Source organism: Acinetobacter sp. 24-47-67, assembly GCF_056779735.1.
This window is the reverse complement of sequence record NZ_JBWYIK010000011.1, coordinates 1-55184: the sequence shown is the minus strand read 5'-3', so window position 1 is coordinate 55184 and position 55184 is coordinate 1. Positions and strand designations below refer to the sequence as shown.

67 protein-coding genes, 4 tRNA genes and 1 pseudogene (1 of these 72 running past the window's edge) are annotated in these 55184 nt (G+C 39.9%); 55 read left to right on the top strand and 17 right to left on the bottom strand.

Annotation, left to right across the window (positions count from 1 at the left end; genetic code table 11):
* The 30 genes and pseudogenes from AC1M9K_RS12470 to AC1M9K_RS12325 all read left to right on the top strand — a co-directional run.
* On the top strand, positions 1-363 hold the 3' end of the coding sequence (locus tag AC1M9K_RS12470; RefSeq protein WP_179999267.1) for a type 1 glutamine amidotransferase. It extends 396 nt beyond the left edge of the window; 363 of the gene's 759 nt are visible here — the last part of the coding sequence; its start codon lies off the left edge, out of view; it ends in the stop codon at positions 361-363.
* 235 nt (positions 364-598) lie between these two features.
* Entirely contained in the window at positions 599-910 is a 312-nt protein-coding gene (gene rpsJ, locus AC1M9K_RS12465) for a 30S ribosomal protein S10 (protein WP_004725677.1), read from the top strand.
* A gap of 59 nt (positions 911-969) precedes the next feature.
* Complete coding sequence (gene rplC, locus AC1M9K_RS12460; protein WP_035265091.1) at positions 970-1608, top strand: 50S ribosomal protein L3; 639 nt, start codon at positions 970-972, stop codon at positions 1606-1608.
* Between the two features lie 11 nt (positions 1609-1619).
* On the top strand, positions 1620-2222 hold the full coding sequence (gene rplD, locus AC1M9K_RS12455) for a 50S ribosomal protein L4 (protein ID WP_035265093.1): 603 nt from the start codon (positions 1620-1622) through the stop codon (positions 2220-2222).
* On the top strand, positions 2219-2539 hold the full coding sequence (gene rplW, locus AC1M9K_RS12450) for a 50S ribosomal protein L23 (protein WP_035265097.1): 321 nt from the start codon (positions 2219-2221) through the stop codon (positions 2537-2539). The genes rplD and rplW overlap by 4 nt, the downstream gene beginning before the upstream one ends.
* An 11-nt stretch (positions 2540-2550) precedes the next feature.
* Positions 2551-3375 (top strand): 50S ribosomal protein L2, encoded by an 825-nt coding sequence (gene rplB / locus AC1M9K_RS12445; RefSeq protein ID WP_035265099.1) that lies wholly within the window; start codon positions 2551-2553, stop codon positions 3373-3375.
* Positions 3376-3394: 19 nt separating this feature from the next.
* A complete protein-coding gene (gene rpsS, locus AC1M9K_RS12440) occupies positions 3395-3670 on the top strand; it encodes a 30S ribosomal protein S19 (RefSeq protein ID WP_004281508.1) in 276 nt (91 codons plus the stop codon).
* An 11-nt stretch (positions 3671-3681) separates the two neighbouring features.
* The gene (rplV, locus tag AC1M9K_RS12435) at positions 3682-4011 is read left to right on the top strand and encodes a 50S ribosomal protein L22 (protein WP_035265103.1); all 330 of its coding nucleotides are present in this window, start codon (positions 3682-3684) and stop codon (positions 4009-4011) included.
* A gap of 1 nt (position 4012) precedes the next feature.
* Positions 4013-4829, top strand: a pseudogene (gene rpsC / locus AC1M9K_RS12430) (30S ribosomal protein S3).
* Complete coding sequence (gene rplP, locus AC1M9K_RS12425) at positions 4769-5182, top strand: 50S ribosomal protein L16 (protein WP_035265110.1); 414 nt, start codon at positions 4769-4771, stop codon at positions 5180-5182. Before rpsC ends, rplP begins: the two are co-directional and overlap by 61 nt.
* The gene (rpmC, locus tag AC1M9K_RS12420; RefSeq protein WP_035265113.1) at positions 5182-5379 is read left to right on the top strand and encodes a 50S ribosomal protein L29; all 198 of its coding nucleotides are present in this window, start codon (positions 5182-5184) and stop codon (positions 5377-5379) included. The genes rplP and rpmC overlap by 1 nt, the downstream gene beginning before the upstream one ends.
* A complete protein-coding gene (gene rpsQ, locus AC1M9K_RS12415) occupies positions 5376-5633 on the top strand; it encodes a 30S ribosomal protein S17 (RefSeq protein WP_004691314.1) in 258 nt (85 codons plus the stop codon). The genes rpmC and rpsQ overlap by 4 nt, the downstream gene beginning before the upstream one ends.
* Before the next feature lie 91 nt (positions 5634-5724).
* Entirely contained in the window at positions 5725-6093 is a 369-nt protein-coding gene (gene rplN / locus AC1M9K_RS12410) for a 50S ribosomal protein L14 (RefSeq protein ID WP_035265119.1), read from the top strand.
* An 11-nt stretch (positions 6094-6104) separates the two neighbouring features.
* Complete coding sequence (gene rplX / locus AC1M9K_RS12405) at positions 6105-6422, top strand: 50S ribosomal protein L24 (protein ID WP_035265122.1); 318 nt, start codon at positions 6105-6107, stop codon at positions 6420-6422.
* Positions 6423-6438: 16 nt separating this feature from the next.
* Positions 6439-6975: a 50S ribosomal protein L5 gene (rplE, locus tag AC1M9K_RS12400; protein ID WP_004809796.1), complete on the top strand. Its 537-nt coding sequence runs from the start codon at positions 6439-6441 to the stop codon at positions 6973-6975.
* 9 nt (positions 6976-6984) lie between these two features.
* Complete coding sequence (rpsN, locus tag AC1M9K_RS12395; protein WP_067731180.1) at positions 6985-7290, top strand: 30S ribosomal protein S14; 306 nt, start codon at positions 6985-6987, stop codon at positions 7288-7290.
* A gap of 12 nt (positions 7291-7302) precedes the next feature.
* Positions 7303-7698, top strand: a complete 396-nt coding sequence (rpsH, locus tag AC1M9K_RS12390) for a 30S ribosomal protein S8 (RefSeq protein ID WP_035265132.1) — start codon at positions 7303-7305, stop codon at positions 7696-7698.
* 13 nt (positions 7699-7711) lie between these two features.
* Positions 7712-8245, top strand: a complete 534-nt coding sequence (gene rplF / locus AC1M9K_RS12385; protein ID WP_035265135.1) for a 50S ribosomal protein L6 — start codon at positions 7712-7714, stop codon at positions 8243-8245.
* Between the two features lie 14 nt (positions 8246-8259).
* Positions 8260-8610 carry a 50S ribosomal protein L18 gene (gene rplR, locus AC1M9K_RS12380; RefSeq protein WP_035265138.1) on the top strand — a complete coding sequence of 117 codons (351 nt, stop codon included), beginning with the start codon at positions 8260-8262 and terminating at the stop codon, positions 8608-8610.
* A gap of 2 nt (positions 8611-8612) precedes the next feature.
* Positions 8613-9110: a 30S ribosomal protein S5 gene (gene rpsE / locus AC1M9K_RS12375; protein WP_035265141.1), complete on the top strand. Its 498-nt coding sequence runs from the start codon at positions 8613-8615 to the stop codon at positions 9108-9110.
* 6 nt (positions 9111-9116) lie between these two features.
* Positions 9117-9293 (top strand): 50S ribosomal protein L30, encoded by a 177-nt coding sequence (gene rpmD / locus AC1M9K_RS12370; RefSeq protein ID WP_004786899.1) that lies wholly within the window; start codon positions 9117-9119, stop codon positions 9291-9293.
* Positions 9294-9296: 3 nt separating this feature from the next.
* Positions 9297-9737, top strand: a complete 441-nt coding sequence (gene rplO, locus AC1M9K_RS12365) for a 50S ribosomal protein L15 (RefSeq protein WP_481586790.1) — start codon at positions 9297-9299, stop codon at positions 9735-9737.
* A gap of 45 nt (positions 9738-9782) precedes the next feature.
* Positions 9783-11102: a preprotein translocase subunit SecY gene (gene secY, locus AC1M9K_RS12360; protein ID WP_171076742.1), complete on the top strand. Its 1320-nt coding sequence runs from the start codon at positions 9783-9785 to the stop codon at positions 11100-11102.
* 20 nt (positions 11103-11122) lie between these two features.
* Positions 11123-11239, top strand: a complete 117-nt coding sequence (rpmJ, locus tag AC1M9K_RS12355) for a 50S ribosomal protein L36 (protein WP_000867907.1) — start codon at positions 11123-11125, stop codon at positions 11237-11239.
* A gap of 106 nt (positions 11240-11345) precedes the next feature.
* The gene (gene rpsM / locus AC1M9K_RS12350) at positions 11346-11702 is read left to right on the top strand and encodes a 30S ribosomal protein S13 (RefSeq protein WP_035265156.1); all 357 of its coding nucleotides are present in this window, start codon (positions 11346-11348) and stop codon (positions 11700-11702) included.
* Positions 11703-11721: 19 nt separating this feature from the next.
* The gene (rpsK, locus tag AC1M9K_RS12345) at positions 11722-12108 is read left to right on the top strand and encodes a 30S ribosomal protein S11 (RefSeq protein WP_001040166.1); all 387 of its coding nucleotides are present in this window, start codon (positions 11722-11724) and stop codon (positions 12106-12108) included.
* Positions 12109-12120: 12 nt separating this feature from the next.
* Complete coding sequence (gene rpsD / locus AC1M9K_RS12340; protein WP_035265160.1) at positions 12121-12747, top strand: 30S ribosomal protein S4; 627 nt, start codon at positions 12121-12123, stop codon at positions 12745-12747.
* A gap of 17 nt (positions 12748-12764) precedes the next feature.
* Positions 12765-13772 carry a DNA-directed RNA polymerase subunit alpha gene (locus AC1M9K_RS12335; RefSeq protein WP_035265161.1) on the top strand — a complete coding sequence of 336 codons (1008 nt, stop codon included), beginning with the start codon at positions 12765-12767 and terminating at the stop codon, positions 13770-13772.
* Between the two features lie 18 nt (positions 13773-13790).
* Positions 13791-14156 carry a 50S ribosomal protein L17 gene (gene rplQ / locus AC1M9K_RS12330; protein WP_034587447.1) on the top strand — a complete coding sequence of 122 codons (366 nt, stop codon included), beginning with the start codon at positions 13791-13793 and terminating at the stop codon, positions 14154-14156.
* 188 nt (positions 14157-14344) lie between these two features.
* Positions 14345-15835, top strand: coding sequence for a flavin-containing monooxygenase (locus tag AC1M9K_RS12325; protein ID WP_481589431.1), 1491 nt, complete (start codon positions 14345-14347; stop codon positions 15833-15835).
* A 48-nt stretch (positions 15836-15883) separates the two neighbouring features.
* On the opposite strand, the gene AC1M9K_RS12320 is transcribed toward AC1M9K_RS12325, so the two are convergent.
* Positions 15884-17056 carry an acyl-CoA dehydrogenase family protein gene (locus AC1M9K_RS12320; protein WP_481589430.1) on the bottom strand — a complete coding sequence of 391 codons (1173 nt, stop codon included), beginning with the start codon at positions 17054-17056 and terminating at the stop codon, positions 15884-15886.
* Between the two features lie 179 nt (positions 17057-17235).
* Between AC1M9K_RS12320 and AC1M9K_RS12315 the strand changes: the two genes are divergently transcribed.
* The 5 genes from AC1M9K_RS12315 to AC1M9K_RS12295 all read left to right on the top strand — a co-directional run bounded on the left by AC1M9K_RS12315 (position 17236) and on the right by AC1M9K_RS12295 (position 22683).
* On the top strand, positions 17236-17496 hold the full coding sequence (locus AC1M9K_RS12315; protein WP_179999273.1) for an FAD assembly factor SdhE: 261 nt from the start codon (positions 17236-17238) through the stop codon (positions 17494-17496).
* 61 nt (positions 17497-17557) lie between these two features.
* A complete protein-coding gene (locus AC1M9K_RS12310) occupies positions 17558-17872 on the top strand; it encodes a hypothetical protein (RefSeq protein ID WP_481589429.1) in 315 nt (104 codons plus the stop codon).
* A 537-nt stretch (positions 17873-18409) separates the two neighbouring features.
* Positions 18410-19453, top strand: coding sequence for a hypothetical protein (locus AC1M9K_RS12305; protein ID WP_035265182.1), 1044 nt, complete (start codon positions 18410-18412; stop codon positions 19451-19453).
* An 84-nt stretch (positions 19454-19537) separates the two neighbouring features.
* Positions 19538-20125 (top strand): rhombosortase, encoded by a 588-nt coding sequence (gene rrtA / locus AC1M9K_RS12300; protein WP_481589428.1) that lies wholly within the window; start codon positions 19538-19540, stop codon positions 20123-20125.
* 338 nt (positions 20126-20463) lie between these two features.
* Complete coding sequence (locus AC1M9K_RS12295) at positions 20464-22683, top strand: TRAP transporter large permease subunit (RefSeq protein WP_092768070.1); 2220 nt, start codon at positions 20464-20466, stop codon at positions 22681-22683.
* 94 nt (positions 22684-22777) lie between these two features.
* Here AC1M9K_RS12295 and AC1M9K_RS12290 read toward each other — a convergent pair whose 3' ends face one another.
* The 3 genes from AC1M9K_RS12290 to rnr form a co-directional block, all read right to left on the bottom strand.
* On the bottom strand, positions 22778-22987 hold the full coding sequence (locus AC1M9K_RS12290) for a YheV family putative zinc ribbon protein (protein WP_171076743.1): 210 nt from the start codon (positions 22985-22987) through the stop codon (positions 22778-22780).
* Positions 22988-23027: 40 nt separating this feature from the next.
* Entirely contained in the window at positions 23028-25067 is a 2040-nt protein-coding gene (locus AC1M9K_RS12285) for a M3 family metallopeptidase (RefSeq protein ID WP_481589427.1), read from the bottom strand.
* 171 nt (positions 25068-25238) lie between these two features.
* Positions 25239-27677, bottom strand: coding sequence for a ribonuclease R (gene rnr, locus AC1M9K_RS12280; protein WP_481589460.1), 2439 nt, complete (start codon positions 27675-27677; stop codon positions 25239-25241).
* Positions 27678-27939: 262 nt separating this feature from the next.
* On the opposite strand from rnr, the gene AC1M9K_RS12275 reads away from it, so the two are divergent.
* The 4 genes from AC1M9K_RS12275 to AC1M9K_RS12260 all read left to right on the top strand — a co-directional run bounded on the left by AC1M9K_RS12275 (position 27940) and on the right by AC1M9K_RS12260 (position 28683).
* Positions 27940-28030: transfer RNA gene (locus tag AC1M9K_RS12275), tRNA-Ser, on the top strand.
* A gap of 16 nt (positions 28031-28046) precedes the next feature.
* Positions 28047-28123 (top strand) — tRNA-Arg (locus AC1M9K_RS12270).
* A gap of 43 nt (positions 28124-28166) precedes the next feature.
* Positions 28167-28243: transfer RNA gene (locus tag AC1M9K_RS12265), tRNA-Arg, on the top strand.
* A gap of 363 nt (positions 28244-28606) precedes the next feature.
* Positions 28607-28683, top strand: a tRNA-Arg gene (locus AC1M9K_RS12260).
* Positions 28684-28755: 72 nt separating this feature from the next.
* Here AC1M9K_RS12260 and AC1M9K_RS12255 read toward each other — a convergent pair.
* Positions 28756-30063, bottom strand: a complete 1308-nt coding sequence (locus AC1M9K_RS12255) for an SRPBCC family protein (RefSeq protein ID WP_481589426.1) — start codon at positions 30061-30063, stop codon at positions 28756-28758.
* Between the two features lie 171 nt (positions 30064-30234).
* Here AC1M9K_RS12255 and AC1M9K_RS12250 point away from each other — a divergent pair, with 171 nt between their 5' ends.
* The gene (locus AC1M9K_RS12250) at positions 30235-30738 is read left to right on the top strand and encodes a YcxB family protein (RefSeq protein WP_179999285.1); all 504 of its coding nucleotides are present in this window, start codon (positions 30235-30237) and stop codon (positions 30736-30738) included.
* A gap of 45 nt (positions 30739-30783) precedes the next feature.
* Positions 30784-31422 (top strand): fumarylacetoacetate hydrolase family protein, encoded by a 639-nt coding sequence (locus tag AC1M9K_RS12245; protein ID WP_481589425.1) that lies wholly within the window; start codon positions 30784-30786, stop codon positions 31420-31422.
* A 52-nt stretch (positions 31423-31474) separates the two neighbouring features.
* Here the strand turns inward: AC1M9K_RS12245 and AC1M9K_RS12240 are convergent, their stop codons facing one another.
* Complete coding sequence (locus tag AC1M9K_RS12240; protein WP_481589424.1) at positions 31475-32278, bottom strand: AraC family transcriptional regulator; 804 nt, start codon at positions 32276-32278, stop codon at positions 31475-31477.
* Between the two features lie 102 nt (positions 32279-32380).
* Between AC1M9K_RS12240 and AC1M9K_RS12235 the strand changes: the two genes are divergently transcribed.
* The gene (locus AC1M9K_RS12235; RefSeq protein WP_481589423.1) at positions 32381-33322 is read left to right on the top strand and encodes a DMT family transporter; all 942 of its coding nucleotides are present in this window, start codon (positions 32381-32383) and stop codon (positions 33320-33322) included.
* Entirely contained in the window at positions 33319-34206 is an 888-nt protein-coding gene (yddG, locus tag AC1M9K_RS12230; RefSeq protein WP_481586799.1) for an aromatic amino acid DMT transporter YddG, read from the top strand. The genes AC1M9K_RS12235 and yddG overlap by 4 nt, the downstream gene beginning before the upstream one ends.
* A 38-nt stretch (positions 34207-34244) precedes the next feature.
* On the opposite strand, the gene AC1M9K_RS12225 is transcribed toward yddG, so the two are convergent.
* Positions 34245-35489 carry a YihY family inner membrane protein gene (locus AC1M9K_RS12225; RefSeq protein WP_481586800.1) on the bottom strand — a complete coding sequence of 415 codons (1245 nt, stop codon included), beginning with the start codon at positions 35487-35489 and terminating at the stop codon, positions 34245-34247.
* A gap of 114 nt (positions 35490-35603) precedes the next feature.
* On the opposite strand from AC1M9K_RS12225, the gene wrbA reads away from it, so the two are divergent.
* A complete protein-coding gene (gene wrbA, locus AC1M9K_RS12220; RefSeq protein WP_481589422.1) occupies positions 35604-36200 on the top strand; it encodes an NAD(P)H:quinone oxidoreductase in 597 nt (198 codons plus the stop codon).
* Positions 36201-36250: 50 nt separating this feature from the next.
* Here wrbA and AC1M9K_RS12215 read toward each other — a convergent pair whose 3' ends face one another.
* Positions 36251-36625 (bottom strand): hypothetical protein, encoded by a 375-nt coding sequence (locus tag AC1M9K_RS12215; protein ID WP_035265212.1) that lies wholly within the window; start codon positions 36623-36625, stop codon positions 36251-36253.
* Between the two features lie 271 nt (positions 36626-36896).
* On the opposite strand from AC1M9K_RS12215, the gene AC1M9K_RS12210 reads away from it, so the two are divergent.
* From AC1M9K_RS12210 to AC1M9K_RS12200, 3 genes are all read left to right on the top strand, one after another.
* Positions 36897-37877 (top strand): aliphatic sulfonate ABC transporter substrate-binding protein, encoded by a 981-nt coding sequence (locus AC1M9K_RS12210; protein WP_481589421.1) that lies wholly within the window; start codon positions 36897-36899, stop codon positions 37875-37877.
* A gap of 115 nt (positions 37878-37992) precedes the next feature.
* On the top strand, positions 37993-39042 hold the full coding sequence (locus tag AC1M9K_RS12205) for an isopenicillin N synthase family dioxygenase (protein ID WP_481589420.1): 1050 nt from the start codon (positions 37993-37995) through the stop codon (positions 39040-39042).
* Positions 39039-39893, top strand: coding sequence for a MetQ/NlpA family ABC transporter substrate-binding protein (locus tag AC1M9K_RS12200; RefSeq protein WP_481589419.1), 855 nt, complete (start codon positions 39039-39041; stop codon positions 39891-39893). Before AC1M9K_RS12205 ends, AC1M9K_RS12200 begins: the two co-directional genes overlap by 4 nt.
* 36 nt (positions 39894-39929) lie before the next feature.
* On the opposite strand, the gene AC1M9K_RS12195 is transcribed toward AC1M9K_RS12200, so the two are convergent.
* From AC1M9K_RS12195 to miaB, 7 genes are all read right to left on the bottom strand, one after another.
* Positions 39930-40505, bottom strand: coding sequence for a xanthine phosphoribosyltransferase (locus AC1M9K_RS12195; protein WP_481589418.1), 576 nt, complete (start codon positions 40503-40505; stop codon positions 39930-39932).
* A gap of 82 nt (positions 40506-40587) precedes the next feature.
* The gene (locus AC1M9K_RS12190; RefSeq protein WP_481589417.1) at positions 40588-41301 is read right to left on the bottom strand and encodes a DUF3108 domain-containing protein; all 714 of its coding nucleotides are present in this window, start codon (positions 41299-41301) and stop codon (positions 40588-40590) included.
* Between the two features lie 141 nt (positions 41302-41442).
* Complete coding sequence (locus AC1M9K_RS12185) at positions 41443-42123, bottom strand: hypothetical protein (RefSeq protein ID WP_179999309.1); 681 nt, start codon at positions 42121-42123, stop codon at positions 41443-41445.
* Positions 42124-42381: 258 nt separating this feature from the next.
* Positions 42382-42675: an antibiotic biosynthesis monooxygenase family protein gene (locus tag AC1M9K_RS12180; RefSeq protein WP_481589416.1), complete on the bottom strand. Its 294-nt coding sequence runs from the start codon at positions 42673-42675 to the stop codon at positions 42382-42384.
* A 74-nt stretch (positions 42676-42749) separates the two neighbouring features.
* On the bottom strand, positions 42750-43238 hold the full coding sequence (gene ybeY, locus AC1M9K_RS12175) for an rRNA maturation RNase YbeY (protein ID WP_481589415.1): 489 nt from the start codon (positions 43236-43238) through the stop codon (positions 42750-42752).
* A gap of 30 nt (positions 43239-43268) precedes the next feature.
* Entirely contained in the window at positions 43269-44354 is a 1086-nt protein-coding gene (locus AC1M9K_RS12170) for a PhoH family protein (RefSeq protein ID WP_092768044.1), read from the bottom strand.
* Positions 44355-44392: 38 nt separating this feature from the next.
* A complete protein-coding gene (miaB, locus tag AC1M9K_RS12165; protein WP_179999317.1) occupies positions 44393-45850 on the bottom strand; it encodes a tRNA (N6-isopentenyl adenosine(37)-C2)-methylthiotransferase MiaB in 1458 nt (485 codons plus the stop codon).
* A 360-nt stretch (positions 45851-46210) separates the two neighbouring features.
* On the opposite strand from miaB, the gene AC1M9K_RS12160 reads away from it, so the two are divergent.
* The 5 genes from AC1M9K_RS12160 (at position 46211) to AC1M9K_RS12140 (ending at position 50732) form a co-directional block, all read left to right on the top strand.
* Positions 46211-48124 (top strand): lytic transglycosylase domain-containing protein, encoded by a 1914-nt coding sequence (locus AC1M9K_RS12160; protein ID WP_481589459.1) that lies wholly within the window; start codon positions 46211-46213, stop codon positions 48122-48124.
* 26 nt (positions 48125-48150) lie between these two features.
* Positions 48151-48813, top strand: a complete 663-nt coding sequence (locus AC1M9K_RS12155) for a ribonuclease T2 family protein (RefSeq protein WP_143047415.1) — start codon at positions 48151-48153, stop codon at positions 48811-48813.
* Positions 48814-48986: 173 nt separating this feature from the next.
* Positions 48987-49973, top strand: coding sequence for a malate dehydrogenase (locus AC1M9K_RS12150; protein ID WP_035269892.1), 987 nt, complete (start codon positions 48987-48989; stop codon positions 49971-49973).
* A 148-nt stretch (positions 49974-50121) separates the two neighbouring features.
* The gene (locus tag AC1M9K_RS12145) at positions 50122-50361 is read left to right on the top strand and encodes a DUF2789 family protein (protein ID WP_035269893.1); all 240 of its coding nucleotides are present in this window, start codon (positions 50122-50124) and stop codon (positions 50359-50361) included.
* Between the two features lie 119 nt (positions 50362-50480).
* Positions 50481-50732 carry a DUF2789 family protein gene (locus AC1M9K_RS12140; protein WP_035269894.1) on the top strand — a complete coding sequence of 84 codons (252 nt, stop codon included), beginning with the start codon at positions 50481-50483 and terminating at the stop codon, positions 50730-50732.
* Positions 50733-50759: 27 nt separating this feature from the next.
* Here the strand turns inward: AC1M9K_RS12140 and AC1M9K_RS12135 are convergent, their stop codons facing one another.
* Positions 50760-51287: a hypothetical protein gene (locus tag AC1M9K_RS12135; protein WP_092768038.1), complete on the bottom strand. Its 528-nt coding sequence runs from the start codon at positions 51285-51287 to the stop codon at positions 50760-50762.
* Positions 51288-51345: 58 nt separating this feature from the next.
* Complete coding sequence (locus AC1M9K_RS12130; RefSeq protein ID WP_092768036.1) at positions 51346-51948, bottom strand: 2OG-Fe(II) oxygenase; 603 nt, start codon at positions 51946-51948, stop codon at positions 51346-51348.
* Positions 51949-52065: 117 nt separating this feature from the next.
* On the opposite strand from AC1M9K_RS12130, the gene AC1M9K_RS12125 reads away from it, so the two are divergent.
* The 3 genes from AC1M9K_RS12125 to AC1M9K_RS12115 are packed head-to-tail and all read left to right on the top strand — an operon-like array spanning position 52066 to position 54873.
* Entirely contained in the window at positions 52066-52923 is an 858-nt protein-coding gene (locus AC1M9K_RS12125; protein WP_092768034.1) for a 23S rRNA (adenine(2030)-N(6))-methyltransferase RlmJ, read from the top strand.
* A 39-nt stretch (positions 52924-52962) separates the two neighbouring features.
* Positions 52963-53787: a CDP-diacylglycerol--serine O-phosphatidyltransferase gene (pssA, locus tag AC1M9K_RS12120; RefSeq protein ID WP_035269898.1), complete on the top strand. Its 825-nt coding sequence runs from the start codon at positions 52963-52965 to the stop codon at positions 53785-53787.
* An 18-nt stretch (positions 53788-53805) separates the two neighbouring features.
* The gene (locus AC1M9K_RS12115) at positions 53806-54873 is read left to right on the top strand and encodes a DUF6670 family protein (RefSeq protein WP_481589414.1); all 1068 of its coding nucleotides are present in this window, start codon (positions 53806-53808) and stop codon (positions 54871-54873) included.
* Positions 54874-55184: the final 311 nt, after the last annotated feature.

The following is a 55184-nucleotide window of genomic DNA, read 5'->3' as shown; positions in this document are numbered from 1 at the left end:
TCAGATTACTTTGAAATACCTAAAGAATTGGAAATAATGCAATGGCACAGTGAGACTTTTGAGATTCCTAAAGGAGGCGTCAGACTGGCTGAAAATAATGTGTGTGCAAACCAAATGTACCAAATTGGAAAGAATGTGCTGGGTTTTCAGTTTCATCCAGAAATAACGCCGAAAGTTTTACAAATGTATATTGAGAATGAAGAGCATGAGAAGGTATTTTCTGGCGCTTATGTACAATCTTTGGATACCTTAAAACAAACAAAAAAAACGAGGTTTCAAAAAGGGAATGAATTGCTGATCGATGCAATTAATTATGTATTGGGGTTCGGGCAGGGTGTACAGAAGAAAGCCGCCAACGCTTAACCGTAAATTGAGAAAAAATGATAAATAGGTTTGCTTAACAGTTAAACAATCGTTATAATGGGCGACCCTTTGATATTAAGGGCTAAACAACCTTGATTGTTGTTTAGATCGTTACAGTCGTGGCATCGATCACGACCTTAGTGATTTTCACTGCCTCTGACACTTGCCTTGTTTTCGGACAGGGGGAGATGCGTCATGGGTGATTCTTTATATATTTGGCTTGGAGTTTACTGGTATGTCTAACCAGAGAATCCGTATCCGTTTGAAGTCTTTTGATCACCGTTTAATTGATCAATCTTCTCAAGAGATCGTAGAAACAGCAAAACGTACTGGCGCACAAGTTTGTGGTCCAATCCCGATGCCAACTCGCATCGAGCGTTTTAACGTTCTAACTTCACCGCACGTTAACAAAGACGCGCGTGATCAGTATGAAATCCGCACTTACAAGCGTTTGATCGACATCGTTCAACCTACAGACAAAACTGTAGATGCATTGATGAAATTAGATCTTGCAGCTGGTGTAGACGTTCAGATCGCATTGGGTTAAGGCTTTCGGTTAATTAACACTCTAAGTTAATTAAGCCGCTTTTTTAGAGGTTTATGCACATGGCTATTGGTTTAGTCGGTCGCAAGTGCGGTATGACACGTATCTTTACAGATGCTGGTGTTTCTGTACCTGTTACAGTGATTGAGGTTGATCCTAACCGCATCACTCAAATCAAAACGCTTGAAACTGATGGTTATCAAGCGATTCAAATCACTACTGGTGAACGTCGCGAATCTCGCGTTACTAATGCTCAGAAAGGTCACTTCGCTAAAGCGGGTGTTGCTGCTGGTCGTTTAGTTCAAGAATTCCGTGTTACAGAAGCTGATCTTGAAGGTCGTGAAGTTGGCGGAACTATCGGTGTAGATTTGTTCACAGTGGGTCAAATCGTTGACGTAACTGGTCAGTCTAAAGGTAAAGGTTTCCAAGGTGGTGTTAAGCGTTGGAACTTCCGTACTCAAGACGCTACTCACGGTAACTCTGTTTCTCACCGTGTTCTAGGTTCTACAGGTCAAAACCAGACTCCTGGTCGCGTATTCAAAGGCAAAAAAATGGCTGGCCATTTAGGTGCTGAACGCGTAACTACACAGGGTCTTGAAATCGTTGCTATCGATACAGAGCGTTCAGTTCTTGTAGTTAAAGGCGCGGTTCCTGGTGCTACCGGTGGTGACGTAACTGTTCGTCCTACGATCAAGGCTTGAGGGGAAATAACGTGAATTTAAATACTGTTTCCGGCTCTGCTGTTGAATTATCAGAAGTTGCGTTCGGTCGTGAATTCAATGAAGCTCTTGTACACCAAGTTGTTACAGCGTATTTAGCTGGTGGTCGTCAAGGTTCAAAAGCTCAGAAATCACGTGCAGACGTTTCTGGCGGTGGTAAAAAACCATTCCGTCAAAAAGGTACTGGTCGCGCTCGTGCTGGTTCTATTCGTAGCCCAATCTGGGTTGGCGGTGGTAAAACTTTTGCTGCTCGTCCACAAGATTGGTCTCAAAAAGTAAACCGTAAAATGTATCGCGGTGCTATGCAATGCATCCTAGCTGAACTTGTTCGTCAAGATCGCTTAGTTTTAGTTGAAGAGTTTGCTGTAGCTGCTCCAAAAACTAAAGAATTGCTTGCAAAACTTAACGACTTGAATGCTACTCGTGCATTAATCGTTACTGATGCTGTTGATGAGAACTTGTATCTAGCTGCTCGTAACCTTCCACACGTTGATGTGGTTGATGCTGCTGCTATCGATCCTGTTAGCTTGATCGCGTTCGATAAAGTTGTTATGTCTGTAGCTGCTGCTAAGAAAATTGAGGTAGAACTCGGATGAACAACGAACGTATCTATCAAGTCCTAAAAGGACCTGTATTCTCAGAAAAAGCACAAGTTTTAGGTGAAACTGCTGGTGTTCAAGTGTTTAAGGTTGCTATCGATGCAAACAAACTTGAAATCAAAAAAGCAGTTGAACAATTATTTGGTGTAGAAGTTGTTAAAGTTAACACGACTATCACTAAAGGTAAGACTAAACGCTTTGGTAAAACTATCGGACGTCGTTCTGATGTTAAAAAAGCATACGTCACCCTGAAAGCTGGCCAAGATGTAGAAATGGCTGACTTGGGCGATACCGCTGAAAGCACAGCGGAATAAGGACGAGAATTATGCCTATTCAAAAATGTAAGCCAACGTCTCCAGGACGTCGCTTTGTAGAGAAAGTCGTTCACGACCATCTTCACAAAGGTGCGCCTTATGCTCCGTTGGTAGAAGCTAAAAAACGTACTGGTGGTCGTAATAACAACGGTCACATTACTACACGTCACGTTGGTGGTGGTCACAAGCAACATTACCGTATTGTTGACTTTAAACGTAACAAAGATGGCATTCCTGCGACTGTAGAGCGTATCGAATACGATCCTAACCGTACTGCACACATTGCATTAGTTTTGTATGCTGACGGTGAGCGTCGTTATATCATTGCGCCTAAAGGTCTACGTGCTGGTGATAAAGTTCAATCTGGTAACGATGCTCCAATTCGTCCAGGTAACTGCTTACCACTTCGTAACATGCCTATCGGTTCTACTCTTCACAATATCGAGCTTAAAATCGGTAAAGGCGCTCAATTAGTGCGTTCTGCTGGTGCTTCTGCTCAGTTATTGGGTCGTGACGGTTCTTACGCAATTATTCGTCTACGTTCTGGCGAAATGCGTAAAGTACACGTTGAATGTCGCGCAGTTCTTGGTGAAGTTTCTAACCAAGAAAGCAACTTACGTTCACTAGGTAAAGCTGGTGCTTCACGCTGGCGTGGTGTTCGTCCTACCGTTCGTGGTATGGCGATGAACCCGGTAGATCACCCACATGGTGGTGGTGAAGGGCGTAACAAAGGTATTCAACCTGTAAGCCCATGGGGTCAAAAAGCTAAAGGGTACAAGACACGTACCAATAAGCGTACGACTAAGATGATCATTCGCGACCGTCGCGTTAAGTAACAAGTAAAGGAATCTGACAATGCCTCGTTCTCTGAAAAAAGGCCCATTCGTCGATGCGCACTTGTTCGCTAAGGTTGAAGCGGCTATCGCGGCTAATAACCGTAAGCCGATCAAAACTTGGTCGCGTCGTTCGATGATCCTCCCGGATTTTGTTGGTTTAACAATTTCTGTACACAATGGTCGTAACCATGTTCCGGTAATCGTATCTGAGCATATGGTTGGTCACAAGCTTGGTGAATTTGCACCGACTCGTACTTACCGTGGTCACGGTGTTGACAAGAAATCTAAACGTTAATAGGTGCTATGATGGAAGTAACTGCTAAATTACGCGGTGCCGCTATCTCGGCACAAAAAGCTCGTTTGGTTGCAGACTTGATTCGCGGCAAATCTGTTGCGCACGCTCTTAACATCCTAAACTTCAGCAACAAAAAAGCTGCAGTTTTAGTTAAGAAAGCGTTGGAATCTGCGATTGCAAATGCTGAACATAATAACAGTTTAGATGTAGACGATCTTAAAGTTTCTACGATCTACGTTGATGAAGGCATGAGCCTTAAACGTATTTTGCCACGTGCTAAAGGCCGTGCAGATCGTATTACTAAGCGTACTTGTCACATCACCGTTAAGGTAGGGGTTTGATATGGGTCAGAAGGTTCATCCAATCGGTATCCGCCTAGGTGTTGTGAAACGTCATAACGCTAACTGGTATGCGAATCCGAAACAATACGCTGAATACTTGCTTAAAGATCTTCAAGTTCGTGAGTTTTTGAACAAAAAACTTAAGAATGCGATGGTAAGCAATATTCTTATCGAACGTCCAACAGGTGCTGCTAAAGTAACAATTAGCACTGCTCGTCCTGGTATCGTAATCGGTAAAAAAGGCGAAGACATTGAAAAATTACAGCGCGAACTTACCAATATTATGGGTGTTCCAGCGCAAGTAAGCATCAACGAAATTGATCGTCCAGATTTAGACGCTCGTCTAGTTGGTGAAGCAATTGCTTCTCAATTAGAAAAACGTGTAATGTTCCGTCGTGCTATGAAGCGTGCGGTTCAAAACACTATGCGTGCTGGTGCGAAAGGTATCAAAGTTGAAGTTTCTGGTCGTTTAGGCGGTGCAGAGATTGCACGTACTGAATGGTATCGTGAAGGTCGTGTACCTCTACATACTCTTCGTGCTGACATCGACTATTCAGCGGTTCGCGCAGAAACTACTTACGGTACGATCGGCGTTAAAGTTTGGATCTTCCGTGGTGAGATCTTGGGCGGCATGAAACAAGTCATGAACCCAGCTCCAGCTGAAGAACGTCCAGCTAAACGTGGTCGCGGTCGTGGTGAAGGTCAAGAGCGTCGTGGTCGTCGCAATGATCGTTCTGCTGAAAAAGGAGAATAATCCATGTTGCAACCTAAACGTACTAAATTCCGTAAAGTGCAAAAAGGCCGTAACACTGGTCTAGCACATCGCGGTAGCACAGTATCTTTTGGTACTATCGCACTTAAATCAGTTGAACGTGGTCGCATGACTGCGCGTCAAATTGAAGCAGCGCGTCGTACAATCAGCCGTCGTGTAAAACGTGGTGGTAAGATCTTTATCCGTGTATTCCCGGACAAACCAATTACTGAAAAACCATTAGAAGTTCGTATGGGTAAAGGTAAAGGTTCTGTGGAATATTGGGTTTGTGAAATCAAACCAGGTAAGATCCTGTACGAAATGGAAGGTGTGAACGAAGAATTAGCGCGTGAAGCATTTACGCTTGCTGCTGCTAAACTTCCGTTTAAAACCACTATCGTGACTCGGACGGTAATGTAATGAAAACTAAAGATCTACGTGAAAAGTCGGTAGAAGAATTGACAGCTTTGCTTGATGAGCAACAGTTGAACCAATTCCGTCTTCGCATGGCTAAAGCAACTGGTCAATTGGGTAAATCGCACGAAGTGCAATTAACTCGTAAAACTATTGCTCGCATCAAGACCCTCCTTACCGAAAAACAGGGGAACGCACAATGAGTGAGCAAACAGTTCGCACGTTAACAGGCAAAGTAGTAAGCGACAAGATGGACAAGTCTATCGTTGTTCTTATCGAACGCCGCGTTCAACACCCGTTGTATGGCAAATCAATCCGCCGTTCAACAAAATTACACGCTCATGATGAGAACAACACTGCTAAAACTGGCGATGTTGTAACTATCAAAGAAAGCCGCCCAATTTCTAAAACTAAGTCTTGGACTTTAGTTGAAGTTGTTGAAGCAGCTGCTGAGTAAATAACGTTCTTGTTGCATCATCGGTCAATTTCGAGTACTCTTTGAGCCTTTCGAAATTGTGACCGGTGATGCTCGGTTTTGGAGTAGGGCAATGATTCAGACCGAAACTATGCTCGACGTAGCAGACAACAGTGGTGCTCGCCGCGTACAATGTATTAAAGTACTTGGTGGTTCACATCGTCGTTATGCTTCAGTTGGCGACATTATTAAAGTTACTGTAAAAGAAGCAATTCCACGTGGCCGTGTTAAAAAAGGCGACGTAATGAATGCAGTAGTTGTACGTACAAAATTCGGTATCCGTCGTCCAGATGGTTCTGTTATTCGTTTCGATGATAACGCTGCTGTTATTTTGAACAACAACAAAGCTCCGATTGCTACTCGTATTTTCGGACCAGTGACTCGTGAACTTCGTACTGAACAGTTCATGAAAATCATTTCATTGGCTCCTGAAGTTCTATAATAGAGGCAATCATGGCTAAGATTAAAAAAGGCGATCAAGTAATCGTGATCGCAGGTAAAGAAAAAGGCAAACAAGGTACTGTTTTGTCTGTTTCTAATGACCGAGTTAAGGTTGAAGGTCTTAACTTAGTTAAGAAGCATCAAAAGCCTAACCGTGCAACAGGTGCTGAAGGCGCTATCGTTACACAAGAAGCTTTGCTTCATATCTCTAACGTGGCAATTTTTAATGCTACAACCCAAAAGGCTGACCGTGTTGGTTACCAAGTGATTGATGGCGTGAAAACTCGCGTTTACAAATCAAATGGTGAATCAGTGGCGGTAGCGAAGTAATAGGTTGAAATAGGCAATGGCCAGACTTAAAGCGCGTTACAACGACGAACTTAAAGCTCAATTACAAGAACAATTGGGCGTTAAGAATGTGATGGAGATCCCTCGCATCACTAAAATCACGATCAATATGGGTGTTGGTGCAGCTGCTGCTGACAAAAAACTCCTTGATGGTGCTCTTTCTGATATGCAAGCTATCGCTGGTCAAAAACCAGTTCTTACGTTAGCTCGTAAATCTATCGCTGGTTTCAAAATCCGTGATGGTTGGCCGATTGGTTGTAAAGTTACTTTACGTGGCGAACGCATGTACGAATTCTTAGACCGTTTGATCTCTATCGCGATCCCTCGTATCCGTGACTTCCGTGGTTTCTCTGCGAAATCATTTGACGGTCGTGGTAACTACTCTATGGGTCTTAAAGAACAGATCATGTTCCCTGAGATCGATTTTGATAAGATTGACCGTATTCGTGGTATGGATATTACCATCACTACGACTGCTCGCACCGATGACGAAGGCCGTGCGCTTATGCGTGCATTCGGCTTCCCGTTCAAATAAGAGGTCGATATGGCTAAGAAAGGTATGATTAATCGCGAATTGAAACGCGAAGCTACTGTTGCTAAATACGCTGCAAAACGTGCTGAATTAAAAGCTGTTATTGCAAACGTAAATGCAAGCGACGAAGAGCGTTTCGAAGCGATGATGAAGTTACAAGCATTACCACGTAATGCATCTCCAGTACGTCTTCGTAACCGTTGTGGTTTAACTGGTCGTCCTCATGGTTACTTCCGTAAGTTCGGTTTAAGCCGTAACAAATTACGTGACACAGTAATGCAAGGTGATGTACCGGGCGTTGTTAAGGCAAGCTGGTAAGGAGCACTATAAATGAGTATGCAAGATACCGTTGCCGACATGTTAACACGTGTTCGTAACGCACAAATGGCGAAGAAACAAACTGTTTCTATGCCAAACTCAAAGTTAAAAGTTGCGATTGCTAACGTTCTTCAACAAGAAGGTTATATCGCTGACGTAGCTGTTGCGGATGCTGAAGGCAAACCAACACTTACTTTGACTTTAAAATATTTCGAAGGCAAACCAGTTATTGAAACTGTGAAGCGCGTTAGCCGTCCAGGTTTACGTCAATATCGCGGTAAAGATAACCTTCCAAGCGTTAAGCAAGGTTTAGGTATTGCAATTGTTTCTACAAGCAAAGGCATCATGACTGATCGCGCTGCACGTGCTGCAGGTATCGGTGGTGAAGTTATTGCTTTTGTTTCTTAATAGGTGATTCCTCATGTCTCGTGTGGCTAAAGCCCCAGTAACTGTACCTAACGGTGTAACAGTTACTCAGAACGGCCGGCAGGTCGAAGTGAAAGGCAGCAAAGGTACTTTGTCTTTCAACCTGCATGCGCTGGTCGAGCTAAAACAGGAAGACGGTATTCTAGCTGTTGCTCCTAAAGCTGAATCTAAAGATGCTTGGATGCAAGCTGGTACTGCTCGCGCTGTGCTTAACAACCTTGTTAAAGGTGTTAGCGAAGGTTTCGAACGTAAGTTACAACTTATCGGTGTTGGTTATAAAGCTGCGGTTAAAGGGAACACAGTTCACCTTAACCTAGGTTTCTCTCACCCGATCGATTACAACCTTCCTGAAGGTGTAACTGCTGAAACTCCTACAGCTACTGAAATCGTGCTTAAATCTGCTGATAAAGCAGCTTTAGGTCAAGTTGCTGCAGATATCCGTGGTTACCGTCCGCCAGAGCCATATAAAGGTAAAGGTGTTCGTTATTCTGATGAAGTTGTACTTCGTAAAGAAGCTAAGAAGAAATAAGGCGCGAGGTTCTTATGAACGAAAAGAAACAAACCCGTTTGCGTCGTGCGAAAAGCACACGCTTGCACATCCGTGCATTGGGTGCGACTCGTTTGTGTGTAAACCGCACTCCGCGTCACATCTATGCTCAAGTAATCTCAGCAGATGGTGGCAAAGTATTAGCGCAAGCTTCTACTTTAGATGCTACGTTACGTAGTGGTACTACAGGTAACGTTGAAGCAGCTACTAAAGTTGGTGCTTTAATCGCTGAACGTGCTAAAGCAGCTGGCGTAACTAAAGTTGCATTTGACCGTTCTGGTTTCAAATATCATGGTCGTATCAAAGCCTTGGCTGATGCTGCTCGTGAAAACGGCTTGGAGTTCTAATCATGGCTAAAGTTGAACAAAACGAAGGTCTTGTTGAAAAGCTGGTTGCCGTTGATCGTGTAGCCAAAGTTGTTAAGGGTGGTCGTATCTTCTCTTTCACAGCATTAACTGTTGTGGGTGATGGTAATGGTCGCGTAGGTTTTGGTCGTGGTAAAGCTCGTGAAGTTCCAGCTGCTATTTCTAAAGCACTTGAAGCTGCTCGTCGCAACATGATTACTGTTGAACTTGTTGATGGTACTGTTCAGCACCCTATCAACGCTCGTCACGGTGCTAGCCGTGTTTACATGCAACCTGCTTCTGAAGGTACTGGTGTAATTGCTGGTGGCGCTATGCGTGCTGTTTTAGAAGCTGTTGGTGTACGTAACGTATTAACTAAATGTTATGGTTCTACTAACGCTGCGAACGTAGTAAACGCGACTTTCAATGGTCTGCGTGATATGACTTCTCCTGAGAAAGTTGCTGCGAAACGTGGTCTTTCAGTAGCACAAATTCAAGGGTAATCAATCATGAAAACGATTAAAGTTACCCAGACTAAATCTGCATCGCATCGCTTGAAAAATCACAAGCTTAGCCTTAAAGGTTTAGGTCTGCGTCGTATTGGTCACACTGTAGAAGTTCAAGATACTCCTTCTAACCGTGGTATGATCAATCAAGTTTACTATATGGTTAGTGTAGAGGAATAAGCCATGACTCTGCGTTTAAATACAATTGCACCTGCAGAAGGTGCTAAACGTGATAACCTTCGTTTAGGCCGTGGTATTGGTTCTGGCGTTGGTAAGACTGGTGGCCGTGGTGTCAAAGGTCAAAACTCACGTAAGAGCGGTGGTACTCGTCCAGGTTTTGAGGGTGGTCAAACTGCATTATATCGTCGTCTACCTAAGTTCGGTTTCACTAGCCAATTGGCTTTGAAAACTGCTGAAGTACGTTTGTCTGAACTTAACAAAGTTGAAGGCGATATCGTTACTCTTGAAACTTTAAAAGCAGCGAACGTTGTACGTAAAGATATGATTCGTGCTCGTATCGTTCTTTCTGGTGAAATCACTCGTGCATTCACTGTTCAAGGTGTTGCATTGACTAAAGGCGCTAAAGCTGCTGTTGAAGCTGCTGGCGGTAAAGTCGAGGAGTAATCGCGAGTGTCTATGTCTCCTAGTTCTACAGGTCATGTTCACATGATGAAAGGTCAACCATTTCACGTGAAATATCGTGAAATTATTCGCCGATTAATGTTTTTAATTGGTGCTTTGGTGGTCTTTCGACTAGGAGCGCATATTCCGCTGCCAGGTATTGATAATGTCGCTTTAGAACGTTTCTTTAATGCAAACCAGGGTACTTTCCTTGGTTTGTTTAATATGTTCTCAGGCGGGGCATTGGAACGAATGTCCATTCTTGCGTTGGGGATCATGCCGTATATTTCTGCATCGATTATCGTGCAGTTGATGTCAACGGTTGTTCCTTCGCTGGAAGCATTGAAAAAAGAAGGCGAGCAGGGCAAGCGTAAGATTAACCAATATACGCGTTACGGCACATTATTCCTTGCAATTGTACAAGGTATTGGTATGTGTGCTGGTCTGATCAGTCAAGGGATTACCTTTACTTCAGGTTTAGCATTCTATATTCCTGCATTAACGTCTTTAGTTGCAGGTACCATGTTCTTAATGTGGTTGGGAGAGCAAATTACCGAACGTGGTGTTGGTAATGGGATCTCTATGATCATCTTTGCAGGTATTGTTGCTGGTTTACCAAGTATGGTTGTGCAATCATTTACCCTTGTGGAAAATGGTCAATCAAGTTTAATTGGTATTGCTATATTTGGCTTATTGTCTTTAGCTGTTTTAGCTGCGATTGTGTTTATTGAAAAAGCACAACGTCGTATACCTGTTAACTATGCTCAAAAGCAGCAAGGTCGCCGAGTATTTACTGCACAGCAGACTCACTTACCATTAAAAATAAATATGGCGGGTGTAATTCCAGCAATTTTCGCAAGTTCGTTATTGCTGTTTCCTGCAAGTTTAGGTCAATGGTTAGGTAGTTCTGATCCTAATGCAGGGATCGTTAAGCGTACACTACAAGATTTGGCATTAGTTTTATCGCCTGGACAACCATTATATTTGGTGCTATTCGGTGCGCTTATTATTTTCTTCTGTTATTTTTATACGGCACTAGTTTTCAGTCCTAAAGAAGTATCGGAAAACTTAAAGCGTAGTGGAGCTTATGTACCTGGTATCCGCCCAGGTGAGCAAACTGCTCGTTATTTAGATCATATTCTTAGTCGTTTAACATTTATCGGTTCGATTTATATCACTGTTGTATGTTTAATGCCGATGGTACTTCAAAGTTCTTTTGGTATTCCATTCCATTTGGGTGGTACATCGCTGTTGATCGTGGTTGTTGTAGTTATGGACTTTATGGCTCAGCTACAGGCACACCTCACATCGCGCCAATATGATAATCAAACACTAATGAGTAAAACGACTGCTCATCCTAAGGGATAAGCGCACTTAGAGGTTTCATCATGAAAGTTCAAGCTTCTGTAAAGAAAATTTGTGGTAGCTGTAAAGTTATCCGTCGTAATGGGGTAATCCGCGTGATTTGTAGCGCTGAACCTCGTCATAAGCAGCGTCAAGGTTAATCTGATCAAGACCTGTTGATTTCAGTAGGCTAATTAGGTTATTATCCGCCCCTCAAAGATTTTGTGGGGCGGTTGATTATCTCTACTGCCTTTTTGGAGAAAGTGAATGGCTCGTATTGCCGGTGTAAACATTCCGGATAACAAGCATGCTGTTATCTCTCTTACGTATATCTTTGGTATTGGCCGCCATACTGCTAAGCAAATCTTAGCTGCAACTGGTATTGCACCAACTACTAAGATCCGTGAATTAGATGACGCTCAGCTTGATGCGATTCGTGCAGAAGTTGCTAAGGTTCCGACCGAAGGTGACTTACGTCGCGAAATTTCCATGAACATTAAACGTTTAATGGATTTAGGCTGCTACCGCGGTCTTCGTCATCGTCGCAGCTTGCCTGTCCGCGGACAACGCACCAAAACTAACGCACGTACCCGTAAAGGTCCGCGCAAACCTATTAAGAAATAAGATTTCTGGAAGCTAAAAGATGGCTAAAGATACTCGCACACGCAAGAAGGTCACTCGTACCGTCTCTGAAGGTGTTGCACACATTCACGCTTCTTTTAATAACACCATTGTGACTATTACCGATCGTCAAGGTAATGCACTGGCTTGGGCCACTTCAGGTGGACAAGGCTTCCGTGGATCACGTAAATCAACTCCGTTTGCTGCTCAGGTAGCTGCTGAAGTTGCTGGTAAAGCTGCTTTAGATTACGGTTTGAAAAACTTGGATGTCCTTGTTAAAGGTCCTGGTCCAGGTCGTGAATCTGCGGTTCGTGCTTTAGGTGCAGTGGGTTATAAAATTAATAGCATTACCGATGTGACTCCAATTCCTCACAACGGTTGCCGTCCACCTAAAAAACGTCGCGTGTAAGGAGAAACATTCATGGCTCGTTATATTGGTCCAAAATGCAAACTCTCTCGCCGCGAAGGGACAGACCTGCAACTTAAATCAGGCGTTAAACCGTTTGATGTTAAGACAAAAAAACATGCTAAAGCTCCTGGCCAACATGGTGGAGCTCGTGGTGGTAAACAATCAGAGTACTCACTACAATTACGTGAAAAACAAAAAGTACGTCGTATGTACGGTGTTTTAGAACGTCAATTTAGTAACTACTATAAAGAAGCTGCTCGTGTTAAAGGCGCAACAGGTGAAAACTTGTTGAAATTGCTTGAAAGCCGTTTAGATAACGTTGTTTATCGTATGGGCTTTGGTTCTACACGTGCAGAAGCTCGTCAGCTTGTATCTCACCGTTCAATCACTTTAAATGGTCGTCGTGTTAACATCGCGTCAATCCAAGTTAAAGCTGGTGACGTGATTGCAGTACACGAAGGCGCTAAACAACAATTACGTATTAAAAACGCAATTGAATTGGCTGCTCAACGTGGAACTCCTTCTTGGATGGAAGTTGACCATTCTAAATTAGAAGGTACATTCAAATCTGCACCTGATCGTTCTGATTTACCTGCTGAAATCAACGAAAGCTTGATTGTTGAATTGTATTCTAAATAATCCTTGAGGTAGCAATAATGACGCGTACTGCAAACGAGTTTCTAACTCCGCAAGCGATCAAGGTCGAAGCGGCAAGCGGGACCTCGGCAAAAGTGATTCTAGAACCTTTAGAGCGTGGCTTTGGTCATACTCTAGGTAATGCTTTACGTCGCATTCTTTTATCATCTTTACCTGGCGCTGCTGTGGTTGAAGTTGAGATTGAAGGCGTCGAGCACGAGTACAGTACTTTAGAAGGCTTGCAGCAGGACATCGTCGAGCTCTTGCTGAACCTTAAAGGATTGTCTATTAAGCTGTTCGATCAAAATGAAGCATATTTGACATTAGAGAAACAAGGTCCTGGCGATGTAACTGCCGCTGATCTTCGTTTACCTCACAATGTTGAAGTGGTTAACCCTGAACATTTGATCGGCACGTTAAGTGCTTCAGGCTCATTGAAAATGCGCTTGAAAGTTGTTCAAGGTCGTGGTTATGAGACTTCTGATTCTCGCTTCCCAGAAGGTGAAACTCGCCCAGTGGGACGTTTACAATTAGATGCGTCTTATAGCCCGATTAAACGTGTTTCTTACACAGTTGAAAATGCTCGTGTAGAACAACGTACAGACCTTGACAAGTTGGTCATTGATCTTGAAACAAACGGGACTGTTGATCCTGAAGAAGCGATCCGTAAAGCGGCAACAATCTTGCAACAACAAATTGCAATCTTTGTTGATCTTCAGAAAGATCAAGCTCCAGTTGCTCAAGAACCTCGTGAAGAAGTTGACCCAATCTTGCTTCGTCCAGTAGATGATCTAGAGCTTACTGTTCGTTCTGCTAACTGTTTGAAAGCAGAAAATATTTACTACATTGGTGATCTTGTTCAACGTACTGAAGTTGAGTTGTTAAAAACTCCTAACTTAGGTAAAAAATCGTTGACTGAGATCAAAGATGTTCTGGCTTCAAAAGGCTTACAACTCGGCATGCGTTTAGAAAACTGGCCACCAGCTAGTTTACGTATGGACGATCGTTTTGCCTATCGTAGTCGTTAATTAAGTAGGACTATCACCATGCGTCATCGTAATAGTGGTGTGAAATTAGGCCGTACAAGCAGTCATCGTAAAGCGATGTTCCAAAACATGGCTAATTCTTTGTTTGAACACGAGTTGATCAAAACAACTGTGCCTAAAGCAAAAGAGTTACGTCGTGTAGCTGAGCCTTTAATCACTTTAGCTAAAGTCGATACAGTAGCAAACCGTCGTTTAGCGTTTGCTCGTACTCGTTCAGCAGCAACTGTTGGTAAATTATTTACCGTTCTTGGCCCTCGTTACAAAGAACGTAACGGCGGTTATCTGCGTGTTCTTAAAGCGGGCTTCCGTGCAGGTGATGCTGCACCGATGGCTTACGTTGAGCTAGTAGATCGCGAAGTTAAATAATTTCGTGTAGAACATCGCAAGTTGTTCAAAAAAGGTCGGTTGAATAAACCGGCCTTTTTTTGTCTAACAATTGGCATTACTTGACCTGAATTGACATGTTTTTTGCAACTTTTAGTCAAACTTGACATTGTGTATTGTCAAAAATATGTTTTAATAAAAATGTTCTTATAAAAAGGTTAATAAAAGAAATGGATAAGCAAGTCGATATTCTTATTGTTGGTGCTGGTATCTCTGGAATTGGAATTGCAGCACATTTAATTAAAAATAATCCGAACCGTAAATTTGAAATACTCGAACGTCGTAAAAGTTTCGGTGGAACGTGGGATTTGTTTAAATACCCAGGTATTCGCTCCGACTCAGATATGTCTACTTTTGGCTACAATTTTAAGCCATGGCGTAAAGCGGATGTGCTTGCAGATGGCGCTTCGATTAAAGGTTACTTGGGTGAAGTTGTTAGTGAGTACAATATTAAAGAAAAAATTCATTTTGAGCATCGTGTACTTTCTGCGAATTACGATACTTCAATCAAAAAATGGATTGTAGAAATCGAAGATCAAAATCAAAAGAAACAAACTTGGCAAGCTAATTTTGTCTTAGGCTGCACAGGCTATTATAACTATGATCAAGGTTTCCAACCTGATTTTCCAAATCAAGATAAATTTAAAGGTCAATTGATTCATCCACAATTTTGGCCTGAAAATTTAGATTATACCGGCAAGAAAGTAGTTATCATTGGTAGTGGAGCAACTGCAATCACTTTAGTACCAGCAATGGCAAAAGGTGGGGCTGGGCATGTAACAATGTTACAACGTTCACCAACTTATATTGCTTCAATTCCTTCGATTGATTTTGTTTATGACAAAACACGTAAATTTATGACAGAGGACATGGCATATAAGTTCACGCGTGCTCGTAATATCGGAATGCAACGTGCAATTTTTGCTTTGTCAAAAAAACAACCTCAATTGGTTCGCAAGTTACTTCTTAAATCAATTGAAATGCAGTTGAAAGGTAAAGTGGATATGAAACACTTTACGCCAAGTTACAATCCTTGGGATCAACGTTTATGTGTAGTGCCAGACGGTGATTTATTCAAAATTTTACGTAGTGGTAAAGCAAGTGTTGAAACAGATCATATTGAATCATTCACTGAAAATGGTATTCAATTGAAATCTGGTAAACACTTAGATGCAGATATCATTGTTTCTGCAACTGGTCTAGAAATTCAAATTATGGGCGGTATCAAAGCGACTGTTGATGGTCAGCCGATCAAGACTAGCGAACATATGCTTTATAATGGTGTGATGGTAAGTGATGTACCAAATATGGCGATGGTTATTGGTTATGTGAACGCGTCATGGACCTTAAAAGTAGATGTCGTTGCTGATTATATTTGCCGTTTATTCAAATATATGGATCAGAACGGTTATGATGAAGTTGTCGCACCAACTGACCATTCTGCAATGCTCGATGAAACAGTTATGGGTGAAATGTCATCAGGTTATATTGCGCGTGCGGCTGATCAACTTCCAAAACAAGGTACTAAGGCACCTTGGATGGCAACGCATAACTATTTAGCTGATCGTAAAGATCTGAAAAATGCGACTTTTAACGATGGTATTTTAAAATTTGCGAAGGCTCCTGCACAGTCTGTAAAAAAGCCTAAATTAGTGTCTTAATGAATAGCTATTAAAATAAAAAAGGAAGCGAAAGCTTCCTTTTTCTATTTATAAAGAACGTGATATGAGTTCTTTCATGATTTCATTGGTGCCGGCATAAATACGATTTGCACGGTTATCGATATATGCGCGTGCAATAGGGTATTCAAGCATGAAGCCATAGCCACCATGTAACTGTAAGCACTCATCAACGACTTTAGAGAACATATCAGAAATTTTATATTTTGCAGCTGCGGCAGCATCTACACCTAAAGTACCCTCAAGTTGTAATTCCATACAATGATCTAAATAAGAACGACAGAAGTCTATTTCAGTTCGAAGTTCTGCTAGCTTAAAACGTGTATTTTGAAATGCACCAATTGGCTTGCCAAATGCTTTACGATCTTTTGTATATTGTACTGTGTGCGCAAAGGCAGCTTCTGCACCTGCTTGGCAGATAATCGCAACAAGCATACGTTCCCATGCGAGTTCTTTCATAAGCATGATGAAGCCCATGCCTTCCATACCAATTAAATTTTCCTTTGGAACACGAACATTATCAAAGAACAATTCACAAGTATCTTGTCCTTTCATACCAATTTTATTGAGTGGTTTACCTTTGGTGAATCCTGCTCGATCAGCTTCGACAATGATAAGCGATAAGTTGGCTGAACCTTTATCACTATTACCTGTTTTACACACAACAATCGCCATGTCACATAGATAACCATTGGTAATAAAAATTTTAGAACCATTGATGACATATTCATCGCCATCTAAAACTGCAGAAGTCCGTACAGCTTGTAAGTCTGAACCTGTACCAGGCTCCGTCATCGCAATGGCAGTGACAACTTCGCCAGAAGCCATTTTAGGGAGCCATTTTTTTTTCTGCTCTTCGTTGGCAAAATTATTCAGGTAGTTCGCAACAATATCCGAATGCAATGAAAAACCAGTTGATGAATCCATTGCATAAGCTTGTTCTTCAATGAGGATCATACTGTAGAGTCGATCTACACCATATCCACCATATTCTTCAGGCATTGTGGTACACAATAGACCCATTTCACCCGCTTTATTCCATAAGTCACGATCTACATGTTGTTGTTCTTCATATTTAGCAATATTTGGAACGACTTCTTTTTCATAGAATTTTCGGACAGTATCACGAAACGCTTCATGCTCTGCATTGAATAATTTTCGAGGCAACATATTAGGAATTGGTCGAATTGCGCCTGATTGCATATTTATATTTCCATAAGTGTTATTAGAATAGCCACAACATAAGAGAGCCTGAACATTGGTGCAATGTGTTGAATGCTCAAAACGCAAAAATTACTGATGAATTTGGTCAATTGATATTTTTAAAACACAAAGCTCATGGCTTCAGTTAAAATGTAATGAACACAGATTAGGGGATAAAAATGTACGATGAATTAACGCTTGAAGAGCGTAAAGTTATCTATCGAGCACGTCGTGGTTTAAAAGAAATTGACGTGTATTTTGATCCTTATGTAAAGCAATACTATTTGCAAGCTGAACCTGAAGAGAAAGCAATGTTTGCTGAATTGGTTGAGCAAGAAGATCCTGATTTATTGGATTGGTTTATGGAGGTTTCTGAACCACCTCGACCTGAATTGCGCCATTTTATTCAAAAATTAAAAGATTATGTCCATAATCCATGAGCGCTATTCACTGAAACACAGCTTTTATTCAGCTGTGTTTCATGTTTTCTTTATTTTCATCATGAGTATTACTTTATTAATCAGTATTGAGCTCATTTATGCTTTGGGTAGTATTATATTTATACTGCTTATCTGGTGGAATTTTAGAAAAAAACCACAATTAAAAGAATTACAAAAAATAGACAAAGATTTATGGTCGATTCAAATGACTTCAAATCCAAAAATATACCAAGCAAAACTGAATCGAGTTTATCATTTTCATTACTTGGTGGTACTCAGTTTTAACGAAAATAAATTCGACTCTTTGGTGATTTGGAGAGATCAAATAGATGAAAAACAATGGAAAAGCTTGATTACCCATGCAAATTTTGGCTAATTGTTAGACAATAAGTCTTTTATTTTTAAATTTAAAACATGATAAAAAACAATTATTTAAAAAAATATAATATGTATAAAAAATGAATTGTTTGACGAAAATGAAAGAAAATCAAATTGTTAGACAAAAACACGATGAAATCTTAATTTCTAAAGTACATTAAATATACCAACAGCTAAAGAGGAATTTCAAAATGAGCGAAATTCATATGTGGTTGTTTCTAGTGGTTGCTGCTGTTATGGCAATTATAATTGGAAGACTAGGAACTGTGCTGAAGGAACGAATTGAACACCACAACAACGAACAAAATAAACTCTCTTGAGTTTACCGTTTAATAAGTAGCATGTGCCGAACCGTCGCTATGCTACTTTTTTTTGCCCAAAATTTTAACAATTCAAAAAATAAGTCAATTATTTCAATTCAGATCAATGACAGACTAATTGTTAATGAAGTGCATTGCTGCACTTTTATTCAGCGATTGCATCTGATATTTTAAATCGCAAGGATGACAAAATTATAAAATTGAGGACAGGAAGTATGTCTAAATTAAAGACTCAAGGTCTTTTCACGGCAATTGCGGTTGTAGCAGCTACAACTTTATCTGGATGTTCATACGTAATCAAAACTGGTGCGAATGCATCACTTGCTTTTAGTGAAAAACACATCTTACCACCAGTACTCTCAATGGGTGATGTGGATATGGTGTGTAATCAGGGCACAGCTTTGACTCCTGTGATTATGGCGACTAAAGATATGGGTGCTGATCCGACCCGTATGGCAGTTCTTTTATATTCAGCTTCAGGGATGTGCGCAGAAAATCGTGCCTTAGATGCAGAATTAAGATACCTAAGAGCATCAAAAGCAGGTCAAGTGACAGAAGCACAAGATGCGCGTATTGAACAAAAGCGCTGGGCTGCTGTTGCTGCCGAACGTCAATATACGGGTTATCAATTGTTTGCGGAACGTTGGCAGTCTAAATATAAATATAATTTAGGTGACTCATGTCCAACTATGCGTCGTAATCTTGACCAAACAGTATATCTGTTAGGGATGTTAAGTGGCTTACAAGCAATGACCAATGATATTGCTTCTGGTGGTCAAGTGCATGTTCCTAAAGATATCGCAGCAATTGTTGAACGTGGCATGGTCTGCCTTGATAACAACAAGTTTTGGGGTGTACCGAATGCTACTCGAGCAGTGATTTGGACATTATTACCTGGAGCTGATGCAGGCAAACCAGATCCATACCAAACGCTTAAACAATCTATGCAAATTGGTGAGCAAAAAGGAGTACGCTTATCGCATGCCTTGTATGCTGTTGCAGCACAAGCCAGTGGTGACGATGCAAAAATACGTGATGCATTACGTTCTTATGCTGCTTCACGTGCAGAAGAAGTTCCTGTAAATCCAGAGTTTAAGTTATTGGATAATATGGCAGGACAAATGATTCAAGCGATCTCAGACCGTTATTGGACGGAGAATACAGGTGTTCGAACTGAAGCAGATGGAATGTCGAGCTTCTGGGATGATCAAGCGACCAATGAAGCCGATGATCTTTTCGAGAACACATTAGGCGAATAAGATTTTTTAATTTTGTTCAAAATTAAAAATGGAGTTATTCAAGAAAAAGAGCTTAAAGCTCTTTTTCTTTTAGGAATACGAAAGATGAAAGATACTATCCTGATTCGAAAAATACTGTTTATTGCATGCTGTATCAGTATTGCTGCTAGTTTGCAGATTTTTCAGGAGTATTTTTTCTATTGGCGTCCTGTATTGGATGAAGAAATTTGGCGAGTATGGACAGCCCACTATGTACATGTGGGCTGGATACACTATGCATTGAATATGGTGGGTTTAGCCTGTCTGCCATTCATCTTCCCATATGTCAAAATTAGGTATATGTTGTACTTGTTAATCGCACTCCCGCCATTAATTAGTTTAAGTTTTTTTTATGTTTATCCTCACCTTGAAGCTTATGCAGGTCTATCAGGGGTACTACATGGTATGTATATGGCTTTGGCAGTTTATTTTTTTAAATTTGAAAAAGAACGTAAATTCTCGCTGCTTGTATTAGCTTTAATCACGGGCAAAATTTTGTGGGAAAATATCTTTGGTTCTCTCGATACTGCGCAAATGATTGGTAGCCCAGTATTGGTTGAAGCACATTTAACAGGTGCAATATGGGGGGCATTACTCAGCATGCTCTTTTTAATTTATCAGCACATCTCCGTGAAGGACACACACATCTCTTAATTACTCTGATACTTAATTATCACTTATTTTAATGTGTGATCAGATTCAAATCTTTTGCATTTATTTTTTTAAGGTCATATTTGTTTAAAAAAGAAATACAGTATGGTATAGCCTACTGATTTAGTTGGTTTTCATCTCGCTCTTAAGAGGTGTATTGATGAAAATTGGCATAAATTAAAAAAAAATGGAAAAGTCAGTCATTCTTTTTTAAAAAAAAATCAGTCAGATTCATGTGATAAAAGTGGTAAGGAAATTAGGTAAAGGATTTTGCCTAAGCCCGAATTAGAAAAGATGAGCTGTACAGGCAATGTATAGCAGTATTAAATAATGGAATAACAATGCAAGAGCCTTCTAAAAAGAGATCTGGGTTAGGTCTACTTAGTTATATATGGACTGAGTGGATATCTGCGTTTACGATTTTGCTTCTACTGTTACTGACGCTCATCATCGGGACAGGAGAAATGATTCACGGGCAGATGTTACGTATAGGTGAAAGTCTATACGGTGACGAAAAAATTGGTATGCAGTATTCATTCTTGCGTGCCGAACCTGAAAAGCCAGTCTGTGATCGAAATCCAAATATTGACCTTCTGGTTCAAAACCAAATGCAAGCCAATGCAAAAGATGAATTTGCAGATATTTTTGGCACAACATCTGAAGAAGATGTTCGTGCCTCTGTGTTGGCTGGTCAACAGTTATGTGAAGAAAAATATGCCTTCTACGATAAGTCAATTCAGTATTTAGAAGATAATCCTTCAATACGAACTTACCGAACCATGGAAACAACTTTCTTTGGTATTTTCCAATTTGGTACGGAAAATAAGGCAGTTCTATTGATTATCATGGTGGTACTTGCAGCGATCACTGCAACACTTAAAATCCACCACATTGGTCTACGCGGTCCAAGTTCTGTTTTAGATTATAGGGTTTACGCTGTCGCAATGATACTTGCGAACAGTTTCTTAACCAGTTCAGCGATCAGTCAGTATAGATCTGTATTGAACTCTGGTGTTCCGCCAACCAGTGAGATGACAATCATCTATTGGTTATGGATAATCTTGTTCAGTACACTGACATTAATTAGTTTGTACCAATTGTTCCGTGTACCAGAAAATGCGAAGCCAGGTGGTACGATTGGCATGGCATTATTGTCAGTCCCACTTTATGCCTATATGGCGATCACAACAGGATTTAACTTTACCTTTGTGATGGACTATCCAATGGGTCAAGGGATTTATTTAGGGCAGCTGGTTGAGTTCTCTACCATTTTCCTTAATTTATCACTGTTCATTTGGGCAGGTATGCTGTTAAAGCAGACATTAATTGTTGATAAATTCCTAAATATTTTACGTCCATGGAATTTAGCGCCTGAAACGCTTACCTGGTTAATCTTACTTGCTGCTGCATTACCTACAGCCTATACAGGTGCATCAGGTATTTTTGTAATCGCTGCAGGTGCGATCATTTATAAAGAAGTTTGGAATGCGGGCGGACGCCGTCAATTCGCTTTGGCTACAGCAGCGATGTCGGGTTCGCTTGGTGTGGTACTCCGTCCATGTCTATTGATTGTTGTTGTTGCATCACTGAACAAAGAAGTAACAACTGACTTATTATACCAATATGGTATTGGTGTTTTCCTCATCACTTCGACACTGTTCCTACTAATTTCACTGTTCTTTGCTGAGCAAAAATTCCGTATTGCAGCGCCATCAGTTGCATTCCCGAATTCAGCTAAGGCATTAGTGGCAGTGGTTCCTTATGTGATCGTGTTCCTGATTGTGTGGTCATTCTACAAGTATGCATTAAATACCAATTTGAATGAGTTCACTGCACCAGTCATGATGCCAATCATCTTACTTGTCATGGTGCTTTATGAAAAATTACGTCATGAACCAGCACCGCTAGCTCCAGTTGGACATTGGGATACGACATTAAGCCATACTTCGGTTGAACAAGAAGCAGCTAAGGCACGAGTGTCAGCATCTGAAATTGCAGCCCAAGATAGTCCAGACAATCCTGCGCGTAAAGTGAGTTTCTGGAAGTCAATACATGTATCTGCAAGTGAAACAGTCGGGCATATCGGGGCACTTGTGATCTTGATGGCATTGTCTGTCAGTGTTGGTGGATACTTAGAGCGTATCGAGTTGATGGAACACTTCCCAACGGATATTGAAAATATCTATATCGTGATTACCTTGATCGTATGTCTCATGGTATTCGTCGGGATGATTATGGACCCATTTGGTGCTGTGATTCTGATCTCAGCAACAGTTGCGCCTGTCGCCTACGCTTATGGTATTGATCCTGTTCACTTCTGGATGATTGCTTTAATTGGTTTCGAATTGGGTTATGTATCACCTCCAGTTGCACTCAATCACTTGCTCGCAAGGCAGTCGATTGGTGATGAAGAGGTGGCTGCGGCCGATGCAGAAGTGAAAGATAAAACGTTCTACTATAAATACGAACGTTGGATTCTACCTCTGATTGTGATGATTCCAGCAATGTTGATTATCGCCTATGTGCCTTATATCTTTAAGTTATTCGGTTGGTATCAATAATTAAATAAAATAAGCACCTTCGGGTGCTTATTTTTTAATGAATTTACAATAAAGCCAGCTCCATCGAGCTGGCTTTGTTGATTTTTAAAACATCTTAATTTCTTGGGCGCGGCTTAAATTGAATAACACCAATTTCGTCTGCAACCTCAGGCATTTGAGGTTCGTCAATATGTGTCGGACGATTTTCAGAATAGTTACATTCAATACATTCGATCCATTCTGAATCACCTGAAGTGAGCATGACAATACGATCCATAGCTTCACATTTCGGACATTTTGCACCTGCAATGAAACGACGTTTGATCGACATAATGACACTCACCTTCAAAAATTAGTAGCGTAGTTTAAGCAGTTTTAGTGTCATTCGTCCAACCTTGATGGCGTAATAATGCATCAATTTTAGGCTCACGACCTCTAAATTTAACAAAGGCATCAAGCGCTGTATCTTTACCGCCCACAGCCAGCACTGCCTTGCGGAAAGCAAGTCCAGTCTCTTGGTTGAAGATCCCTTCTTGTTCAAAGCGATCGAATGCATCACTTGCTAAAACTTCAGCCCATTTGTAAGAGTAGTAGCCTGCGGCATAACCCCCTGCGAAAATATGGCTAAAACTATTTTGGAATCGGTTGTATGGTGCTGTAGGGAGAACAGCATATTGTTCACGAATTTCGTTTAGAGTGTGTTGAATACCTATTGCATCTAAAGCAGGTGATTGTTTATGTATATTCAAATCAAACATGGCAAACTCAAGTTGACGAAGGGTTTGCATGCCTGATTGGAAAAATCTCGCATCTAAAAGCGACTTAAGGAGTTCTTCAGGTAAAGGTGTTTTGGTCTCAATGTGTTGGCTGATTAAAGCCAAACTTTCATTATCCCAAGTCCAGAATTCCATAAACTGACTTGGCAGCTCGACGGCATCCCAAGCGACACCATGTGTGCCTGCAACAGAGATATGATCTACCTCTGTGAGCATATGATGCAGACCATGTCCAAACTCATGGAAAAGAGTAACGACTTCATCATGTGTCAAAAGCGCAGGTTGTTGACCAATCGGTGGTGTAAAATTACCGACCATGTAACAGATCGGTTTTTGCATACCATTATTGGTTTGCATACGTGAGCGGAATCCGCTCATCCATGCTCCACCACGTTTCCCACTTCTAGCGTATAAGTCAAAATAGAATCCGCCTACGACACTGCCTTGATCTTCAAGCTCATAATATCGTGCATCTGGATGCCATACAGGTGCTTCACGTTCAATGACTTGAATACCATATAATCGCTCCACAATTTTAAATAAACCTTGAACGACGACAGGGGTAGGGAAGTATGGCTTAAGTGCTTCCTGAGAAAGGTTAAACTGTTGAACTTTGAGTTTTTCCGAGAAATACGTCGTGTCCCAAGGCTGTAGTTCATCTACACCATGAGATTGAGCAATTGCTTTTAATGCCTCAATTTCTTGTAGGGCAGGTTTACGAGCATGTTCTGCCAACTCAATCAGGAATTGATCTACAGCTTCAACACTTGGAGCCATCTTACTTGCCAGTGAATATGCTGCATAATGATCAAAACCTAAAAGTTGAGCCATTTCTTGGCGCAATTTGAGAATTTCTTCCATCACCGCAGTATTGTCATATTCAGGGTGATCTGACTGATCCGACGCACGCGTGGTATAAGCTTTATATAAGGCTTCGCGAAGCTCTCGATTATCTGCGTAAGTCATGATCGCAAGATAAGAAGGGAAATCCAATGTCGCCACGGCTTGATCGAGTTCACGTTGTTGACCGTATTGCTTTAGCAGTTCGATACTGCTCGCAGGTAAACCAGCAAGTTCATCTTCAGTTAATGGTTTGAAATATGATTGTGTGGCATCAAGAACGTGGTTGGAAAAATCTGAAGAAAGTTGCGATAAACGAGCTGATATTTCTGCATAGCGTTTTTTGGCATCACCTTCTAGTGCAACGCCTGAAAGTTTAAAGTCTCTAAGAGCAAGTTTAATCGCACTCTGTTGAGCTTCTGGTAAATCCGAAAAAACAGGAGCATCATGCACATGTTGGTAGGTTTGATAGAGCGCGGTATGTTGCCCTAATTGTGTATAGTATTCGCTTAAGCTAGGTAAAAGAGACTGATAAATTTCGCGGGTTTCAGGATTGTTCATCACAGCATTTAAGTGAGACAAAATACCCCAAGATTCGCTCATTTGGTTTTCTAATTCATCGATTTGATCGAGCACATTTAATTGTAATTGTACCGTGTCTGGTACTTTCTCGAGTTGGTTTATAAAGTTTTGACCATTTTGAATCGCTTGTTCAATCTGTGATTTAAGTTGATCAAGTGTAATTTGAGAAAAATCGGGTACAGGCAAAGTTGCCTTTTCTAAAGTCATTCAAGGACCTAATTGATTCATTTACTTCATTTAGATGTAGGGGTTTATGGACTTTAAATCAAGTGATACATTCAATTATTTACTTAAGTGCTAAACAAAGAATCGGTGCACTTGATTATAGATTAAAAAATAAAGCTTAAAAAAAAGAGCGCCGTAGCGCTCTTTAAAGATTTAGTCTAATTTAGCTTTCGCATTCGACTTTTTCTTTTTCACTTTAACTTTCTTTTTCGCTTTGTCTTTTACTTTTCCATCAGATTTTTTGTCTGATTTTTTAGTATAAGAGCTTGGTTTTGCCTTGGACTTTTTCTTACGAACAGGGCGCTCACCGCTTTCATCTTTATCTTTTAGGAGTTCGAGAGGCTCATTCAACATGCGATTTAACGCTTCTTGCTTGGTGACCGGTTTTTCCTTCACGACACGTGGTGCTCGACTACGAATAGCGCGACCTGCATGGCTGAGTTGTTGAATCAATTCAAAATCAATCTTACGTTCTTCTAAATTGACACCTGCAACCTTGATGCGTACTTCATCACCCAAACCGAAGGTCTGACCACGATTTTGCCCAACTAAACTTTGACTCGCTTGATCGAAGACAAAGAAGTCATCGCCAAGCTGGCTTACATGGACCATACCATCGACATATAAATCTTTTAAAGTGACAAATAGACCAAACTCAGCCGTAGCACTAATGACGCCAACAAACTCTTCACCAAGATGCTGTTGCATATAATGGCATTTTAACCAAGTGGTCACTGAGCGAGAAGCTTCATCAGCTCGACGTTCTGTTGCTGAGAAATGATTACCGGCTTCTTCTAGTGCGCCACCTGAGACTGGTGCAGGTTTATTTTTCAGGTGTGCTTTGATAGCACGATGTAATAGTAAATCTGGATAACGACGAATTGGAGAGGTGAAATGAGTGTATGCCTCATACGCCAAACCATAGTGACCAGCGTTATTTGGCCCATAATAAGCTTGCATCATGGAGCGAAGAAGCACAGCATGAATACTTGGCGCATCAATACGGTCTTTAGTGGCTTCAATGACCGCTTGGTAGTCCGCTTGCGTAGGTTGATCAGGGAATTTCAAACCTAATAACTTAACAAAGTCGCGAACTTTTTGAATGCGTGAGAATTCAGGTGGCTCATGCACACGATACAACATTGGAATTTCGTGTTTTAAAGCAAATTCAGCAGCAGCGACATTGGCTAACAACATACATTCTTCAATGAGTTTATGAGCATCGTTACGTGATCTTGGAAGAATTTCTTTAATTCCACCAAGTTCATCAAAGGTCATGTACGTTTCAACGGTTTCAAATTCCATTGCATGGCGTTCTGCACGTAAACCTTTTAATACTTGGTAAAGTTGGAATAATGTATTCAGTGATTTACGCACTGTACGATCTTCAGGTACAGCTTGACTATCACCTTCAAAATATTTTGCAACTTGGTCATAGGTGAGTCGTGCTTTAGAGTGCATCACCGACGGATAGAATTCAAATTTTGTGACTTTACCTGCGCGACTTAAATTCAAATCACAGACCATACATAGACGATCTACATTTGGATTGAGTGAGCATAAGCCATTTGAAAGTGCTTCAGGCAACATCGGTAAGACAAAGTGAGGGAAGTACACAGACGTACCGCGTTCTTGTGCTTCATCATCTAAAGGTTTACCAATACGAACATAATGACTGACATCTGCAATCGCGACCACGACACGATAGCCGCCACCAGGACGTTTTTCTGCATAGACAGCATCGTCGAAGTCACGTGCATCTTCACCGTCAATTGTGACTAAGGGTAAATCTCTTAAATCAATGCGTCCTTGACGATCTCGTGCTGTCGGTTCTTTAAAACTTTCAGCTTCTTGAACTACTTCTTCTGGAAATTCGTAAGGTAAACCATATTCTAAAATGGTTTGAGGAATAATAATTTCAGTATCAGATTTGTCGGCCATAGATTGAATAATATGACCTGTAGCAAACTCTTCACGATTTGGAAAATCATCAATTTCAACTCGAAGAGAATCGCCAACTTTAGCTTTCGCATGCGCAATGAGTTCTTTTTCTAAGGTAATTGGTTGATGCGCATTTGGATTTGCTGGTTGAATGAAGTATTCACCTTCATATTCTGCGAGTTTCCCAATGATTTGTTTGACGCGTCGTTGGGTAATTTCAGTAATGAAACCCCATGGTTTACCTTTACGGTCAACAGAGGTCTGTTGAACTTTAACTCGGTCACCATGGAAGACTTGACGTAATTCACGCTCAGGTAACAAATATTCTTCTTTCTTACCATCTATACTCGCAACCCCTAAACCTTTGCTATTGATATAGATGGTCGCATCATGAACAGGTTGATCTGCCATAAGCTGGAACTTATAACCTTCTTTGGTCAATTGACCATCACGAACCATCGCACTTAAACGGTGACTAAGTGCTTCAATACTTTTTTGATCCGCAATTTCGAAGTGTTCCACAAGGTCTGCATGAGACAATGCTTTTTTCTTATTCTCAATCGTTTCTAGAATCAGAACACGGCTTGGAATAGGATTATCGTAACGTTCAGCTTCCGCTTTGGCTTCAGGGTCGACCCAATTTTTCATAATGTCTTTGGCTTCATATCAGAAGATATGTTTAGCATAAGACATGATGAGAAATACTGCACGTAAATGATTGCAATAAAGTGTTTTTAGTTCATAAATTATAAAAGAGATGCAGAATAGACAGCATTAAAGTGAAATTAATGCAGATTAAAGGTAAAAAACCTGAAAATTGTTTAAAAAATATATGATTGAACAAAAAACATAGAATTTTTTAAATTCTCACTTGAAGAGTAGGGACGAAGTTTGTATTATGGCGTCTCGTTACGGTGAGGTGGATGAGTGGCTGAAATCACTTCCCTGCTAAGGAAGCATACCTATTACTGGTATCGAGGGTTCGAATCCCTCTCTCACCGCCAACGATAAACTTGAAATGCGCTCATAGCTCAGCTGGATAGAGCACTTGGCTACGAACTAAGGGGTCGGGAGTTCGAATCTCTCTGAGCGCACCAATCAAGTTAATCGATGTAACGAAGTCGTAAGACACTCAAGTACGCGCTCATAGCTCAGCTGGATAGAGCACTTGGCTACGAACTAAGGGGTCGGGAGTTCGAATCTCTCTGAGCGCACCAACTTGAACATCTCTAAGATGTAAAAAAAGAGAAGAAACCGCTTAATTGCGGTTTTTTTGTGTCTAGAATAAAGTGATGCTATAAATCATCATATTTTTATTAGCTACTTAAGAAAGAAATAAATTTTAGAATTTCTGCACATATTATTTTTTAATTAATAGATATTAGCTCTTATAAAAACATCCTCAATCCAACTCATGATTGTTTGGAATTTGGATTGATCTTGTTGACCATCTCTTAAATTGTTGATTATCTAGGCATAATTTACATTAACGTATAAATACTGTTCGCTTGATTTAAATTTTATTAAAAAGTACTTAACAAATAATAATATTCATATATAATGCACTTCATCAAGACGTCGCGCTCATAGCTCAGCTGGATAGAGCACTTGGCTACGAACTAAGGGGTCGGGAGTTCGAATCTCTCTGAGCGCACCAACTTGATCATCTCTAAGATGTAAAAAAAGATAAAAAACCGCTTAATTGCGGTTTTTTTGTGTCTATTTTTTCTTATTTCTTCTGCTCTTCGTTTTTGACTTTCAATGCAAAGACGACATTCGCCCCAACTGTAGGGAGCACATCATGATAAGGCAAGCTCCGTGCTGCACGAATCAGGAAAGGTGCTTTTTCATCTATTTTTCCTGCATTCGTCATTTTCAATAAAGTACCTTGTTGAAACTTATCAAATTGCATTTTTCCTTTAATGTATTTCAGATCACCCCCTTGAGCATAAAAACTATTCTGATTCGACTGAGGAAAGCTAAAATTCAGTTTAAAACGGAATGGAATTTGAATAACTCCTAATCCGAGTTCAACTTTAAAATCTGCCAACTGCGTTTGGTCTTTTAGGGTTTCGATATCAATAGATTTGAGTTGGCGGGGAAACAGCTTTTTATAATGTACAGGCTGTGTCCATTTTTGTAGTTGTTGCACTGGTTGTGAATAATACTGATACGTCGTCACAAAACGCATTGATTCGGCACCGTGTTGATAAGGCACAGTTGTCGGTGTATGGACAAAACTTACAGGGTGTTCGGTGATACGACTGATTTGTGCGATTTTGGCTAATTGATTTGTCGTTAATTGGTCGGATGGAAATTGCCCTGGTTTGAGTGCACTCGAAGAAGGCGCTGTTAATTTTTTTCGAATTGATTCAAGTAAAAATGCATGTGTACCACTTGGAATTCCCATTTTTGCTTCAGGCACTGCATTCAGAACTTTGCTAAATAGAAAACCTTTAGGTTGGTCTAAATCTCCCCATTGCGTTAGGGTTAGAAGGGTATGATTCTGATCCAATTTGAACCATTCAAATTTTCCTAGACCATAAGGAACAGGTGCATCCACAATCAAGCTCGAAATACTATTACCTTCAATATGATGCTGAAACACTATGGTCTCATTAAAGTTGAGCACTGGTATCGGTGTTGGAATGGAAATTTTATATTGAACCTGAGTGATATTTTTTTCTTGATCTAATATTTTAGCTGATTTCAATGTCGGGAATAATCCAACAAAATTTTCAAACTGTGAAAGCGTTTTGGCGACCTTTTCTTCATTAACAGGCAATACGATGGCAGATGATGTGAACTTCACATTTGGATTGGGGTGTTTTTTGCGTGTCGGAATAGATGTTTGGGTATTCGGGTGTGCATAGATGAGAATCTGATCTTTGGTGATGCTGGCGAGTTCGGTACTATTATTTTGGAATGGTTTTAACGCACTGGGTATATTTTCTTTCCATTCAATAATCGCGCTGTACGACAAGCTAGGTATAAAAATAAGGCTTAAGCACAATGCTCGATAGTTAAAGTATTTCATTTTCATCCTGAACTATGAATTTAGACTTTTTATTTTGTGTCATTCTAAATCGTGTGATGCTTCTATCAATAGTGCGATGATGTAATCAACAGTATTCATTAAAACGACAATTTGATTTCACGTAAAGTGGTGTAATATCTTTGCTTAAGAAAATCGTTTGTTGAATACCCTATGTCTGATACTCAACCAGTTTTATCTGTCCGTTACTTCTTAAATTTACAAGAGTCTCAGGATGGTTTTGCATTAGCTACTTTTGGCAAAAAACAATTTACGCGTTTTTTAACGCCACTTGTCAGTATTGCGATCGTCATTTGGGGGCTTTATCTTGGATTAGAGGGTGTAGGACGCTATTACGTGGCTTTAGGCACGTTCTTTATCTTTTTACAAATCGTTATGCGTTACTGGTTCTTACCTATGATGTTCAAGCGTCAGTTTGAAAAATATCAATTTGGTAAGACTGAACAAGGTATCGATTTGTTTCAAAACTCTGCTGAACTTTTTTCAAGTGGTCGTCCTAAACAAGCATTTGCCTACGGTGAAGTACAAAAATTTGTAGTGGGTAAATTGACCTATATGCTTGAACTCAAAAATCATACAGTTGTCATTATTCCAAAACGTGCATTTGAGTCTGATGTAGACAGAACACTGTTTGAAAATACATTCCAAAAACGTTAAGTTTTGATGAGTTCATTACTCAAACTATAAATAAGAGAGATTTTCATGAGTGCAGTTCCATCAAAAATTGTATGTGTCGGTCGCAGTTATGCTGCGCATGCTCAAGAATTAGGTAATGCGATTCCTGATCAACCTGTCTTATTTATCAAGCCGCCGAGTAGCTTGGTGTCCTTAGCAGAAGGGATTGATTGGAATCGTGCATTGGGACAGTGTCATCATGAATGTGAACTTTCATTACGAATAGATCGACCGCTCAAAAACGTTACGGATCCTAAAGAGGCATTAGCAGCAGTAGGTGCAGTCACCCTTGGTTTGGATTTGACTTTAAGAGATCAACAAGATCAGCTTAAAAAGAAAGGACAACCTTGGGAACGTGCGAAAGCATTTGATGGATCTTGTATTTTGGCAGATTGGATTTCGCTTGATCAGGTTCCAGCATTAGATCAAGTCCAGTTTAAGCTCGAAATTAATGATGAACTTAGACAACATGGCGATACGGGTTTACTGATTTTTAAATTAGGAGCGCTTTTGGCAGAAATCAGTCAAAACTTTAGCTTAATGCCTGGTGATGTTGTCATGACGGGTACGCCTGCAGGTGTAGGACCATTAGAATCGGGTGATCAGCTCAAAATGACTTTGACTGGCTTAAATGAAGATTTTGTGTGGACTACGCAAGTGCAGTAATTAAGCATCAAGCTCAATTAAAAAGGATGATGGTTCATCCTTTTTTTTATGGCTAGAGATTGTCTGAATTGATGTTTTTACGAAACTGTTGGGGCGTGATGTGCATCCAACGTTTGAACATATTGATAAAGGCTGAGGCGTTGGCATAGCCCAAATCTAGAGCAATATGTTCAACAGTTTTATTTTCAGACAATAAGCTTAATGCTCGTGTAATTTTAAAGCGTTGACGCCATTCATTGAGCGACATCGAAATTTCAGCTTCACATAGGCGAGATAAAGTGCGCTCACTCATATTCACCATTTGAGCATAATCTCTCAGTGGACGCTGATCACTGAGATGCTCATGGATGTAGGTAAATATCGTTTGTAATGCAGGATGATCAGAATGGGGCAAGTAGCTTTTGAGCAGGGGTGAGCTTTTTAATTGATCCAGTAAAACCATTAAAAGTCGTTGATATTCGGGTTGATCATGTTTGAAATAAGTTTTTCTGAGTTCATTGAGTAGCGCCGTCACTAAGGGGGAGCTTAGTAAAATACCTGCTTGTTTGGGCAGTGCATCACACAGGCTTTCATGCACGTATAAGGTGGCATGAGAAACAGCTGTGAGATTAATACTGCTGTGATGCAGATGCGGCGGTAGCCAAATTCCGTAGGGCGGAGGTGTTAAATATTGATTTTGATTAATATGAACTTCCATTACACCATCAAATGCATAGATAAATTCGCCCCATGCATGACCGTGTTTAGGATATTCCGAATGGGCTGGATCATTGCGGAATGTTAGCCAAAGATTCTCTTGGATATGATCATAATTATCTAACTGAACGAATGGTTCATGTGGATGGCGTTTTGGCATATTAAATTGCCTGAATAAATGTATTTGTTGTCTGTTTTGAATTATATATTCTAATTCAGTCAGCAGTATAGTGACGACTTGTTTGTGTGAAGAGTGCCACTCATGGGTGAGCGAAGAGGTCTTGACCTTCAGGCGTCAAGCTTAATGATCGTATTGTGTTTAGTCTGGGGTTTACAGCAAATTATCTTGAAACTTGCAGCTACTGATATTAGTCCTCTGATGCAAATCGCATTGCGCTGTGGTTTGGCAACCTTGCTTGTCGTTCCATTATTGTATCGACAACGAGTGCAACAACTGTTCCATTACCGTTATGTTGTTCCTGGAATTTGGTTAGCCTTTTTATTTTCTGCAGAATTTTATTTGGTTGCTGAGGCGCTCAGGTACACTAGTGCTGCGCACACTGTTGTTCTGCTCTATACCGCGCCTATTTTTGTGGCTTTAGGCTTACATTGGAAAGTCAAAGCTGAAAAATTGAATAATCTGCAGTGGTTTGGTATTTGGTTCGCATTTTTTGGCATCGCTTATACTTTTTTAGTGCGTGATCAAGCTCAGAGCCAACTCAGCCATATTTTATGGGGAGATTTTCTTGCTCTAATGGCGGGGATGATGTGGGCATTGACTACGATTTCTTTAAAATTTTCAACGCTTTCAGAGGCGCCGCCTACTCAAACATTATTTTATCAATTGCTTGGGGGCTTTATTTTTTTATTACCCTTAGCTTTTTGGACTGGACAAGCAGATGTGCGCTGGTCACAACTGACGTTTCTGAGCTTAACATTTCATGCGGTTGTCATGTCTTTTTTAAGTTTGCTGCTATGGTTTTGGTTGTTACGAACTTATTTAGCAAATGGCTTAGGTGTGTTTTCGTTTTTGACTCCCATGTTCGGCATGTTGTTCGGTGTCTGGCTATTAGATGAGGAGATCGAAACGAGTTTCTTGGTCGGTTCTTGTATGGTTCTTGCAGGGATTATGATTGTGTCTTTGCACCGCTATTTGAGAATTTATCTTGATCGAATCAGCGCAAGAATTGGAGCACTCCATTGAATCAGTATACATGGTTGGGATTAAGTTCGATTTTGATTTGGGCCTCGTTGGTTGCGGTGGTGAAACTTGTAACTGAATCATTAAGCCCGGTACAGGCGGTGGCACTGATCTATAGTTTTAGTGCATTGTTCATGTTATGGAAAAATGGTTTTCCCAAGCTTTCACTCATGCCTAAAAAATACCTATTGGGCTGTGGTACTCTTTTTGTTGGCTATGAGATCCTGTTTTTAATTTCGATTGCACTTTCAACGCATCGAGAACAGGTATTAATTATTGCAATGATTAATTATCTTTGGCCTCCTTTGCTGATTGTATTTTCGATTCTTGCACGGCAATTGAGCGCGAATATTTGGGTGATTGCTGGCTTTGCATGTGCCATTCTTGGGTTAATGATGGTTGTTAATCCAGATATTCTCGAGCCGAAACGCATATTGGTGGCCGTGCTTGAAAATCCATTGGCGTACTCATTTGCTTTCATTGGCGCCGTACTATGGCCTTTGTACAGTATATTTACCAAGAAATATGCAGAAGGTCATAATGCTGTTCCATTTCTTTTTCTAATGACTGCAGTTGGGTTGTGGGCTGTACATTTTGTGATGCGAGAACCCTTTGTTGAGCTGAATTTGATGACATGGCTGATGGTTGTAGTCATTGGCAGCTTAATTGGCTTGGCTTATAGCAATTGGAACCAAAGCATGCAATATGGGAATCTCAAAATTTTAATTTTGGCAACGTATTTTATGCCCATTTTTTCAAGTCTGATGTCGATGCTGATTCTAGATGTGCAACCTCTAATGAGCTTTTGGATCGGTTGTGTCTTAGTGACCTTAGGCGCACTTATTTGTTGGAAATCTACACGTCCATATAGTCCATCTATGAAATAAGAAAAAGACCTGTAGAGGTCTTTTCTTATTGCAAGAGTTTATTTTTCTTCAAGTATGGTCGATAGTGGTACGGAGAGCTTTGCAGCCAGATAATCATCAGCTTCAATCAGTGCTGGACCAATACGGTTCATCCATACGTCATCTTCATGGATTTGTCCGATATCATTTTTATCAGGTAGCGTATAAGGCAATGATTTATAAAATGACCAAAAATCAAGATGATCTAAATTTCTAACCAAAACATATTCATTATTATCTGTACGTTTAATAATATTCTGCTGTTCCAATAGATTGACATATTTAGGCCAGCGGCCAATTTCACCGCGTCCTAAAATATCAAGTGCCTCCAGATCGGTTACGGTTTTACCTTGTTTTTGTTTTTTATAGAATAACTCAAGCATATCTAGAAGCATGAGAATTGGATGGCGCGTTTCGGTCTTACCTGTATGAAATGCTGTGAGGGCATAACTTATCTCAACACCAAGCAGTACGATGTTCCAAGAGAGATAAATCCACAACAGGAAAATTGGAACTGCTGCAAAAGCACCGTAAACCAACTGATAACTGGTAAAGTTAGTCATCACGAAGCCGAATAAATTTTTCAGTAACTCGAAGGTAACAGCACTAAAAATCGCAGCAATCATGGCTGCTTTTATTGGAACAGAGCGGTTTGGAATCGTCCAATACAAGGCGAAAAAACCAAATGCGGTGAGTGCAAATGAGATGACCCATAAAATAAACGTGCCATTCAATTCATAACCTGCAAAATTATTGCTTAGGATGTTCATAGACGCTAAAGTCGATGAAATCACAAAAGCCGAACCCAGCAGGATTGGTCCCAGTGAAATGATGGTCCAATAGCGCATAAAACCAATAATGCCATTACGCGTTTCTGTCACACGCCAAATACGATTGAATGCTGTCTCAATGCTAGTGAGCATCATTACTGTGGTAAAGAATAAAAACAGCACACCAATAATGGTTAAGTTGCTCGAATTGTCAGTAAATGCATTCAATGCTTTGTCAAACGCGATACTGGTTTTAGGCAGAAAATTACTGTAGATCAATTGTTGTAATTGTTGCCGAGCAGGTTCTAATGCTTTAATCGATGAAATGATAACCAAGAATACGGTCAACATCGGCACGACAGCGAAAAGTGTGGTGTAAGTTAAAGAGCCTGCTTGCTCACGACAATTGTTAGCTTCAAAGCGTCGTAGTACAAACAAAATAAACTGAAACCATGTTTTATTGTAGAAAGGTAACTTTTTTAAGATTTCCGCCATAAATAATGAGTCTCGAGTATTTTTTAGTTAAAATTCTGTACGTTCGTTGCACAGCTTAACCAAATTTTAAAAAAAATACCGTATAGTTTTCTTTTTTCATTGGATGATCTTTTTATGCAAGCATATGTTCTAGTTTTGTATTACAGCAAATATGGTTCAACCAAGGAAATGGCACATTTAATTGCTCAAGGAATTGAATCTACTGGAATGCTTGCGAAAATTAGAACAGTTCCACAGTTGGCAACAGTGGTGACCGAAGCAGCACCAAGTGTTCCAGAGGAGGGCGATATTTATGCGACTTTGGATGATCTTCAACATTGTTCGGGACTTGCATTAGGATCACCAACTCGATTTGGCAATATGGCATCAGAAATGAAATATTTTTGGGATCAAACAACGAGTTTATGGCTCAATGGTGCATTGCATAATAAACCTGCCTGTGTATTTGGTTCATCGGGCTCTATGCACGGCGGGCAGGAAAGTACATTACTGACCATGTTGCCACCTTTGTTTCATCATGGAATGTTGATTTTGGGTTTAACCAATGCCAACACAGCTTTATCGAATACAAAATCAGGTGGGACACCTTATGGTGCTACACATGTCAGTGGTCCTAGACACGATCAATCTCTAAGCCAAGATGAAAAATCACTGTGTATCGAGCAAGGGAAACGATTAGGTGAAGTGGCGTTGCAAATGTTAAAGAAATAATTTTAAAGATTATTTTATCATGCATAAAAAAGTGAGCTTCTCGCTCACTTTTATTTTGAAATATGTTTTTGTTCAAACCGGTGTTTGCACTTTTTGCATTGGTAATCGAGGAAAACATTTTTATCGACGATTTCTCCCGCTTTTTTTCCAAAACGATGACCTAAAAAGCCACCGGTCACACCCACACTGATTGCACCAACAAAAGTGCCAATTGTGCCACCCATGATTACACCTAAAGGGCCCGCAACAGCACCAATAGAAGCACCAATAGAAGCCCCTGATGCAGCACCACCCACAGTACCCGCAGTTGTACCCGCTGCGGAAAGAAGAACACCACCTGTTTTTTGCAGTAATTGTTCATGGTTGCGTTTTTCAATATCAGTTGAACCGCATTTTGGGCAGTGTATTTCTAAGTTTTCAGTCATTTAGGATTGCTCTAATCTATACATCCATTTATTTAAAAGATTCTAGCATTGCACTTAAAGTTACAACATGGCCGAATGTAGAAAAACTGTAATGCCAGATAAAATAAAAAATTGATTTCAAAATAGATTAATTTAATTTTTAAGGATAAAACCGTATTTTATGAGCAGGATGGCTTAGATCTTGAACTGAATAACTAAGCGAAAATAGTGATTTAATTTTTTTCGAAGTTTGGCTTATTTTTTTATTCCAATCAAAAAAATTACCAAGACAATGAAAAAATTATTTGTACTAAGCACCATTGTGACATTGAGTTTTAGCCTCATTGCATGCTCAAAAGAAAAGCCTACTGAGCTTAAGGGGCAAGATGAATCAAATGAAAAATTAACAACATTGAATATTGGCTATCAAAAAGCGGCGCTTAAATTCATCGTTGCAAAACAAAATAAAACTTTTGAGCAGGCATTTCCTGGTGTGAAAATTCAATGGAAAGAATTCCCGGCAGGTCCTCAAACACTAGAAGCATTAAATGTCGGTGCTATAGATGTGGGGTATACAGGGGATACACCTGTAATTTTCGCACTTTCTGCAGGGAAACCAATTCAATATTTAGCATATGAAAATGGATCTAAAAATGCACACAGCTTGCTGTTACCCAAAGACAGCACGATTCAAAGTTTAAAGGATCTAAAAGGTAAGCGTATTGGTGTTACACAAGGTTCAAGTGCGCATTACTTTCTCTCACAAATATTAGATCAAGCTCAATTGAGTTGGTCTGATATTCAACCCGTCTGGTTAACGCCTGCAGATGCACGAGCTGCTATTGATAAAAAATCAATCGATGCTTGGGCGATTTGGGATCCTTATGCAAGTGCTGCTTCGCTTAAAGGTGATACACGTGTTCTTATTGATTCAAAAGCTTTGCCATTGGCTTATAGCTTCTATTTGTCTTCACCAAAATTTTTAAAACAACATGGGGTTGAAGCCCAAAAATTTGTGCAAACATTAAATCAAGTAGATGATTGGATCAATCAACACCCAGATCAAGCCGCAAAAATTCTGGCGCAAAGTACAAGCTTGGATGAAAATATTACTAAACTGGTTTTAGAAAAAAGAAATATTCCTGCTTATGCCAAACTGGTCGATACAGATACAGTCACGGCGCAACAAAAAATTGCAGATTTATTTTATCAGCTCAAACTCATTCCGAATGCAGTGTCTTTAAAAGATCATGTGTGGACTGGGAAAGACTAAGTGATTGAACGCGAATCATATTTTTATAGACGAATAAGTATCCAATTTAAATGATTTCAAAAGCATTCATCTTTCAGTCATTAATACAATGAAGTATTAGAAAGATGAGTGCATCATGAATCAACCATTACAACAAAACTTAACCGCACTTCCTATTCTGAATTTAAGTCATTTTGATCAATCATCAACGCAAGCAGATTTTCTGCAACGACTTGCACATATCGCCAAGGATATTGGTTTTTTTTATTTGATAGGTCATGGCATTTCAGCTGAAAAAATTTCAGAGATTCGGCGTATTACTCGGCAGTTTTTTTCGCTGCCACAAGAACAAAAAGATGAAATCGCTATGATTCATTCCCCGCATTTTCGAGGGTATAGTCGAGTAAATACCGAAGTTACACGTCTGCAACCTGATTTTAGAGAACAAATAGATATTGGTTTTGAACTAGCAGCATTAGAACCTGAAACTGGACCGACATGGAGACGTTTGCAGGGACCAAATCAGTGGCCTTCGAATTGGCCTGAGTTTCAACGCGTAGTCACCGCATGGCAACGAGATCTCAGACAAGTTGCAATTAAATTATTAAAAGCCTTGTTGCTTTCATTGGGGCAGCAGGACACAGCACTTGATCAATTGATTACAGGCAGTCCACATGAACTACTCAAGCTGATTCATTATCCCCCAATTGATCAAATGAATCATCAGGGTGTAGGGCCTCATAAAGACTCCAATATTTTAACTTTACTTTTACAAGACCAGATCGGAGGACTTCAGGTCTTAAGTCAAGGCAAATGGATTGGAGTACCATTTGTTGAACACGCATTTGTCGTCAATATCGGTGAGGTTTTAGAGCTTGCTACGAATGGTTATTTGATTGCGAATCAACATCGAGTCATATCTCCAATGAATGCAGATCGGTATTCGGTTGCTTATTTTCTTTCTCCCAATTTATTTGCTGGTGAAATTCCGCTTTTAAATCTTGCAGATGATTTAAAAGCGCTTGCGCAAGGACCTGAGACAGATCCACTGAATCCTTTACTGAGAAATGTGGGAGAAAACTGTATCAAAGGTCGACTTAGATCTCATTTAGACGTTACTGAAAAATATTATCCAGCACAATTTAAACAACTCCAACAATCAACAACAATATCGAGTAAATCATGAAGTCAAAATACGCCCAATTTTTATTTATTATTTTTGCAATTCTCATTATCAGTGCATGTAGTGCTCAACCTGAACCTCAAAAAACAAAGCAAACACAACAAACAATCGTGATCGGATCACATGGATCGGATGTTGATATTTGGAGACATATCGCGGATTCTGATCAGGCCAAAACAGCAAAAGTTGACATTGAAGTGAAAGAAATTAATGACGGTGTGGCTTTGAATCAAGCTTTGCTCGATGGTGAAATTGATGTAAATGCATTTCAATCTTGGGCATATTTCAAAGAATTTAATGACTTGAATCATCAGAAGCTCGCAGTCTTGGCGACGACTTATTTAGAGCCTATGGGGTTATATTCTCAGAACTACAAGTCACTAATTGCTTTGCCTGATCGGGCCTTAATTGCAATTCCAAATGATGTGGCGAATACAGCACGTGCATTAAGGTTATTAGAGCGTGCTCAGCTAATTACACTTAAGCCTGATTTTAATACGATTTCTGGAACTCTTGAAAGTATCCAGTCAAATCCGAAATCACTTCAATTTAAATTGGTCAAAGGTGCACAACTACCACGTGTATTGTCTGAGGTGGATTTAGCCGCAATTGGAAATACTATTGCTCTGGAAAGTGGACTAAACGTAATAACAAATGCGATATTTAAAGAAGAGGTCACTGATAAAGCTTTAGAAAATGTCAATATACTTGCAGTGCGTAAAGACCGATTGAATGATCCAAAATTTCAAAAACTTTCAAATCTTTACCATCAGTCTTACGTTGAGGATTATATTCAAAAGCATTTTGGTGGTACAAAATTGGGCATTCAACTAGATCCTGCCACATTAAAGTAAAAAAGCGCCGTTAGGCGCTTTTTTTAATGTTCAACATTATTCTTGAACAAAAGTCACTGTCCCATTTGCAAGTGATTCAACACGAGCAAGTGATTCAACTCGGTAACCTTTTTCAAGTAAAAGATCACGGCCAGGTTGGAACGACTTTTCAATCACGATACCAATCCCGACAACCTCAGCTTCAGCTTGGTGAATCAAATCAGCTAAACCTAAAGCTGCTTGTCCATTCGCAAGAAAGTCATCGATCACAAGAACCTTATCTGTTGCTGCAATGTGCTTCTTAGAAATAGCAATTGTGCTTTCTACTTGCTTTGTAAAAGAGAATACTTTTGAACGATATAAATCATCTTTTAAAGTTAAAGATTGATACTTACGTGCAAAAATTACCGGTACACCAAGTTCCAAGCCAGCCATCACAGCAGGTGCGATACCTGAAGCTTCAATTGTGATGATTTTGGTGATGCCTGCATCTTTAAATAGACGAGCAAACTCTTGACCAATTAGTTGCATCATCACTGGGTCGATTTGGTGGTTTAAAAAAGAGTCAACTTTTAAAACCTGATCAGATAGAACGATACCTTCGTTTAAGATTTTCTGTTCTAGTGCGTACACGGGAGAATCCTCTAGGGCAGGAGCCTTTTTAAGCAAACACGTATTTTAAAAAGCATCTGTAAAAAAGCAAGTAAAATATGCCTTAATTTTTAGGACCGTTATACCCTGTCAGTAAGAGACCGTATGAGGATTTCTTATCTTGGTGTGTGACTTTCACTGGTAGATAGTCCAATTTCGGAGACAGCCAAAAAATCGTTTCACGACCTGGTTTATCATGTTTCATCACCACCTTGATGGTATCAAACGTGCCGTACTTGGTTTCCACTTTTTCAGTGCCTTGTTTGACGAATCGACGTGATTCAACTTCTTTAGCATCTGCAATCCAATATTGCGATTTTAAACCGTTATTTTTGAGGTCTTCACGAATTTGCAATTCTGCATTTAACTCATCCAGTACACCAGATTTCCATGCAAATGAGCGTTGCTCTTTATCTTTGGTGGTGTTAATGGTTTTGGCACTCGGATTAAATTTAATGCTCATTGTATTGTTATGAACCAAAATTTTACTGGTGCGACTAAAATTGGATGATTGAATTTGATTATTATTGAATGTGAAGTTACTGGTTTCAGTTGCTGAAGCAATACCACCTGCTTTAGCTGCAAAAACGTAATTCCACGTGTTACCTGATTTTTTCAAGGTTCGTGTTGCTGACCCCAAGTTTTTACCATTGTATGCAAACTGATAAGAGGCTTGGAAGGGTGTCATGGCAAGCGCTTGACTTGAATAGCCTGTGAAAAGCACGGCTGTACCTACACTTGCAATCACACTCAAAGTTTTAAACGATTTAAATGCCATAAATATTTTCCTTTACCTTCGTATCGAAGGATCACTTGAAGTTTTATTATCTCTGATAAATAAGGAGAAATAATCAATAATCACAGTGAAAATGTATTTTTCTGTAGCTTAAGTTTTATGACGACATTAGAACTCTGCGCTCTAGTCGTCCTTTTGTTTAATTGGTGTAATGTGATCACTTTCCACTTCATCAGACTTAGATTTGAATCGATCAGTATTCATTTTGCTAAATAAAGCCATCAAATTTACATTACCGATCACGACCAATTCTGTTTCACGAAGTTCTGCATGGTTGACGTGTACTTTGCCCAATGTTTCGATGATCGAGCGATTTTTTCCGAGCCACTGATTTAAATCGAGATGTAAGAGATCGTCTTTGACTTTAATGACATTAAACCGCTCTAAAATCATGCCAAGTGGATCTTTACGAAGAATTTTTTGATAGAAAAATAGGGCAGAGCGGAATGCGATTTTCATCCAAAAGGTTTGAAATTTTGCTTCAATGACTTCGGTTTCACTAATTTGTTCAAATACAATCAGTTGTACATCTTTATTCAATTCCATTTGAATCAGCTTTAAATCTACAGAGAGAATGGTATAAAGCCCTTTCACATTCAAAGTAGCATAGAGTCGAAGCCAATCATCATGTAAATCTGCATGTAAATCTTCAAGGATACTGACATTGTCGGTCACAAAGCGCTTGAAAGTCGCATTTAAAAAAACTTGAGAGACAGGAAATTCACGTTCTTCTTCAATAAATCCTTCAGCCTTTTGATAGACTTTACGGAATTTGTTCGCGATATTTGAAATAATCGTTGGCATAAGTGAAGTTCCATTACCTCTAAATCTTGTGAGATGTCAGCTAGTGTATATCTTGTAGGTGATTACTACCGAAGGATAACAGCTTATCCAATTGCGATGTAATGTTTACAAAGACGTTTATTATGGTTTTGATGGTCAGGCGTTATTTAAGTTTAATCTATTGGTTTCGCATGACTTTATCTTATTTTATCTGAAGAACTTGCTCAATATTTAACTCATTTGTCTAAAATATGTCATCAATATAAAGATCAACTCGATTTATTCAGATTGATAAGCGCGCTGAATCTGACAGACCTCAATCGAATACGTGTCATACCATGATAGGCGACCTTTTTGTTGGGCGTAAAGATGCTCAGTGTCCTGACGCCAAGCTTGAATATCCTCTAACCGACTCCAATAAGAAAGACTGACTTCATTATCCTTCTCTTGATAGCTTTCAAACTTTGTACAATGGTAATCATGCATCGCTTTATGCCGCATTTGGTTTGCTAATTTTACATATTCATCATCAATATTTTTTATTTTCGCTTTGAAGATGACAACGAAGTTCATTTGTGAATACTCATTTATTATTTTAATGTGCTTCCCGAATAACGGGAAGCAAAGACTGACGTCATTGAGGAGTGTTATTCGTCATCCAAAAGCAAGTAAGGATTTTCAAAACCCAGTTTTTGTAAAATCTCAATCTCAATTGCTTCCATTTCCTCAGCATCTTGTTCAGAAATTTCATGATCATAGCCCATCAGATGTAAAGTACCGTGAACCAACATATGAGTGAAATGTGTTAATGGTGCTTTAGATTGTTCTTCTGCTTCACGAAGCACAACGGGAATACAAATCACCAGATCTCCGATCGGGAAACTGTCTAGAATTTCAGCCATTTCATCTGGTAAGTCGCTTGGAAAAGATAAAACATTGGTTGGCTTATCTTTACCACGATATTCAAGGTTAAGTTTGTGACTTTCTTCGACATCTACGCAAGCTATACCAATTTCACAATCGCTTTGTGTATCAATATGACGAAGGGTGGTTTCAATAATTTTTTTAACATACGCACGTTTGAGCACCAAGCTTGATGCTTCAAACGATTGTTGTAATGAGAGACTGAGTTTCAAAATCTTGCCTTGAGCGTGATTAGATTTAAATTACTCTGCATCTTGATGCTGAGCATCAGCAGCAGAATCATTTTCTGATATGAGTGCTTCTTGACGCGCTTTACGTTCCGCACGTGCTTCAGCAGTTAAACGATGTTGTTCACTGTCCCAACCTTCGTATGCTTCTACAATTTTTTGTACAAGCTGATGTCTTACAACATCACGTGAGTGAAAACGTGTGATATGGATTTCTTTAATCTTTTCAAGCACACGTAATGAATGTGCCAAACCAGACTGCTGTCCACGTGGTAAATCTACTTGGGTAATGTCACCGGTAATGACTGCACGCGAACCAAAACCAAGACGAGTTAAGAACATTTTCATCTGTTCTGGCGTTGTATTTTGAGCTTCATCTAAAATGACAAAGGAGTGATTGAGTGTACGACCACGCATATATGCAAGTGGCGCTACTTCAATAATTTGACGCTCAATTAATTTTGCCACTTTTTCAAAGCCAAGCATTTCATACAGGGCATCATAGAGTGGGCGTAAATAAGGATCAATTTTTTGTGATAAGTCACCTGGCAAGAAGCCAAGTTTTTCACCAGCTTCCACAGCAGGGCGAACTAAAAGAATGCGTTGAATTTCATTGCGTTCAAGCATATCAACGGCAGCAGCTACAGCCAAATAGGTCTTACCTGTACCCGCTGGACCAATCCCGAAAGAAATATCACTTTGAAGAATGCGTTGTACATAGCGTTTTTGGTTGGCCCCCCGCGGATTAATGCGGCCCTTACGGGTTTGGAGCCAGACTTCGTCAAGTCCTGTGTGTTCTTGATTAGGATCCAATTGTAATTCATGATCAGTCTGGCTGCCTTGAATCATTAAATGAATCAAATCAGAGCTGATTTGTTGAGAAACTTCAGCTTCGGCGTATAAGCGCTGAAGTAAGCTTTCAACTCTCTCGACTTCATCAATTCCACCGTCAATAAAAAAACTATCGCCACGCTGACTGATTTTTACATCTAAACGTTGTTCAATTTGTTTCATATGACCGTTGTACGCGCCAAGCATGGTTTGTAAACGGTCCATTGAAACACCGGGAAAAGCCACTGTACGTCGAATCGCTGCAGTCAAGAGATTTCCTTTAGAGTCTGTTAATCTATACCTCTACATTACGCCACGTCAGGTTCAAGATTCAAGAGTTCACCGTAAACTAAATTTAAGGTTTTAATCTCTGTAATCTCAATCTCTGCAAAGCGTCCGAGCCAAGAAGCATCACCAATAAATGTTACTAAACGTGTATTGTCTGCGGTTCCTACCAATAAGTTTGGATCGTGCTTTGAAACGCTCTCAATGAGCACACGTTGAACAGTACCAAGCATAGCATCAGTTTTTTGGATACTTGATTGCTTGATCCATTGTTGAACTTTAGCCAAGCGCTCTTTTTTAACATCTTCAGGTGTTAAATCTTCCAACTCTGATGCTGGTGTACCAGGACGTTTCGAGTAGATGAAACTATAAGAATGATCAAAATCTAAGTCTTGAATAAATTGATATGTCTCTTCAAAGTTAGCATCAGTTTCACCAGGGAAGCCAATAATAAAGTCTGAAGACAAATGCATATCAGGACGTACTTGGCGTAATTTAGCAATCTTATCGATATAAACGTCAATCGTGTGGTTACGCTTCATTGCCTTCAATACATCATTTGAACCGCTTTGAACTGGTAAATGAAGGTGAGAAACCATCTGTGGTAGGTCACGATAGCATTGGATAAGGTCATCATTGAATTCTAATGGATGAGATGTTGTATAACGAATACGACCAATGCCTGGAATTTCCGCCACTAGACGAAGAAGATCAGCAAATGTACAGATTTCACCTTCGAAAGTTTCTCCGCGGTAACCATTTACGTTTTGACCGAGTAAAGAAACCTCACGTACACCTTTTTCAGCAAGACCAGCAATTTCAGCAAGTACATCATCTAGGGGACGAGAGACTTCCTCACCACGAGTGTATGGCACCACGCAGAATGAACAGTATTTTGAACAGCCTTCCATAATCGATACGAACGCCTTATAACCTTCAACGCGAGGTTCAGGTAAGAAGTCGAACTTTTCGATATCTGGAAATGAGATGTCTACCAGTTTGATTTTCTCTTTTTTCGGCTTTTCAATTTGATCCGTATGCTGATCAAGCATTTGTGGCAAACGGTGAAGTGTTTGTGGACCAAATACCATGTCGACATAAGGTGCACGTTTTTGGATATTGTCACCTTCTTGAGATGCAACACATCCACCTACACCAATCACCAAATCAGGATTTTTTTCTTTCAGCTTGCGCCAGCGACCTAATTCTGAAAATACTTTTTCTTGCGCTTTTTCACGAATTGAACAGGTATTCATTAAAAGAATATCTGCATCAGCAGGGTCTGTCGTTAATACATAACCGTGTGAATCACCTAGCAAGTCGGCCATACGATGACTGTCATACTCATTCATCTGACACCCTTGCGTTTCGATATACAGTTTTTTGACTGCACCATCGATGGCTGGGGTGTGCTGTGGCTGGGTAACAGTGTTTTCTGAGGCAGCTGGGGCACTATTCGGAATGAAGGTTTGAACCGTCATGAAGGCTCCTATCCTATAAAAAGGGATAAATATGTTCCGGTGAAGTATGGGGGAATCCCACACTCGATAAAAGCGAGCTATTTTACAGTATTTGTACTACGGGTTGAACAAATATATAAATCAGATCAAGTTTATGGATTTACAGTAAAAATACTTTAAAATAATAGTGGTTAATCAGCGCTTTACATAACAGAACAGTACTTGATCATTAGAGTATTTAAAATACATTTTAAAATTGCCAAGCGCTGCAAAAGAGTTGATCATGCAAAAAAGCATGTCCAAATGTAGCGACGAGTTAAAGTTGAGAAGAGAAGCGTGTTAAAAAAAGCAGTGAAGCAAAAACAGTTAAAACAATATTTAATGGGGCTGATAACACTAGGTTGTTTGCCCGTTGCTCATGCGGCTGAAGAGCAATTTAATGAGGCGATTAAATTTGCGAACTCGGGTAATACAGCTCAGCTCGAATATTATCGTTCTGCAATGCAAAATGATGCGCTTGGATATTATCCAGAATATTGGATGTTGAATAATAATTTAGGCTTCCAACCCGCAACGAATATTATCAGCTTTGCACAGCGCTATCCTCAATCTGCAATGGCTGAAAAATTAGCTGCAGATTATGTCGAAGAAAAGGTAAAACAAGCGGATTTTAAGACAGCTCAACCTGTTTTACCTTATGTCACCAATCCTGACCAAGCTGAAAGCTGTGCAGTTGCGCAAGTGCGAGCAAAAAATGGCGATACACTGGTATACGCTGAGTATAAAGATGTATGGCTTAAAACAGAATCACAGCCGGAATCGTGTAATGGTTTAGGTCGCTTAATGTTAAGTAGTCCTTTACTCACGACTACGGATCGTCAACAGCGCCTATATGCGCAACTCAGAGCGGGACAGTCTGGTCCAGCAATCGCAACAGCACAAACTCTGGGTTTAAGCTTGTCATTAGCACAATTAAATCAAATTCAGGCAGATCCGTTGAATTATTTATGGTCTGCGACCAAAGGAACGACAGCAGATTATGCTTATTTGGTATTTGCTTTAGGTCGTGCTGCGGATGCGGACTTGAACACGGCGCTTCAAAATCTTCCTCGTGTCGTGCAAGGTGTTCCTGCAGATGTTCAAAAGTATATGTACCGCACGGTGGCGTATATTGGAGGCACGACAGTGATGAAAAATAATTTTAATCCTGAAGTGCTGAAGAACTTTGATTATAGTTATGGCGTGCCTTTTACACCAGAAGAGGCTGAAATTTACGCGCGTCAAGCGATTCGTTTTGGTGAGTGGGAAAGTGTGTTGCGAGCCATAGATAGTATGAGCGTTACGCAAAAACAAGAAGATCGCTGGCAATATTGGATGGCGAGAGCATATGAAAATCGTAAAGACCAAACTTCCAAGCAAGCTGCAAAAAGTATTTATCAACGATTAGCTGCCGCTGGCGATGATTATCATAATCTGTTGGCAAAAGACCATTTAGGTATTCGTTATAATGAAGCACATGATCGTGCTCAACCAAGCGCACAGGATATTCAACGTTTAGATCAAGATATTCACTTTAGACGTGCTTTTGCATTACGCAATATCAATGCTTCAGCAACTTACACAAATCGTGAATGGAATTGGGCTGTCCGCCAAGCTTATCTTAAGCAAGATGATGGTCTATTACTGGCTGCGGCAAAACGTGCCACAGAAATGGGGTGGTATGACCGTGCTATTTATGCGGCGGAAAGAACACTTAAACGTCATAACTATGCATATCGTTATGCGACACCACATCAAAATCTAGTGGTGACGCATAGTAAAAATGCAGGGATTGATCCTTCGTGGGCTTATGGTTTAATGCGTCAAGAAAGTCGCTTTGTAACCACGGCCCGTTCACATGTAGGTGCTGGTGGATTGATGCAAATTATGCCTGCAACAGCAAAAGATGTGGCACGAAAAATGGGTGAAACGTATAATCCTGCTGCATTATCCGATCCGAATACCAATATTCGTTATGGGACATATTACCTGTCAATGATTCAAGGTATGCTGAGTAACAGTCCAGTTCTGGCTACGGCTGGTTATAATGCAGGACTGACTAGAGCACGCCGTTGGCAACCAGAGTTCAAAAGCATTGCGGCGGATCAATACACAGAGTCAATACCACTTCATGAAACACGTGACTATGTGAAGAAAGTTATGACCAATGCTGCTCATTATGGTGTATTGCTTGGACAGGGGCCGCAAGCGATCGAAAGTCGTATGCCGCCTATTCCAGTAAGAAATACGCAATAGCATTTCAACTACTTTTGTGAGCTTTGATGAATCACACAAAACTGCTGTTTAGTCGTCAACACACTTACCTCCTCAGTAGTTTGAGCGTAGGGGCTTTGTTGTGTTCAGCAGATGTGATGGCATCAGGGAAAGGTTTACAAGGATATGTGCTTCAAGTACAGATGACACCTGCCATTTGTGCATTAGATCGAACAAAAGCGAAACACCGTAAATGCCTAGAAGGATATTCACTTACGATAAAGGGTCTTATCCCAGAAACCAGTCGTCATGATTGCCAAACGAGTTCATCTGCCACCTTGGCACCGCTACAGAAGAGGGTTGTTGCTAGGGTGATGCCTGATGAGCAGGCTAGAATTAGGCTGTGGGCCAACTATGGTGGTTGCGTTCCAATGAATGCCAGTCAGTATTTTCGTACCATTATTAATCATGCAGACCAATTAAAAGTTCCTGATTACTTAACAGGAGTGGATCGTAAAACAGTCTCTATCTCGACATTACGATCGCAATTCATCAAACTCAACCCAAAATTACCCAGCCAAGGTATTGAATTTCAATGCCAAAGCTTAAATGGTCGCCCGGTGTTAACGGGGGTTGAAATCTGTTATCGCACGAATGGTCAATTCAAGTCATGTGCGTCTGATATTGTCTCGACCTGCCCAAATACATTTGACATAGAGGGCGCCTACTAATTTATTTCCGCGAAGTTAATTTATATTTCCTATCAGACTTTTGTTGAAATTCATTCTCTTTTCAATGCATCTGTCAAAGTATTGGAGTACAATCTTCGCCGTTTATGATTATTAAGATTAGATAGAACAGCTATTTAATCGCATTGACTATCCTCTCAACTGGAGATAATTACATGAAGCAACCTGTTCGCGTTGCCGTTACTGGCGCTGCTGGTCAAATTGGTTACAGCCTTTTATTCCGTATCGCTAGCGGTGAAATGTTGGGTAAAGACCAACCAGTTATTCTTCAATTATTAGAAATTCCTGTTGAGAAAGCTCAACAAGCGCTTAAAGGCGTGATGATGGAACTTGACGACTGCGCTTTCCCATTGTTGGCTGGCATGATCGGTACTGATGATCCTAAAGTTGCATTCAAAGATGCTGACTACGCGCTTCTTGTTGGTTCACGTCCACGTGGTCCTGGTATGGAACGTGCTGACCTTCTTAAAGTCAACGGTGAAATCTTCATCGGTCAAGGTCAAGCGCTTAACGAAGTTGCTAGCCGTGACGTTAAAGTTCTTGTTGTAGGTAACCCTGCTAACACGAATGCTTATATCGCAATGAAATCTGCTCCAGATCTTCCAGCGAAAAACTTCACAGCAATGTTACGTCTTGACCACAACCGTGCGTTAACTCAACTTGCTCAAAAAGCTGGTGTTGCAGTTTCTGACATCAAAAACATGACAGTTTGGGGTAACCACTCTCCAACAATGTATGCTGACTATCGTTTTGCTAATGTAAACGGCGAAAGCTTAAAAGACAAAATCAACGATGCTGCATGGAATAAAGACGTATTCCTTCCAACTGTTGGTAAGCGTGGTGCTGCGATCATCGAAGCGCGTGGTCTTTCTTCTGCTGCTTCTGCTGCAAACGCTGCAATCGACCATATGCGCGATTGGGCTCTTGGCACAAACGGCGAATGGGTAACTATGGGTATTCCTTCTGATGGTTCTTACGGTATCCCTGAAGGCGTAATGTTCGGTTTCCCTGTAACTTGTGAAAATGGCGAGTACAAAATCGTTCAAGGTCTTGAAATTGACGAATTCAGCCGTGAGCGTATCAACTTCACGCTTAATGAGTTAGAAGAAGAACGTGCAGCGATTGCTGATATGGTTAAATAATTTAGTTTTCAACTAAATTAAAAAAGCACTCCATTGGGAGTGCTTTTTTTATGCACAAAACTTAACAATGCTTAAGAAATCCTTCTACATTGAACTTAGTATTGACATGTTATCTTGAACAAAATCATGAAAATTCAAGGAGCAATCCATGTTAGATATGGAAGTAAATCAAGAATTACTTTTTGAGCAATTGGGCCTAGATAGCTCACCTGAAGGGATTGATCACTTTATACAAACACATCGGCTTGATCCCAATACGCCGATGCATGAAGCTGATTTTTGGAACCCATCGCAACGCGATTTTATTATTAGTCATTGGAAAAAAGATAATGAATGGGCCATTGTCATTGATCAACTGAGTGAGCAACTCACAAACGACACAAAGTGATGAAAATATAATCACAAATTGAAACAATAAACCCAGACCAAAAGCTGGGTTTTTTCTTGGATTTATTATAAGTTATTTAAATAATAATTTTATTAAAATCTGATAAGGAGAGTCTCTTGATGGAACATAAACCTTCCTTAGCGTTATTGTTTTCTCAATTGGGGTTGGCAAATAGCCCAGCGGCAATTGAACTCTATATCCGGACACATCAGCTTTCCGCTCAACAAAATTTACATGATGCGCCATTCTGGAATAAAGGTCAGCGCGACTTCTTAATTAGTCATTTAGTACAAGATGATGATTGGGCAATATGGATAGATGAACTTAATCAACAATTACATATGGATGCATATAAATTAAAAATGGCCTAAAAAAAGCCCCATTCATGGGGCTTTTTTTTAATGCACTTTAGGTTTGGTTAACTGGATAAACCATTCTTGATCATGAAATTGTTTGAAAGAAGGGTGGGTTCTTACTACATCTAAATCATGATCAATGGTTTTAAAATATTTATTCAGCCAATGGCGTGTAAGTGCTGATTCTTTACGAGAAGCGCAAGCATAAGCCAGATTAAAATAAACATCACTATGGTTGGTTGACGTTAATGATTTTAAAATTTGCTGAGTGATAATCGCAAATTTTTCATCTTGAGTAATCTCAAAATACATCATGTAGGCTCTAGCTAACATCAGGGTCAGATTAATATACAAACGCATTGGCATTTCTTCAAAATCTACTCGACCTTGTTCAAGAAGAACAATCGCTTCTTGAAGAAAATGAATTTGTTCCTGACGAAGCTTACTCATACTGACCAGCTCTAAACGCAATTCAGCACGTTCAAAGGCAAGCTCAGGCGTATTTTTTTGTAAGTAAAGTTGGTCTGTTTCACCAATGCGTTGAATAATTAGCTTGGTATTAGATTGCATGGATGAGTCCTCATCAGGTTTAAAACCTATATGGAGGCAACTTCGAAAAAATAAAGCGCTAAATTAAAGTTCGTGCGGTCCTTAACCAAGCTGTAATCGAAAGACGTTGGTGGTGTGCAACAAGAACTTCATGTAATAAATCGCTTTGAAATAGAGCGATGCGATTAGGTTTAGGTTCAATAATATGCCACTGATTATTCTTATCTTGGAGCTTTAGTTGACCACCCCAATGCTGATGCCATTCCTCATGCAAATAAAAAACTGTCGACATCACACGACCATTTTTGCCTTGAGGGTTGTCTCGATGTAAAGCATAGAAATCACCAGGATTATAACAAGCGAAGTGGGCTTCGACTTCTTGAATGCCTAAATAAAATGCACGATTTAATTCCTGAGAGAGTAAATCTAAGGTTTTTATGTGTTGATGGGAAATTGATAGTTTTGGATCTAACCACAAAATGTGATCGCTGCGGATTGTGCTGACAATGCCATTTTGAATTGCTGCATTTCGAAAATCATCGAGATGGATTTGGCATTCATTTACAACGTTTTTTAAATAGCTTGGTGGGTATGCATGATCGATGATACTGAAGCCATGTTGATCTAAATCATCAAGGATTTGATCAACATTCCAATCCCCTGGGATGACAACTGCTTCCATATTTATCTCGCTATTTACTGTATAAAAAAAAGGTCAGCTATTTTAGAGTAATAATCGATTCTGAATGAAACACTTTTTCATGTTAAAATGATTGTTGATCTTAGGAATAATTGAAACATGAATTACCGTCACCATTTCCATGCTGGAAACTTTGCCGATGTCATGAAGCATGTATTGTTGCTTCAGATTTTGTCACGTCTTAATCAAAAAGATAAGCCGTATCGTTACATTGATACACATGGTGGTGCAGGTAAATACGATTTATCAACGTCTGCAGCACAGAAGTCGGGAGAGTTTTTAAATGGTATTCACCGTTTAGTTAAACTCGATGACTCAATTAAGCGTAATGCCCCTGAAGGTGTTAAGCAATATCTTAAAGTTGTAGAAGATATGCGTGCAGGTGCCGGAAAAGGCGCTTATCCGGGTTCGCCATGGTTCGCTTTGGAAGGAATGCGCGAAACAGATAAAGCAACAATTTTTGAGATGCAACGAGATGTATTTCAGCAACTTTATATGAATGTGCGTGATCGTCGTGCAGGTTTGCATGAGCGTGATGCTTATGAAGGTTTGCTCGGTGTGATTCCTCCTAAAGAAAAACGTGGATTGGTCATGATTGATCCACCATATGAGGTGGAGCGAAAGGATTTTCCGCAGTTGGTTGAACTCATTGCTACGGCATATAAAAAATGGCCTACAGGCGTATTTGCAATTTGGTACCCAATTAAAGATCGCGCAATGATTGATCGTTTTGAGAAAAAAATGATTAAGACTGGTATTCGCCGCCAATTGGTTTGTGAAGTATGTGTATGGCCAGACGATACACCTGTAGGATTAAACGGTTGTGGTTTATTGGTGATTAATCCACCTTGGAAGTTTTCTGAAGATGCAGATGAAGCATTGCAATGGCTTTTCCCGCACTTAAGAATGAGTGAAAATGGTGGTCATGCTGCCGTTCGTTGGTTGGTCGGCGAATAAGAATATTGAGAGATAAGGCTACAGTTAGGACGAATGACAATGACAAATATAAATAAACCTGAAACTGAATCTTCTCCAAGAAATGTTCCGGGCTTTGATGGTATTACTTTCGAAGTTGAAGAAGAGGAACATACGCAAGAAGGGCAAAAGGTTAAGCGTCGTGGGATTTATCTGTGGCCAAATCTGATTACTACTGCGGCATTGTTGTCAGGGTTTTACTCAATTATTGCAAGTATGAATGGCGAATTCACACAAGCTATTTATGCCATTTTTATCGCTGCTTTATTTGATGGTTTAGATGGTCGGGTCGCACGAGCAATTGGAGCGCAAAGCCCTTTTGGTGAGCAGTTTGATTCATTATCAGATATGTTGGCATTTGGTGTTGCGCCTGCAATTTTGATGTATAGCTGGAGCCTCCATGATCTAGGTCGAATCGGTTTGGCTGCATGTTTTGTCTATACTGCTTGTGCTGCATTCCGATTGGCACGTTTCAATGTGCAAATAGGTGTGGTTGATAAACGCTATTTTATTGGTGTAGCTAGTCCTCTAGCCGCAGTAATGATCATTTCTTTGGTTTGGGTGGGGCGTGATTTCCCTGAAATTTTTGTCCTATCTGATCCAATGATTCAGACGATAAATGCAGTCATTATTATTGCAGTTGGCTTGCTGATGATTTCGAATATTAAATACTATTCGTTTAAAACCGTAGATCGTAAACGTGTGCCGTTTGCAGTCTTGCCTATTGTTGTATTTATCTTTGCTGCGATTACATACAATATTCCTGTCGGTATTTTAGTGCTTTCGATTATTTATGCACTTTCAGGTTTCGTCACTACATTTTTGGCTCGAGAAAAAACAATATAAATAAAAAAGGAGTTTGATATGCAGTTGTTGATGAGTTTAGCGGACGATTCAAAACAGCTGAATCAGGCTCCTTTTCCTCTTCGGTTGGATTATCACGGTCCACGAGGAATCTATAAAATTATCCATCAAGGATTGATGATTCCAGGATTACCATCTCCACTTCATTATTTTAATTTTTTAACCATTATCGGCCAGCCGAATGTTCCAATGCTGCGTAATGATTATGCAATTAAAACAAGAGCCTTGGATACTGTTTCACTCATTACGAGCATTAGTCCACATATGGTTGGACATTTTCATGGTTATTCAATCATTAATGATTGCGAGATTAAAGAGAATAAATTTGTATTCGGACAAAGAGAGCAACTAGAAGGCTCAATCCCAAACTTCAAATTAATAAGAAAGGACAATGAACTTTCCGTTGATCTGAATATTCAAACTCAACCAATTATTTCGCACTTTACCAAACTAAAATTAGGTTTATTTGATCACTGGTCATTAGTGTGTCAATGCAAAGGAACAGTAACCTATAAAGAACAAACATATCAAATTGACCAGTTAGGATCATTTGAATTTGCTAGAGCGATCAATATTCCTTATCTACCACTTCATTTTTTTACCTATCAGATTATTAATTTGATTGATCAAAGGCAGTTACTTCTTGCTCATATACGTAATGGTTTAAATCAAATTGTACAATCAAGAATGTATTTAAGAGATTTAAAAACTCAGACATCTGAAATGTTTGATGATGTTTATTTCAAAGTTCATCGTGTATACCCAAAAGTAAAAACCCCTAATGGGCATGAGATGTATTTAGCGCGCGTATTTGAATGGTCATTTGAAAATAAAAAAAGAAAAATAATCGTGAAAGGTGAAAGTCGTGGAGATTTTAAATTCGGTGTTGCCGCAGGTTATGTCGGTAGTTTTAGTTATGAGGTGCAGATTGACGGAATTCAAGAAGAGGGGCAATCTGGGTATTGTGAATATATAGATTGCCGTAGTTTAAAGTGGCAAGAAATTAATAAAGATGAAAAATTAATGGATAATTTTGCAAGTATTGTGCCATGCACGCTTAAAAAATAGCTAAAAAAGCATAAAAATCACGTAAATTGAATAATAAATATCCAGTTAATCATATTTTATTTAAATATTTAAAAAAACATGGTTGCATTGGATATGAAATACTGTAGAATGCACATCCATCGGCGGTGATGTTGATTAAAACTTGTTGAAAAACAAGGATTTAGCTGAATAGGTTGGATCTAAGTTTTGAGAATGAGTTGGAAAATAAATTAACATTGCTAGTTGACTTTCTGAAAAGAAAAGGTAATATAGCCGACCTAGCTTGATGTTGACGAAGCATTAAGAAGATCATTAAGAGATTATGAAGAACA

What these genes read in the sequence shown, in the direction of transcription:
- rpsJ (WP_004725677.1), top strand. Translation starts at nt 599, where the DNA reads ATGTCTAACCAGAGAATCCGTATCCGTTTGAAGTCTTTTGATCACCGT.
- rplC (WP_035265091.1), top strand. Translation starts at nt 970, where the DNA reads ATGGCTATTGGTTTAGTCGGTCGCAAGTGCGGTATGACACGTATCTTT.
- rplW (WP_035265097.1), top strand. Translation starts at nt 2,219, where the DNA reads ATGAACAACGAACGTATCTATCAAGTCCTAAAAGGACCTGTATTCTCA.
- rplB (WP_035265099.1), top strand. Translation starts at nt 2,551, where the DNA reads ATGCCTATTCAAAAATGTAAGCCAACGTCTCCAGGACGTCGCTTTGTA.
- rpsS (WP_004281508.1), top strand. Translation starts at nt 3,395, where the DNA reads ATGCCTCGTTCTCTGAAAAAAGGCCCATTCGTCGATGCGCACTTGTTC.
- rplV (WP_035265103.1), top strand. Translation starts at nt 3,682, where the DNA reads ATGGAAGTAACTGCTAAATTACGCGGTGCCGCTATCTCGGCACAAAAA.
- rplP (WP_035265110.1), top strand. Translation starts at nt 4,769, where the DNA reads ATGTTGCAACCTAAACGTACTAAATTCCGTAAAGTGCAAAAAGGCCGT.
- rpmC (WP_035265113.1), top strand. Translation starts at nt 5,182, where the DNA reads ATGAAAACTAAAGATCTACGTGAAAAGTCGGTAGAAGAATTGACAGCT.
- rpsQ (WP_004691314.1), top strand. Translation starts at nt 5,376, where the DNA reads ATGAGTGAGCAAACAGTTCGCACGTTAACAGGCAAAGTAGTAAGCGAC.
- rplN (WP_035265119.1), top strand. Translation starts at nt 5,725, where the DNA reads ATGATTCAGACCGAAACTATGCTCGACGTAGCAGACAACAGTGGTGCT.
- rplX (WP_035265122.1), top strand. Translation starts at nt 6,105, where the DNA reads ATGGCTAAGATTAAAAAAGGCGATCAAGTAATCGTGATCGCAGGTAAA.
- rplE (WP_004809796.1), top strand. Translation starts at nt 6,439, where the DNA reads ATGGCCAGACTTAAAGCGCGTTACAACGACGAACTTAAAGCTCAATTA.
- rpsN (WP_067731180.1), top strand. Translation starts at nt 6,985, where the DNA reads ATGGCTAAGAAAGGTATGATTAATCGCGAATTGAAACGCGAAGCTACT.
- rpsH (WP_035265132.1), top strand. Translation starts at nt 7,303, where the DNA reads ATGAGTATGCAAGATACCGTTGCCGACATGTTAACACGTGTTCGTAAC.
- rplF (WP_035265135.1), top strand. Translation starts at nt 7,712, where the DNA reads ATGTCTCGTGTGGCTAAAGCCCCAGTAACTGTACCTAACGGTGTAACA.
- rplR (WP_035265138.1), top strand. Translation starts at nt 8,260, where the DNA reads ATGAACGAAAAGAAACAAACCCGTTTGCGTCGTGCGAAAAGCACACGC.
- rpsE (WP_035265141.1), top strand. Translation starts at nt 8,613, where the DNA reads ATGGCTAAAGTTGAACAAAACGAAGGTCTTGTTGAAAAGCTGGTTGCC.
- rpmD (WP_004786899.1), top strand. Translation starts at nt 9,117, where the DNA reads ATGAAAACGATTAAAGTTACCCAGACTAAATCTGCATCGCATCGCTTG.
- rplO (WP_481586790.1), top strand. Translation starts at nt 9,297, where the DNA reads ATGACTCTGCGTTTAAATACAATTGCACCTGCAGAAGGTGCTAAACGT.
- secY (WP_171076742.1), top strand. Translation starts at nt 9,783, where the DNA reads ATGAAAGGTCAACCATTTCACGTGAAATATCGTGAAATTATTCGCCGA.
- rpmJ (WP_000867907.1), top strand. Translation starts at nt 11,123, where the DNA reads ATGAAAGTTCAAGCTTCTGTAAAGAAAATTTGTGGTAGCTGTAAAGTT.
- rpsM (WP_035265156.1), top strand. Translation starts at nt 11,346, where the DNA reads ATGGCTCGTATTGCCGGTGTAAACATTCCGGATAACAAGCATGCTGTT.
- rpsK (WP_001040166.1), top strand. Translation starts at nt 11,722, where the DNA reads ATGGCTAAAGATACTCGCACACGCAAGAAGGTCACTCGTACCGTCTCT.
- rpsD (WP_035265160.1), top strand. Translation starts at nt 12,121, where the DNA reads ATGGCTCGTTATATTGGTCCAAAATGCAAACTCTCTCGCCGCGAAGGG.
- AC1M9K_RS12335 (WP_035265161.1), top strand. Translation starts at nt 12,765, where the DNA reads ATGACGCGTACTGCAAACGAGTTTCTAACTCCGCAAGCGATCAAGGTC.
- rplQ (WP_034587447.1), top strand. Translation starts at nt 13,791, where the DNA reads ATGCGTCATCGTAATAGTGGTGTGAAATTAGGCCGTACAAGCAGTCAT.
- AC1M9K_RS12325 (WP_481589431.1), top strand. Translation starts at nt 14,345, where the DNA reads ATGGATAAGCAAGTCGATATTCTTATTGTTGGTGCTGGTATCTCTGGA.
- AC1M9K_RS12320 (WP_481589430.1), bottom strand. Translation starts at nt 17,056, where the DNA reads ATGCAATCAGGCGCAATTCGACCAATTCCTAATATGTTGCCTCGAAAA.
- AC1M9K_RS12315 (WP_179999273.1), top strand. Translation starts at nt 17,236, where the DNA reads ATGTACGATGAATTAACGCTTGAAGAGCGTAAAGTTATCTATCGAGCA.
- AC1M9K_RS12310 (WP_481589429.1), top strand. Translation starts at nt 17,558, where the DNA reads ATGAGTATTACTTTATTAATCAGTATTGAGCTCATTTATGCTTTGGGT.
- AC1M9K_RS12305 (WP_035265182.1), top strand. Translation starts at nt 18,410, where the DNA reads ATGTCTAAATTAAAGACTCAAGGTCTTTTCACGGCAATTGCGGTTGTA.
- rrtA (WP_481589428.1), top strand. Translation starts at nt 19,538, where the DNA reads ATGAAAGATACTATCCTGATTCGAAAAATACTGTTTATTGCATGCTGT.
- AC1M9K_RS12295 (WP_092768070.1), top strand. Translation starts at nt 20,464, where the DNA reads ATGCAAGAGCCTTCTAAAAAGAGATCTGGGTTAGGTCTACTTAGTTAT.
- AC1M9K_RS12285 (WP_481589427.1), bottom strand. Translation starts at nt 25,067, where the DNA reads ATGACTTTAGAAAAGGCAACTTTGCCTGTACCCGATTTTTCTCAAATT.
- AC1M9K_RS12255 (WP_481589426.1), bottom strand. Translation starts at nt 30,063, where the DNA reads ATGAAATACTTTAACTATCGAGCATTGTGCTTAAGCCTTATTTTTATA.
- AC1M9K_RS12250 (WP_179999285.1), top strand. Translation starts at nt 30,235, where the DNA reads ATGTCTGATACTCAACCAGTTTTATCTGTCCGTTACTTCTTAAATTTA.
- AC1M9K_RS12245 (WP_481589425.1), top strand. Translation starts at nt 30,784, where the DNA reads ATGAGTGCAGTTCCATCAAAAATTGTATGTGTCGGTCGCAGTTATGCT.
- AC1M9K_RS12240 (WP_481589424.1), bottom strand. Translation starts at nt 32,278, where the DNA reads ATGCCAAAACGCCATCCACATGAACCATTCGTTCAGTTAGATAATTAT.
- AC1M9K_RS12235 (WP_481589423.1), top strand. Translation starts at nt 32,381, where the DNA reads ATGGGTGAGCGAAGAGGTCTTGACCTTCAGGCGTCAAGCTTAATGATC.
- AC1M9K_RS12225 (WP_481586800.1), bottom strand. Translation starts at nt 35,489, where the DNA reads ATGGCGGAAATCTTAAAAAAGTTACCTTTCTACAATAAAACATGGTTT.
- wrbA (WP_481589422.1), top strand. Translation starts at nt 35,604, where the DNA reads ATGCAAGCATATGTTCTAGTTTTGTATTACAGCAAATATGGTTCAACC.
- AC1M9K_RS12215 (WP_035265212.1), bottom strand. Translation starts at nt 36,625, where the DNA reads ATGACTGAAAACTTAGAAATACACTGCCCAAAATGCGGTTCAACTGAT.
- AC1M9K_RS12210 (WP_481589421.1), top strand. Translation starts at nt 36,897, where the DNA reads ATGAAAAAATTATTTGTACTAAGCACCATTGTGACATTGAGTTTTAGC.
- AC1M9K_RS12205 (WP_481589420.1), top strand. Translation starts at nt 37,993, where the DNA reads ATGAATCAACCATTACAACAAAACTTAACCGCACTTCCTATTCTGAAT.
- AC1M9K_RS12200 (WP_481589419.1), top strand. Translation starts at nt 39,039, where the DNA reads ATGAAGTCAAAATACGCCCAATTTTTATTTATTATTTTTGCAATTCTC.
- AC1M9K_RS12190 (WP_481589417.1), bottom strand. Translation starts at nt 41,301, where the DNA reads ATGGCATTTAAATCGTTTAAAACTTTGAGTGTGATTGCAAGTGTAGGT.
- AC1M9K_RS12185 (WP_179999309.1), bottom strand. Translation starts at nt 42,123, where the DNA reads ATGCCAACGATTATTTCAAATATCGCGAACAAATTCCGTAAAGTCTAT.
- AC1M9K_RS12180 (WP_481589416.1), bottom strand. Translation starts at nt 42,675, where the DNA reads ATGAACTTCGTTGTCATCTTCAAAGCGAAAATAAAAAATATTGATGAT.
- miaB (WP_179999317.1), bottom strand. Translation starts at nt 45,850, where the DNA reads ATGACGGTTCAAACCTTCATTCCGAATAGTGCCCCAGCTGCCTCAGAA.
- AC1M9K_RS12160 (WP_481589459.1), top strand. Translation starts at nt 46,211, where the DNA reads ATGGGGCTGATAACACTAGGTTGTTTGCCCGTTGCTCATGCGGCTGAA.
- AC1M9K_RS12155 (WP_143047415.1), top strand. Translation starts at nt 48,151, where the DNA reads ATGAATCACACAAAACTGCTGTTTAGTCGTCAACACACTTACCTCCTC.
- AC1M9K_RS12150 (WP_035269892.1), top strand. Translation starts at nt 48,987, where the DNA reads ATGAAGCAACCTGTTCGCGTTGCCGTTACTGGCGCTGCTGGTCAAATT.
- AC1M9K_RS12145 (WP_035269893.1), top strand. Translation starts at nt 50,122, where the DNA reads ATGTTAGATATGGAAGTAAATCAAGAATTACTTTTTGAGCAATTGGGC.
- AC1M9K_RS12140 (WP_035269894.1), top strand. Translation starts at nt 50,481, where the DNA reads ATGGAACATAAACCTTCCTTAGCGTTATTGTTTTCTCAATTGGGGTTG.
- AC1M9K_RS12135 (WP_092768038.1), bottom strand. Translation starts at nt 51,287, where the DNA reads ATGCAATCTAATACCAAGCTAATTATTCAACGCATTGGTGAAACAGAC.
- AC1M9K_RS12130 (WP_092768036.1), bottom strand. Translation starts at nt 51,948, where the DNA reads ATGGAAGCAGTTGTCATCCCAGGGGATTGGAATGTTGATCAAATCCTT.
- AC1M9K_RS12125 (WP_092768034.1), top strand. Translation starts at nt 52,066, where the DNA reads ATGAATTACCGTCACCATTTCCATGCTGGAAACTTTGCCGATGTCATG.
- pssA (WP_035269898.1), top strand. Translation starts at nt 52,963, where the DNA reads ATGACAAATATAAATAAACCTGAAACTGAATCTTCTCCAAGAAATGTT.
- AC1M9K_RS12115 (WP_481589414.1), top strand. Translation starts at nt 53,806, where the DNA reads ATGCAGTTGTTGATGAGTTTAGCGGACGATTCAAAACAGCTGAATCAG.